Genomic DNA, 52,352 nt, shown 5'->3' on the forward strand with positions numbered 1-52,352 from the left:
GTGATGCACCTTGGTGACCAGCGGGCAGGTGGCGTCGATCGTCTTGAGCTGCCGCGCGGCGGCCTCCTCGTGGACCACCGGGGCGACGCCGTGGGCGGAGAAGATCACCGTCTGCCCCTCGGGCACCTCGTCGGTCTCGTCCACGAAGATCGCACCGCGTGCCTGCAGGGTCTGGACGACGTGCTTGTTGTGCACGATCTCCTTGCGCACGTACACCGGCGGTCCGTACAGATCGAGCGCCTTCTCGACCGCCACCACGGCCCGGTCGACGCCCGCGCAGTACCCCCGCGGCGCTGCGAGCAGCACCCGCTTGGTCTTCAACGCGGTCGAGGTACCAGTGGTCTCAGGTTGGGCAGTCACGACCCCCATCGTACGGGCCTCGAGCGAACCACCCGACGGGCGTGGCCCATCTCACGGCTACTCCGCGTCAGCGCCGCCAGGCGTCAGGAGCCGCCGCTTGAACGCCTCGGCGACGGCTGCGGCCCGGTCGCTCACGCCCAGTTTCGCGTAGATGTTGAGCAGGTGGCTCTTGACCGTCGCCTCGCTGATGAACAGCTTGGCGGCGAGCTCGCGGTTGGTGTTTCCGGCGGCGACGAGCTCGAGTACTTCGAGTTCGCGCTGGCTGAGCGGACCGGCCTCCGGCGTCCGGACGCGGGTCATCAACCGCGTCGCCACCGACGGCGACAGCACCGACTGCCCCTGGGCAGCAGCCCGTACGGCGCGCAGCAGCTCGGCGCGCGGCGCGTCCTTGAGCAGGTATCCGGTCGCACCCGCCTCGATCGCCGGTACTACGTAACTGTCCGTGTCGTACGTCGTCAGCACCAGGATCTTGGCCGGCACACCTCGCGCAGCCAGTTCCTTGATCGCCGCCAGGCCATCCATCCCCGGCATCCGCAGGTCCATCAGAATCACATCGGGCCGCAGCGCCACCGCCAACTCGACCGCCTCGGCCCCGTCCGCCGCCTCCCCCAGCACCTCGAACCCAGGATCGCGCGCAAACATCCCACTCAGCCCGTCACGCACGACCGGGTGATCATCGACCACCAGCAGCTTGATCGGCTCGCTCATCTGTCGGCTCCGGTGATCGGGATGCGGGCGGAGATCGCCGTACCGGCTCCTGGTTCGGACTCGATCTGGAGATCTCCTGACAGCGCCTCGATCCGTTCCCGCATCGCCACCAGGCCGAAACCGCCTTCGCTGGTTGATGGTTGCCCGATTCCCTGACCGTCGTCGCGAACATCGAGCGCGACCGCGTCCTCCAGATACGACAGGGTCACGCCGACCCGGCTCGCCTTCGCGTGCTTGGCGACATTGGCCAGTGCTTCCTGCGCAGTACGAAGCAGGGCGACCTCGGCGTCGGCCGGCAACGGCCGCGTAGTACCGGTTGTTGTCACCTCTGCCTCGATTCCGTGCAACTTCGACCACCGCCCAGCAACACCGGCGACGGCCTCGCTCAACCGCTCCGCCTCGAGCCCCGTTTGGTTCAACGGCTCCGGCCGCAAGGCATGCACCGACCGGCGCGCCTCCCGCAAGCTGTCCCGCGCCAACTGGGTCGCCGCGTCGACATGTTTGTGCCAACTTGCCCGATCCGCATCCTCCGTCGCCTGCAACTGCGTGATGATCCCGGTCAACCCCTGCGCCAGCGTGTCATGAATCTCCCGCGCCATCCGCTGCCGCTCATCCAGTACGCCGGCCTCGCGAGCCTGGTCGAGCAGGCGCTGATGCAGTACCGCGTTCTCCGCCAGCGTCGCCTCCAGCCGCCTGTTCGCCTCACTCACCTCAGCCAGCGCCTGGTCCCGTACGTCGTTCTGCCGGGCACCGCGCCAGGCGTACCAGGCATATCCGCACATCGGCAGGATGTTGGCCGCGAGGACGGCGAAGTACCCCAGGAGTCCGAAGGTGGTGCTCTTGTCGACCGAGGCCGCCTGAGCTGTCCCCGCAACGGCCGCCGCCCCTGCCACTCCGGGAATCAACCATGGCCACCGGAGCACCCTGAAAACGAGGAAGAATGCCGCCGGTGCGAAGCATCCGAACCACGGTGCCCGCACCACGAGAACCGCCCAGATCGCGAGCAGTCCGGCGAAGAACACCACCATCGACGTCGTTCGCTCCCGGGCGGCCGGGCGCAGGGTGAACATCCCCAGCAGCCACAGAGCCGCCAGCGCGCTGAGGCCGAGATCGACCCGCAGGTCGTGCCCGGACCGGACGAACGCGGTGAAACCGGCGAGCAGCCCCAGCAACACATACGGCACCACGGTCACCATCGGCGACCACACCCGCGGCCTGACAGTCGTCACGCGAGCGGACTCTGGTGACGTCATGCCATCCTCCCTCGGTCAGCGCCGGGCAGTTCGACATTACCTGGCGGCGAAGACCGACCGCAGATGCTTGCCATTGACAACGACCACCACGCCGATCAACAGCAGGCCACAGACGCCCTGCTCGATCTTCAACCAGGCCGGAAAGCTGCCGGGGATCGCGATGATCACCACGATCGCCACCACCATGATCGCCGACACCAACCGCAGCCGCAGGAAAGCCCGCCCCGACCCTCGCGCCGCCCGGGCCGCGAACGCAGCCATCAGCAGCGAACTCGCCACCACGATGCTGGTCCGCACCCAGACCGGTGTCGTCACCATCGAATGGTGGTTCCGCAGCAGCGCAACCGCCACCAAGGTCAGCACGCTGAGCGCCAGATAGCCGCCGATCAGCCCTTTGAACGTCCGAAACGCAGCCCGCGTCGACGGCCCGTCGATCTCCGTTGTGGTATTCACCTGAGTCCTTCCTCGCTGAATACCCCAACTGTCGCCGACCGCCTACCCCGCGCGCATCAACCGACCAGCCGGTTCTGTCAACCAACCGATCGGCTGATCCCACCCGCCGCGCGGAACCTTGCCAAAAGCAAGAAAGGAGCCGCCCGCCCTGTCCGGGCGGCTCCCCTAGGAGGTGTTCCACTACGTCAAGAATGCGTCCCGAATGCCTTCCACGCAAAAGGTTTTCAAGCATCGCTCCCCCAAACCATCGACAACGAACTCCCGATTTGCCTCGAAGCCGGCAGACACATCTGCACATCGGAGAAAGTACTGGTGTTTGGTGGTCGGCGGCGCGTTGTCCACAGGCCTGACCTGGACTGTCGGTGCGGCACCGTAGAGTCGCGGGGTGGCTTTGGAGACTTCACCGGATGCGCCGGCAGCCGTTCGCACGATTGCGAACGGCATCGCCAGTTGGATCAACCAGCTCGGCGCCGTCTGGGTCGAGGGGCAGCTGACGGACGTCTCGATCGGGCGCGGTACAACCACCGTGTTCGGCACGCTGCGCGACACCGACGCCGACATCTCGCTGCGCTTCACCTGCAACCGGCGCGTGTTCGAAGCGGTCGATCCGCCCGTCACGGACGGCTCGCGAGTGCTCGTCAACGCGAAGCCCAACTTCTTCGCCCGCCGCGGAACCCTCGCGCTGGCGGTGAGCGAGATCCGCCACGTCGGTATCGGCGAACTGCTGGCCCGCATCGAGCGCCTGAAGCAACTCCTCGCCGCCGAAGGCCTCTTCGCGGCGTACCGCAAGAAGCCGTTGCCGTTCCTGCCCCACACGATCGGCCTGGTCTGCGGCCGCGACTCGGCGGCCGAGCGCGACGTACTGGAGAACGCCAAGCGCCGCTGGCCTGCCGTCGCCTTCCGCGTCGAGTACGCGTCGGTCCAGGGTCCGGCCGCGGCGGGCGAGGTGATGACCGCGCTGCGCCGGCTCGACGCGGACGAGGCGGTCGAGGTGATCGTGATCGCCCGCGGCGGCGGCTCCCTCGAAGACCTGCTGCCGTTCTCAGACGAAGGCCTCATCCGCGCGGTGTCCAAGGCCCGTACGCCGGTGGTCAGCGCGATCGGGCACGAGCCGGATTCGCCCTTGCTCGACCTGGTCGCCGACCTTCGCGCCTCGACTCCGACTGATGCGGCGAAGCGGATCGTGCCCGACGTCCGCGAGGAGCTCGACGGCGTCCGGCTGCTCCGCGAGCGTGGACTCCGGGCGATCACCGGCTGGCTCGATCGGGAGACGCACGCGCTCGCCGCGATCCGGAGCCGCCCGTCGCTGGCCGCTCCCACGACCGACCTGCAACGCCGTTCGGACGAGATCGCTGCCTTGCTGGACCGCAGCCGGCGGACCTTGACGCACCGGCTCGACCGGGCCGGAGACGATCTGGCTCATCGGCTCGCGAGCGTGCGAGCCCTGTCGCCCAAGGCGACCCTCGAGCGCGGGTACTCCGTGCTCCAGCTGGCCGACGGCACCGCCGTACGGGAAGTCGGGCAGGTGTCGCCCGGTGATGTGCTGAACGCGCGGGTCAGCGACGGCCGGTTCGACGTGGAAGTGCAGCAAGATGGCAAGTGACCGCAAGCCCCGAGGAGAGCAAGTGACCGCCGATCGACCCGAGATGTCCTACGAGCAGGCCCGCGAGGAACTCGTCGAGGTGGTCCGCAAACTCGAAGCCGGCGGCACCACCCTGGAAGAATCCCTGGCCCTGTGGGAACGCGGCGAGGAACTCGCCGCCACCTGCCAGCAATGGCTGGACGGCGCCCGCAAACGCCTAGCCGAAGCCCAAGCCGCCCACACCGAAAAGAAACCCGACTGACGGCGCCCCCATGCTGACCGTCCGCGCAGCCCAACCCACCGACCTGTATGCGGCGGCCGTGGCTCGGGTCGCCAGTTGGCGCGGAGCGTTCACCGGCCTTGTGCCACAGGACTTTCTCGATGCGATGGACCCGGCGAAGATCGCGGCCGGGTGGACGGAAAGCATCACCGCGGGCCGTTCCCGCCTGTACGTCGCGGCAGCGGCCGACGGAATCGTCGGCTACTCAGGCGTGGGCCCCGCCAGGGAGGGACCAGCCGGCGTCGGCGAGCTCTACGCACTGTTCGTCCACCCGGATTGGTGGGGCACCGGCGCCGGTCGCTTGCTGACCGACGCGGCGATCACCGATCTCGGCGGCAAAGGTTGCACCGAGGTCTGGCTCTGGGTCCTTGAGGCCAACACCAGGGCCCGCGCGTTCTATCAGCGCTACGGCTTCACCGAGACACCAGCACGCACCACCTCCAGCCTCGCGAACCTCCCCGAGCTACGCCTGACCCTCGATTTGCCGGCCTAGTACCAACCGCAGGGACGAGCCGCTGAAAAAACGGTTCGCCAGCTGAGTCGACGCGTTGCTAGCGTCGCGGACGTGCATCGGATCATCACTCCCCCGGCCGCCGCTTAGCGGACGGCCGACCTCAGCGCGCCCAGGTTTCTGACCTGGGCTTCTTCGGGCTGTTCGCAGACGCCCCGACCTCTTCCTGCGAACACCCTGGAGTGTCTGATGCATCACCGCGTCGCGCCGTCGTCGGCGCGCGGTCTCCTGTACGTGGCACTGGCCGGAATCGCCTGGGGCACTGGCGGGCCCACCGGCGCCTTGCTCTTCCAAGGCAGCGGCCTGAACTCGACAGCGATCTCCTTCTGGCGCCTACTCGGCGGTGCCGTCTGGCTGGCTGCCGCCAACCGCCTGCTCCGCCGCGGCCGGATCGCACACCAGTTCGCGGCCGACCCGCTGCGCTACCTCCTGAGCGGTCTAGGACTGGCTGTCTGCCAACTCGGGTACTTCGCCGCCATCCCACGAGTCGGCGTCGCCGTCGCCACCGTCATCTCACTCGGCGTCGGCCCCCTCTTCATTGCTCTGGGCGCTCGCGAGCGCATCACCGCCTCGTTGTTGATCGCGGTCCTCGGGCTGGCTCTTCTTGTCTCCGATGGCGCAGGCCCCGGCGGTACGTCGATCGCCGGCGTCGCCTTCGCACTCCTCTCGGGAGCCGGCTACGCGCTCACCACCCTGCTCAATCGCGACCAGCAAGACCCCATCACCAGCGCTTTGCTCGGCTTCACCTCGGGCGCGCTCATCTTGTTGCCGTTGGCAATGACAAAGGGAATCACCGCGGCACCGGCCAGCTGGCCTTTGCTCGCGTACTTCGGTCTCGTACCGACCGCACTTGCTTACGCCCTCTTCTACACCGGACTCAGAGCGATCCGCGCGTCCACCGCCGCCGTCATCGCCCTGATCGAACCACTCCTCGCCGCACTCATCGGCGTACTCGCGCTCCACGAGCACCTGGCCCCCGTCAGCCTCATCGGCGCGGCCGTACTCCTCACCGCGGTCCTCCGCCAAGCCCGCCGCGAGTAGCTGCCGTCGGAGCTCATCGCGTACGGCGTACTCCGGGGCTCTTCAGGTTCAGATGCCGGTGGTGGCGCGGATTCCGGCCAGGATGACGCGCAAGGCGTGGTTGAACTCCTCGTCCGGATCCGTGCTGAAGAGGTCGCCCACCATCTGCACCGTCAGCGGATAGCGCTCGCTGTCGATCTCCGCGGCCAGCAGGTCGGGCCGGTACGGGTTGCCATCGGGGTACTCGATGCCGGCCCTGGCCTGCTCCTCGATGACGAAACCGATCGTGTAGTGCAGCAGGATCGGGAACACCCGAGCGGCCTCGCGGATCGAGAAGCCGGCGTCCTCGAGCGTGCGCAGGGTCAGTTCCGTCACGCGCCACAGGGACTCGTCGCTGATGCTGGTACCGGCCATCACGCGGGCGCCGTCGCGGTAACGCAGCAGGGCGGAACGCAGGCGGCCGGCCAACTCCACCAGCCAGTCCTGCCAGTCCGTCTCGCGCCGTGGCGCCTCGAGTCCGTGCACGGCAGAGACGAACAACGCCCGAGCCATGGCATCGAGCAGCTCCCGCTTGTTCTTGACGTGCCAATAGAGCGCCGGCGCCTGGACGTCGAGCGCCGCGGCCACCTTGCGCATCGTCAGCCCGTCGACGCCGGACTCGTCGAGCAGCTCCAGCGCGGCGGTGGCAATCATTCCGGCGTCGAGTTTCGCACCTGTTCCTGGTCTCACCTTGACACCTTAACAACGTTCTGCTCTCCTTAACATCGTTAAAGAAAATCTAACACCGTTAAGGAGTCGTCATGGAGACAACTCAGGTGGTCATCGCCGGCGCCGGACCGACCAGGCTGATGCTGGCCGGCGAGCTGCGGCTGGCCGGGATCGAGGTGGTCGTGCTCGATGCCCTGCCGGGCCGGAGCGGCGAATCCCGCGCGGGCGGCATCCACGCCCGGACCATGGAGCTGTTCGACCAGCGCGGCCTGCTCGAGCGCCTGCTGCCACAGGGCCGAGCGATCCAGGCAGGCCATTTCGCGGGCCTGCGCCTGGACTTCAGCGACTTCCCCACCCGCTATCCGTTCACGCTCGGCATCGTTCAGGCCGCGATCGAACGTGAGCTCGACGACTACGTCACCGACCTCGGAGCCAAGGTGCGCTGGGGATCACCGATGGTCGGATTCCGCCAGGACACCACGGGGGTCGAGGTCGAGACCGGCGGCGGCGATCGGATCCGGTGCGAGTTTCTGGTCGGCTGCGACGGCGGTCGCAGCGCAGTACGGAAGCTCGCCGGGATCGACTTCAGCGGCACCGACGCGACCATGACCGGCCTGCTGGCCGACGTCGAGCTCGCCGATCCGCCGGCGGACACGGTCTTCTCCCGACGCCGGGGGCCTGGTGACTTCTCGGTGATGGCCTTCCAGCCCGGCTGGTACCGGTTGATGGTGCAGCGACACGACCGCGTCCTCGACCGTGCCGCTGAGCCGGATTTCGAGGCTTTCCGCGAGTCCTTCGTCGAGGTTGCCGGCACCGACTACGGCATGCACAGCCCGCGGTGGGTATCGCAGTACGGCGACACCGCACGTCAGGCCGACCGTTATCGCGAGGGCAGGGTGTTCCTGGCCGGCGATGCCGCCCACATCCACTACCCCGCCGGCGGCCAGGGACTGAACACGGGAGTCCAGGACGCCGTCAACCTCGGCTGGAAGCTCGCGACCGTACTGCGCGGCGAGGCCTCCGACGATCTCCTCGACACCTATGCGGCCGAACGCCATCCGGTGGCTGCCCGCGTGCTGCAGAACACTCGAGCACAGACCGCGCTGTCGCGGCCCGGCCCGCACACCGAGGCGCTGCGCGAGACCTTTGCCGGGCTGTTCGACATCGCCGACGTACGCCGACAGCTCGGGCTGATGATCACGTCCCTCGACATCCGGTACGACGTCAAGAGCGATCACCCGCTGGCCGGCCGGCGCATCCCCGACGCCGACCTCCTCGTTGCCGGTGAGGCCACCCGGGTGTGCGAACTCCTGCGGACCGGACGCCCTTTGCTGCTGACATTCGGTGGACCGCCGGCGTCGTCCGTCACCGGATGGACGGATCGGCTCGACTGCGTCACCGCAGACACCCAGCAGTGGAAGGTCCCAGGTGTCGGCGACATCGCCACGCCTGCCGCCGTTCTCGTCCGCCCGGACGGCTACGTCGCCTGGGCCAGCGACGACGCCGATGCCACCGGCTCCAGCCTGAGCGACGCCCTCACCACCTGGTTCGGCCCAGCCTCGCTCACCTAGGCCATTGCGCCGGCCGAGCTACCTAGGCCAGCTGGTCAGCAAGCAACCTGGTCACCGAAGCGCGGAGGCCGGTCTGCATCCGCGCCAGGTCGAAGCCTTCACTGCGGAGGGCGTCGTGGAGATCGGCGGCCAGCGGGGCGAGGATGAAGTGAGCCGTGTAGTCCGCATCCAACTCCGGCCGCGCCTCCGCCACCAGGATCGCCAGGTGGCGGTGCCAGAGGCGGTATGAGCCGATTCGGTAGCGGGCGCCGTCGGAGGCGTTCTCGCTGTCCATGAACAGTTCGACGTGGCGGTCCAGGAGCTCCAGGTAGGCGTCGAGGAACGCGGTCACACGCTCGACAGCGGGCGCGCCCGGGCCCAGCGGCGGTGGACCGGACAGGATCTTCGCCTGGAGCTCCACCTCGCGCTCGTCCAGCAGCGCCACCGCCAGCCCCGCGCGATCGCCGAAGCGCCGGAACACCGTCCCCTTGCCGACCCCGGCGGCTGCGGCGATCGCATCGAGGGACACGTTCTTCACGCCCTGTTCGGCGAAAAGCCGTTCCGCGGCCTCCAGGACCTTCAGCCGGTTGCGGCGCGCGTCGGCCCGCTCCGGGCGTGGCTCGTCCAGCAGCGGCAGACCCGATTGAGAAACGGACCGTGGTCCGGTACTGTCCTTCATGAGACGGACTGTAGTCCGCTATAGACCTTGGAGGAAACACCATGAGTACCGAAATCGCCCGCGTCGCGATCGCCTACCACTCCGGCCGAGGGCACACCGCGAGGCAGGCCGAGGCCGTCGCGGCCGGCGCAGCCGCAGTACCGGGCGTTGTCGCCGACCTCGTCGCGCTGGACGAGCTGACCGACGAGCTGTGGGCGCGGCTGGATGCAGCGGACGCGATCATCTTCGGCGCGCCCACCTACATGGGCAGCCCGAGCGCCGTCTTCAAGGCGTTCGCGGAGGCCAGCGTCACGGTCTGGGCCGCCGACCTCGGCTGGCGCGACAAGCTCGCGGCCGGGTTCACCAACTCGAAGGCGATGGCCGGCGACAAGCTGAACACGCTCGTCGATTTCTCGGTGTTCGCGGCCCAGCACGGCATGATCTGGGTCGGCCTCGACCTGTACCCAGGTTGGGCCGAGTCGACCGCCAGCATCGAAGACCTGAACCGGCTCGGCAGCTGGCTCGGCGCGACCGCCCAGTCCGATGCCGACCTGTCCGCCGAGAAGGCTCCGCCGGAGACGGATCTGCGGACCGCCGCCTACCTCGGCGAGCGGGTCGCCAAGGTCACCTTGCGGCACCTGCGCGGTTCGCTGGCGGCCTGATGGCCTGGCTGGTCCTGATCGCGGCGGCGGTCTTCGAGATCGCCTTCGCGCTCAGCCTCAAACCGAGCGAGGGGTTCAGCCGCTTCTGGCCGACGGCCGGCGTCCTCGTCTTCGGCGTCATCTCGGTCGTGCTGCTGTCCCGGACACTCGACCGCCTGCCAGTCGGTACGGCGTACGCGGTCTGGACCGGGCTCGGCTCGATCGGCGTCGTCACACTCGGCGTACTGCTGTTCGACGAACAACTCACGCCGGCAAGAATCGCCTGCATCGCTTTGATCGTCGCAGGCGTGGTGGGCTTGCGAATCACCGGCAGCGCCTAGTGGCCGGTGCCTTCGCGGCGTCGGCGGCGGCGGTGGAGGCGGCTGCGGGTGGCGTGGATCGGGGGCATGGCGGGCGGTACGCCGCCGGGCTCGTACTGCGAGACGAGGCTGCGGTAATCGTCCCAGTTCTGGACCCGGAGCGGAACGTTGCCGATGGCATCGACTTCGGTCACCGGCCGTGGACCCTCGTCGATCAGTTTCCAGATGTCCTGATCGCGCCGCAGGGTGCGGAGTTCGCCGAACATCTCCCGGGTGAAGAAGCACGGGTGGCCACGGCCGTTGTCGTAACGGCTCACCCCGACGGGCGTGGCCACTTCGGCGACCAGCGACCAGACCGCGGCAGACGTCACGCCCGGCTGGTCCCCGAGCATCACCACCAGACCGTCCGTCCGCCGATCGACCACGTCGAGCGCGGGCACGATCGACGAGCTACCGGTGTCGGCGTGCGGGGACTCCACCACCCGCGCGCCGTCCAGGTCGACGCGTTCGCGGACCTGTTCGGACGCGGCTCCCAGCGTCACGATCAACTGGTCGAACCCGCAGTTGCGGGCGGTGTCCAGCGAGGCGCCGAGCAGTGTCTCGCCCTGATAGGACAGCAATTGTTTGGGAACGCCCAGCGTCGGCGATCCCTCGGCAGCAAGCAGCAATCCGGTGACGAACACGGCCGCCTCAGTCCCGGAGCCGGGAAGAGGGGGTGAGCATGACGGGCTCCTTCGTCGATTCGATCCATCGATCGAACAACGCCGGGCCCCGTTATGTCAACGGTGCACAACCGGGCAGAATCAGCGCAAAGTGGCCGCAAACGTTTCGAGGGCGGGATAGCCGGCATTTCCGGTCACGATCGTGGTCACCCCGGAGCCGATCAGAACAAGCGCATGTTCATCGTGCCTGTCCAGCAAGGTCTTCCGCTGCCAGACCACGCCGGCCACGGTCGACGTACCGTCGTCGGAGGTCTTGCCGAGTTCGTCGGTCTGGAAATTCTTGCCGATGACATCGGCCTGTTCCAGCCCGACATATTTCTTCTCCTTCGTGACAATGCCCAGATGCCACGTCATCGGGCTTTGCTCCGGTGCCCGGAATTCGACGCTGGTGGCGGTCCAGCCCGCCGGCATCGGATCCGGCCCGCGCACCCAGGGCGCCACCTTCTTGGCATCCTGCAGTTGCGCTGTGTATTCGACCGCACGGACCTGCTCCGGCTTCGGCCGCCAGGTGACGATCGCGAGGAACGCGACCACGATCAGGCAGGCCAGCATCGCCCAGAACATGTTGGTCAGCGTCCGCGCCTTCGCCCGGTCCGCGTTGGCCTTCTCCCGGTACGCCGCGGCTTCGGCGCGAACCCGGGCCTGCTCGGCCAGCTCCGGGGAAACGTTCTCCTCGATGCCGGACTGCGCGTGGGTCGGCTCGGATTCGGTCGGGCTCATGTCACCAGTGTCTCTTGTCGCCGAACTCGGCCGATCAGCCAGGTCGGCCGTTGGCTACGATCCGTGCCATGAGCGACCCCAGCACTCCCCCCGCCCATCTCGAGGTCGACAAGGACGCCCCCGACCGCAACCTCGCCCTCGAACTCGTCCGGGTGACCGAGGCGGCCGCGATGGCGGCGGGCCGCTGGGTCGGCCGTGGCGACAAGAACGGTGCGGACGGCGCCGCGGTGAACGCGATGCGCTCGCTGATCGGCACGGTCGGCATGAACGGTGTGGTGGTGATCGGCGAGGGCGAGAAAGACAACGCCCCGATGCTCTACAACGGCGAGCAGGTCGGCGCCGGTGACGGACCCGAGTGCGACGTCGCCGTCGACCCGGTCGACGGCACGACCCTGGTGGCGAAGGGAATGGCGAACGGCATCGCGGTGATGGCGGTCGCGCCGCGTCACTCCATGTACGACCCGTCCGCGGTCTTCTACATGGAGAAGCTGGTGGTCGGGCCGGAGGCCGCCGACCTGGTCGACATCCGGCTCCCGGTCGCGGAGAACATCCGCCGGGTCGCGAAGGCCAAGGGCTCACCGGTGGACGACGTCACCGTCGTACTGCTGGACCGGCCGCGGCACGAGGACCTGGCCGCACAGATCCGGGCGACCGGGGCGCGGATCAAGTTCATCAGCGACGGTGACGTGGCGGGTGCGGTCGAGGCGGCCCGGCCCGACACCGGGCTGGACATGCTGATCGGCATCGGCGGTACGCCGGAAGGCATCATCGCCGCCTGCGCGATGAAGTGCCTGGGCGGCCTGATCCAGGGCCGGTTGTGGCCGCGCGACGACGAGGAGCGGCAGAAGGCTCTGGACGCCGGGCACGACCTCGACCGGGTGCTCAGCACGGACGATCTGGTCAGCGGGGACGACTGCTTCTTCGTCGCCACCGGCATCACCGACGGCGAACTGCTCCGCGGCGTCCGCTACCGCCGCTCGATCGCGCGCACCCACTCGCTGGTGATGCGCTCGCGTAGCGGCACGATCCGCAGTATCGAGAGCGAACACCAGCTCTCCAAGCTGCGCGCGTACTCGGCGATCGACTTCGAGCGCGCCCGATGACGGCACCTGTCCTCGTCGTGGGCGAGGCTCTCGTGGACATCGTCAGCGGTGGTCCCGGCAATGGATCCAACGGACGCAACGGGAAGAACGGCAGCAAGGCGACGCCGGGCGGCTCGCCGGCCAACGTCGCCGTCGGCCTGGCCCGGCTGGGCCTGCCGACCGAGCTGGTGACGCGCTTCGGCACCGACAAGTACGGCGATCAGCTCGGCGCGCACCTGTTCGGCAACGGCGTTCAGTTGGCGCCCGGCTCGGTGGACCCGAACTTCCGGACCAGCACCGCGACCGCGAAGCTGGATGCGGCCGGCGTCGCGGCGTACGAATTCGACATCACCTGGGATCCGCCGGCGCTCTCGCTGTCGCGTGGTTGCCCGGCCGTGCACACCGGGTCGATCGCGACGGTCCTCGAACCGGGCGCCGCGGAGATCCGCCGATTCCTTGCCTCACTGGAGTCCGAGCCGGTGACAGTGACGCTCGACCCGAACGCGCGCCCGACGATCACGCCCGATCCCGTGAGCACCTGGGCCGCAGTACGGGAGTTGGCTGCGAATGCCGACCTGGTGAAGCTCAGTGATGAGGACTGCGAGTTCTTGCAGCCAGGGTTGTCACCCGACGAGATCGCGGCCGAACTGTTGACCGCTGACCGCACCAACTGCGTGGTGATCACCCGCGGCGGCGAAGGGGCGATTGGGGTCAGCCGTACGGCGCGCGTCGAGGTCGCCGCACCGGCGATCGACGTCGTCGACACGGTCGGGGCCGGCGACTCGTTCATGTCCGCGCTGATCGCCGGCCTGCAGTCGCGCGGGTTGCTGGGCGACGTACGGCTGAAAGGCCTTACTGAGCAGAGTTTGCACGACGTCGTCGACTATGCGGTGAAAGCGGCCGCGATCACGTGCACCCGGCACGGCGCGGATCCGCCGACCGCGGCCGAGCACCAGGCGACGTGGGGATGAGTACGGCGGACGCCTGGTCGGCCGAGTTCGAGAAGGCCGGCCGGGTCGTGTTCCCGCAACGCCGCGACCGGCTGGCGATCCGCCTCGCGGTCTTCGTTCTGCTGCTGTCGCTGTCTGTGTGGAGCAACGTCGACCACGTCGTACACGGCGACGTGTCCGGCGCGGTCGGCGTACTGCGCATCACCGCCCTCGTCGGCTTCCTCGCGGTCGTCGGCCTCACCACGTTCCAGCTCATCACTCGCCGCCCGGTGATCACCGTCGACCACAGTGGTATCCGAGTCGACCGCAAGTCCGCGGGTTTCCTGCCCTGGCAGGAGATCGCCCATATCGACGACCCCACCGGCTTCCCCGGCCTCCGCACCATCCAGCTCCGGCCGGTCGACCGCCAAACCTCCAGCGCCCTCGGCATCCCCCAGGACAACGCCCGCGACCTCCCCGAACTGGTCAGCTGGCTTCGCACGGTGCACGCTCAGCGCACGAGTTAGCTCACGCTGCTGCGGACCGCGCCGAGGTGATCGCGCGTCCTCGCCGCGGCGAGCTCGGGATCGCGGTCGCGGATGGCGTCTGCGATCGCCTGGTGGGCGGCCTGGTCATGGCGATGCCGGTGCTTGTCGTCCAGCCGCAGCATGTCGATCATGGCGCGCCGGATCCGCGGCTGGAAGCTGTCGAACAGCTCACTCAGTACGGCGTTGTGCGCCGCCGTCACGACTGATCGGTGGAAGGCCAGGTCCGCCTCGACATATCGGTCGTCCGGCGCCGTCGCTGACGCCTTCTCCCGATCCGCCAGGGTACGGCGGAAGTTCTTGAGGTCCGCCGGTGTACGCCGGGACGCCGCCAGCCGGGCCGCCTCGGACTCGATCGCCAGCCTGCCCTCGAGCACGTCGGTGATGCCCGCGCGTCGCAGTACCTGGTCCCAGTCCTCCGCGGCCTGCTGGGCGATCACGAACACACCTGCGCCCTGGCGGCTCTCCAGTACGCGCCGGCCAGCCAACTCGCGGACGGCCTCGCGGATGGTGGACCGGCCGACCCCCAACTGCGCGGCGAGCGTCGTCTCGCCGGGCAACTTCTGGCCCAGCGCCCATTCGCCGCCGCCGATCCTGCGCAGCAACTCCTCGGCGGCCTGCTCGGCCAGTGGATGGCGACGGATCATGACTGTCAGTTTACGGGGAGGGGGCTGGAAAAGTTATCAGCTTGTCTGAGGAGTTGATGCAGGGTTACGGTGGTCACATGTCCTCCCAGTCGCAGCTTTCAGCCGGTCGCGTCTCGCGCGCCGGCCTGCTTCTGGGCGGCCTGCTTCTGGGCGGCCTGCTTCTGGGGAACATCCTTCTGGGCAACATCCTTCTGGGCGGCGCGCTTCTTGGCGGCCTCCTTCTTGGCCGCCACGGCGGGAGCTGATTCGACCGGCGCCCCTCCGTGGAGTGCTGTCGTCTGCCGGTCCCGCGCTTCGAGCCGAAGGACCCACCCATGCACTGGAACCGCCAGCAACACTCCCCCATGCCCAGCCACCGCTACCGCGACATCTTCGCCAAGGTGCCGATCCCTCCGATCGACCGCGACTGGCCGGACCGCCGGATCAGCGCCGCACCGCTGTGGGTCCCCGTCGACCTGCGCGACGGCAACCAGGCCCTGGCCGATCCGATGGACCCCGACCGCAAACGCCGCTTCTTCGAGCTGATGATTGCCATCGGCTACAAAGAGATCGAGGTCGGCTACCCGTCCGCGTCGCAGACCGATTTCGACTTCGTCCGGCTGCTGGTGACCTCCGGCCTGGTCCCGCCGGACGTCACGATCGTGGTCTTCACGCCCGCCCGGCCCGAGCTGATCGAACGGACCCTCGAATCGATCGCCGGCTTCCGCGGCCAGGTGGTCGTCCACATGTACGCCGCCACCGCCCCGGTCTGGCGAGACGTCGTGCTGCGGCGTACCCGGGACGAGTTGGCCGCGTTGATCAGTGCGGGCGCGGAGCAGATCCACCGGCTGGCCGGCGACACCGTCCGGTTCCAGTTCTCGCCCGAGGTGTTCAACCTGACCGAGCCGGACTACATCCTCGAACTCGCCGACCAGGTCACCAAGATCTGGGACGCGACGGCCGAGCGACCGGTGATCCTCAATCTGCCGGCCACGATCGAAGCCGCCACGCCGAATGTGTACGCCGACCAGATCGAGTACATGGACAAGAACATCCCGCGTCGTGACGGGGTCATCTTGTCGGTGCACCCGCACAACGACCGCGGTACCGGGATCGCGTGCGCGGAACTCGCCGTCCTGGCCGGAGCGCAACGGGTCGAGGGGTGCATCTTCGGCAACGGCGAGCGCACCGGGAACGTCGACATCGCCACCCTCGCCCTCAACCTGCACGCCCAGGGTGTCGACCCGATGATGGACTTCTCCGACATCGACCGGATCCGCGAGACGGTCGAGTACTGCACGCGGATGCCGATCCATCCCCGGCACCCGTACGTCGGCGAACTGGTCTACACGGCGTTCTCGGGCACCCATCAGGACGCGATCCGGAAGGGGTTCGCGGTACGCCGGGAGGCCGGCCCGGATGCCGCGTGGGAGGTGCCTTACCTGCCGATCGATCCAGCTGATGTGGGGCGCGGCTATGAGGCCGTGGTGCGGGTGAACAGTCAGTCCGGCAAGGGCGGGATCGCGCACGTGCTGGATACGGCGTACGGCGTACGGCTGTCGGCGGACGAGGAGGCCGAGTTCGCACGACACGTGCAGCAGCACACGGACACCACCGGCCGGGAAGCGACGCCGGACGAACTCAAGAACCTGTACGAGGAGTTCGGCGGAGCCGCGAACTGACAGTCGACACCGACCGGCCGGGGTCGCGTGAAGCGACACCGGTCGGTCGGCGTCGGGTGGTGCGGCGGCAGTCGGTCGGCGTCGGGTGGTGCGGCGGCAGTCGACCGGCGTCGGGTGGTGCGGCGGCAGTCGACCGGCGTCGGGTGGTGCGGCGGCTGTCGGCCGGCCCGGTGGTGCGGCGGTGGATTGCCGGTGGTCAGTTGAGGCCGAGGCGTCTGGTGAGGCGGGGGCCTCGTTTGATCTTGATCTCGCCGAGGATGGCGGTGCCGTGGATGTGGAAGACCTTCGGCGGCCCGGGAGTGGCGTCGGGCCCGCCGGCGAACGTCGCTGATTGTTCGGCGACCGAGCCGAGGATGGGGTTGCTGTCGAGGTGGACGATCGCGTTCTGCGGAACGCGGATCTTCACATCGGCAAGGATCGACTTCACCTCGATGAAGATCTCGTCATACGGCAACTGGGCCTCGGTGTAGTCCAGCGTCACGTCACCCAGTACGGCGTTGACCTCCTGGCGCTGGGCCGGAAGCCAGGCGCCCTGTCGCTTCTGCTCGGACAGGAAGACGGTCATCACCGGCGCCGTCGCGGGAACGTTCGGCGCGTAGTGCGTCGTCGGCGCGGTGGCGGCAGCCGGTACGGCGAGGCCGTTCGGCAGGTCGGCGGTGAGCTGCACCAGTTCGCCGTACGTCTTCGAGGCGTACACCGTCTCCAGGCGCTCTTCCAGCTCCCCGTAGCTCAACCGGCCCTCGCCGGCGGCCTCGCGGAGCTTCTCGGCGACGTCCTCCCGCTCGAGATCCGAGACTCGTCTGCGCAGCGCGAGCTCGTCACCGGTCGGCGTACGCGGCGCGTACTCGCCGCCGCTCGGCGGGCGCGGCGCATCCTGCGGGCGCGGTGAATCGTTCTGCTGGGGAACCTCGTCCTGAGCCACGGCAAGACAGTACGCGCGCGGACGGTCAGCCGGGATGAGGTTTTCCCCCCGAGTGATCCCCTAGGCAACCCTGAGCTGTGGGCTCGAGACCGCTCGCTTAGGCTGGTGCAGCTCAGACCACTTGCCTGGAGGTACGCCCGGTGTCTGCCGATTTCACCTACTCCGACCTGCTCCCGCTCGGGGCCGACGACACGGAGTACCGGCTCCTCACCACCGAGGGAGTGAGCACCTTCACCGCCGGCGGCCGCACCTTCCTGCAGGTCGACCCCGCCGTACTGCGGATGCTCACCGCCGAGGCGATGCACGACATCTCGCACTACCTCCGCTCCGCCCATCTCGCCCAGCTGCGCCGGATCATCGACGACCCGGAGGCGTCCGGGAACGACCGGTTCGTCGCACTCGACCTGCTGAAGAACGCGAACATCTCGGCCGGCGGCGTGCTGCCGATGTGCCAGGACACCGGTACGGCGATCGTGATGGGCAAGAAGTCCGAGGGCGTGCTGACCAATGCCGTTGACGAGGAGTGGATCAGCCGGGGCGTGTACGACGCGTACACCAAGCTGAACCTGCGCTACTCGCAGATGGCGCCGTTGACGATGTGGGACGAGAAGAACACCGGCTCGAACCTGCCCGCCCAGATCGAGCTTTATTCGACCCCGGGCAGTGACAACCCGGCGTACAAGCTGCTCTTCATGGCAAAGGGTGGCGGGTCGGCGAACAAGTCGTTCCTGTTCCAGGAGACGAAGGCGGTGCTCAATCCGGACGGGATGATGAAGTTCCTGGACGAGAAGATCCGCTCACTCGGTACTGCCGCCTGCCCGCCATACCACTTGGCGATCGTCGTGGGTGGGACGTCGGCCGAGTTCGCGCTGAAGACCGCGAAGTACGCGTCGGCGCACTATCTCGACGCGCTGCCGACGACGGGATCGCCGGTGGGGCACGGGTTCCGGGATGTGGAGCTCGAGGAGGAGGTCTTCAAGCTCACTCAGCAATTCGGGATCGGGGCGCAGTTCGGCGGGAAGTATTTCTGCCATGACGTGCGGGTGATCCGGCTGCCGCGGCACGGCGCTTCCTGCCCGGTCGCGATCGCGGTCTCCTGCTCGGCCGACCGGCAGGCGCTCGCCAAGATCACCGCCGAGGGCGTGTTCCTGGAGCAGCTCGAACGTGACCCGGCTCGGTTCCTGCCGGACACCACCGACGAGCACCTGGCCGACGACGCCGACGTCGTACGGATCGATCTGAACCGGCCGATGAGCGAGATCCGCGCCGAACTGTCGAAGCTGCCGGTGAAGACGCGGCTGTCGCTGAACGGACCGCTGGTCGTCGCCCGCGACATCGCGCACGCCAAGATCAAGGAGCGCCTCGACGCCGGCGAGCCGATGCCGCAGTACCTGAAGGACCACGCCGTGTACTACGCCGGGCCGGCCAAGACGCCCGAGGGATATGCGTCCGGTTCGTTCGGTCCGACGACGGCGGGGCGGATGGACGCGTACGTCGACCAGTTCCAGGCGGCCGGTGGGTCCTTCGTGATGCTTGCCAAGGGCAACCGCTCGGCGAAGGTGACGCAGGCGTGCAAGGAGCACGGCGGGTTCTACCTCGGCTCGATCGGCGGCCCGGCGGCGCGACTCGCGCAGGACTGCATCAAGTCGGTCGACGTGATCGAGTACGCCGAACTCGGCATGGAAGCCGTCTGGAAGATCGAGGTCGAAGACTTCCCCGCCTTCGTCGTAGTAGATGACAAAGGCAACGACTTCTTCACCGACACCGCAAAACCAGTCCCCCTCACCATCCGCCCCCGCAGCTAGAAACACCCCACAACGGAGTTGCTGGCACGCGAAAGCGCGGCGCGGGCAGGCGCCGGGAGCAGTGTGCGACGCGCGGACGCGCGCGACACGGGATGCGCTACGCGCGGCAAGCGCGGCGTGCACCGCGCGGACGCGCGGCGCGGAAGGTGGTGGGGGCAAGTGCCGGGCGCGGGGTGCACCCGCGGACGCGCGGCGCGGTGCCGGGTGCGAGCGCATGGCGGATGCCCGCAGCACAGGTGGAATGAGAACACGAGACAGGTGCGGCGTGCGCCGCGCGGATGCGCGTGGCGTGGGGCCGGGTGCCAGCGCGTGGTGGCTGCGGTTGAGGGAACCGCGGGTGGGGTCAGCCGGTTGCGGTGGCGGTGGCTGGGTCGGGGAGTTTGCGCATCAGGTCTTTCGCGGCTCGGAGTTGGTCGGCCTCGTTGTGGCCGAAGGCTTGGAGGTACGAGCGGAGGGCTGCGCGCAGGATGCGCAGCTCCTCGTCGTTCAGTTCGATCGTGTTCATAAATCCACGGTAAGTCCGTTACCGGCGGAAAGATCCCCCCGTGACCGACTCGTTTCCGGCTTGCCCACAGCCCAGTCACCTCCGCGGCTACCTGGAGATTCCGGGGAGTTCTGCTGCTCGTTCCGGGTGCGCGGTGCTCCCCAATCCCCCATCCACCCAGCCCGCGACCTCCCTCCGGTGAAGATGACAGCGACTGGGGAGCACTGCCCACCCCGGATGAGCAGCAGAACTCCCCAACACCCAAGCAACCACCGCGGAGCGAAGGGGTATTGGGGGCGAACGAATCGACGGTGCGGAGGGGGATGACCCCGGTCCAGTACGGAAGGGGCGCGCCGCGTGATCGGAGGGGCAACCTGGCTGGCTAAGCGGGGCTCAGCCGAGCAGCTCCTCCGCGATGTGGGTGACGGCGAAGCCGGTGGGCGCCTCCGGGAGCCTGAGCAGCGGATCGGGCCGCCAGTCCTTCCACCCGTCCGCGAACGGTGACGTCCAAGCCTCGATCTCCCGTACTGCGGCATGCGCGTCGGCGACGATCCGGGCAGCCTCCTCCTCGGTGAACCGCCCGCCGACGACCGCGCCCTCCAGCTCGTCCTCGTCCTTCCACTCGATCACCCGGTCCGGAGTGATCCACAGGTCGAGCACGTAGTCGACCGAGGTGGTCCGGCGGCCGTCGAGGTCGCGCTGGTGCTCGGCCTCGAGGTTCACGTACCAGCCGAGGAAGGTCTCGTCGGCGGCCCAGAAATGCCACACCGACCACGGCTTGCCGGTCGGCGACACCTTCAGGATGCCGGTCCCGCGCCAGACGTCGAGCTTCAGCACCCGCTCCTCGACGAACATCCCGACCGGACCCGCGTGCCGCAACTCCCGCCCGTCGGTCAGCACCGGCTTGATCAGCGGCGTCCCCGGCGCGAGCCAGGCGACCAGACCGTCCTCGTCGTCCTGCACCACCGTCATCGGCCGGACGTTCGGAAGATCGGCGTGCCGGCCGACACCTCCATAGACCCATTGGATCGTCGTCCCCGGCTCCCAGTAGTACTCGACGCCCGGCAGCGCCTCCGCCGCCGTCACGCGCCGGGCCTCGTCATCGAGAGCACGTCGAGGGCGGCATCGAGCTGCTCTTCGGTCAGATCGCCCTTCTCCACATGGCCGTTCTCGATCACGACCTCGCGGATCGTCTTGCCCTGCTTGAGCGCGCTCTTCGCCACCGCGGCAGCATTCTCGTACCCGATGAAGCGATTCAGCGGGGTCACGATCGACGGCGACGACTCCGCCAGCGACCGCGCGTGCTCGACGTTCGCGGTGATTCCGTCGACGCAGCGATCGGCCAGCAGGCGCGACGAGTTGGCGAGCAGCTCGATCGATTCGAGCAGATTCCGCGCGATCACCGGCAGCATCACGTTCAGCTCGAAGTTGCCGCCGGCACCGGCCACCGTGATCGCCGTGTCGTTGCCGATCACCTGCGCCGCGACCATCAGCGTCGCCTCGCAGATCACCGGATTCACCTTGCCGGGCATGATGCTCGACCCCGGTTGCAGGTCGGGCAGCGAGATCTCGCCGAGCCCGGCCCGCGGCCCCGAACCCATCCAGCGCAGGTCGTTGCAGATCTTGGTCAGGCTGACCGCGATCGTCTTCAGCTGCCCCGACAACTCGACCAGACCGTCGCGGGCACCCTGCGCCTCGAAGTGGTCCTCGGCCTCGGTCAGCTCCAGCCCGGTCCGCCGATTCAGCTCGGTGATCACCTTGGCGGCGAAGCCCGGTGGCGTGTTGATCCCGGTGCCGACGGCGGTCCCACCAAGTGGCAGCTCGGCCACCCGGGGCAGCGTCGCCCGCACCCGCTCGGCGCCGCGGCGTACCTGGGTGGCGTAACCGTTGAACTCCTGGCCGAGCGTGACCGGCGTCGCATCCATCAGGTGCGTGCGGCCGGACTTCACCACCTCGGCGAACTCGGATCCCTTCCTGGACAGGGATTCCGCCAAGTGCTCCAGCGCCGGCAACAGGTTTGAGACGACGCCGGCCGTGGCCGCGACGTGGATCGCGGACGGGAAGGTGTCGTTGCTCGACTGGCTCGCGTTCACCTGGTCGTTCGGGTGAATCTCCGCACCGGACGACCGAGACGCCAGGGTCGCCAGCACCTCGTTCGCGTTCATGTTCGTCGACGTACCGGAGCCGGTCTGGAACACGTCGATCGGGAACTCCGCATCGAACTCCCCCGCCGCCACCCGATCCGCGGCCGCGACGATCGCCTCGGCCTGCTCGGCCGACACCACACCGAGCTCCGCGTTCACCACCGCCGCCGATGCCTTGATCTGCGCGAGCGCGTGCACGAGCGCCGGCGCCAGCGGCCGGCCGGAGATCGGGAAGTTCTCCACCGCACGCTGGGTCTGCGCCCGCCACAACGCGTCGCGAGGCACCTTGACCTCGCCCATCGTGTCGTGCTCGATCCTGAATTCCACGTTGTCACCCATACCTGCAGAGTACGTCGATCGGCCCTGTCGCCGGCGACTGATAGAACCTCTGTGGACAACGCCACAAGGAAACCCAACGCCGCAAGAAGGAGCACCGATGAGGTTCACGCAGCCGTTCGAGATCACCAAGTGGGACCAGTCCTCGTACGACGAGGACGGCGACCTCACCCTCGGTCGCGCGTCGGTCGGCAAGAACTTCACCGACGGCGACCTGGTCGGCACCAGCGCGGCCGAGCTGCTGATGGTCGGCACCGAGGCCGGCCCAGCGGCGTACACGGCGGTCGAGCGGTTCACCGGCACCCTGGCGGGCCAGGAGGGCGACTTCGTGATGGTGCACGGCGCCAGCTCCGACGAGGACGCGTCCCACGGCAAGATCGTGGCGGCGACCGGCGGGTTGGCAGGCCTGACCGGCACGGTCGTCTACGAGCACGACGACAAGGGCCCGCGGCTCACCCTCGACTACGAGCTGGCCTGATACACGTAGTACGTCTCGTCGCGCCCCTGTAGCTCCACCGGGACGGGCCTGACCTCGCATCGCCCGAAGACAGCCCGTACTGCGGTCTCCAGTGCGGATGACGCCGACGAGGACCAAACGGTCAGTACGCCGTCTGCCCGGAGCTTCTCCTTGCACAGGGCAAGGAACGACGACTCGTAGATCCTCGCGTTCTCGTCGTACACCAAGAAGTCGGGCCCGTTGTCCACATCGAGCAGAATCCCGTCGAGCGAGTCGGCCTCTTCACGACCCACAACGTCACGGACATCACCGACGACGACAGACACGCGCGGATCGTCCAGCACCGACGGCACCACCCCGTCGCGCATCCATTGCACGAGCTCCGGCTCGATCTCGGCGACCACGACCTCCCGTACGCCGTCGTCGGCCAGCAGCGTCCGCACGGTGTACCCGAGCCCCAGCCCGCCGACCAGCAATCTCGAAGGCGAGCCGCTCAGCGCAACCGAGGCCAGGAGCTCCTCGCTGGACGTCTCCCGATCGTCCATCACGAACACCCCGTTGACCCGCAACTCGAGCGCACCGTCGTCACCGCGCCGCCGCAGTACCAACTCGCCCCGCTCACCAACCCCCCGCGCCACTTCACTCACCCCCGCATCTTCCCCCACTCGCTACGTCCGAAGAGGCGAGGGTCCTGCCCCACAACCATTCGGACGCAAGCGCGGAGAGATTTCCACAGGCGGGAGATGAGTGAGGCGAGTTCGTCGCGGGTCGGCAGGTTGTGGGGTGTGGACGAGAGTCGGAGGGAAGAAAGTAGATGTCGGCGAGGGAAATGGTGTGGGCGATGTGAGACCTGCCGTCGGTCGCGCGCGCAGGAAAGGCGGCGCCGCCAGGCAGCAGCTCTGGCTGATCAGCAAGGTGGTGTCGTCTCACGCGTGCAGTTGTATGCCGTCGGGTGGACCCGGTGGCAGGTGCAAGCTCAGGTCGTGGCCGGTCGATGGGTGATCAAGGGCAGGCAGACCATCGCGGTGACAACCGGCGCCGTACCGGAGTACGGCAAGTGGTGGGTCGCCGTACTCGAGGTTGGCTCCGGGGCCGCTCTGGATGGGGCGTCCGCGCTCCGCGCAGCCGGTCTGAAGGGTTTCGACGGGCCCATCCATGTTTCGACGCCCAAGTCCGCAAGGCCGCGCCATCCGCGCGGAGTAGTGGTCCACGAGACCCGGAGGCGCCAGCCCGCCGACCTAACCCTGTCCAAGCTTCCGCGCGTGCGTCCTTCGGTCGCGGCCGTCCGGGCAGCCCTGTGGGCTGTGAGCGACAGACAGGCGTCGCTGTTGCTCGTGATGTCGGTCCAGCAACGCGTGGTGACTCCGGCCCAGCTCGACGAGGCGCTGTCCTCGGTCCGGCGACATCGGCGGCGGCGATTCCTGAAGAAGGTGATCGACGAGATCGCGGGCGGAGCCCAGTCGACAGGGGAGCTCGACTTCCTCCGCCTGGGGCGTGATTACGGGCTGCCTGAACCGGACCGGCAGACTCGCCGGGTGACGGCCGCCGGAATCGCCTTCCTGGATGTCGAGTGGACGGAGTACGACGTCGTGGTGGAGATCGAAGGCGTCCATCACCAAGAGGCCGATCGCGCGCTTGCGGACGCCTTGAGACAGAACGAACTCACCATCGGCAGATCGCACGTTCTACGGATCCCCGTCATCGGCCTGCTCACCACCCCCGACCGATTCCTGGCTCAAGTCGCCCGTCTCCTCCGCGCCCAAGGCTGGCGGGGCTGACTCCTACGCTTACGTCCGAAGAACTGTGGGTCAGGACCCTCACTTCTTCGGACGTAAGCGGGAAGTGGCTCAGTACCAGCCCCTGGCCTTCGAGTGGGACCAGGCGTTGCAGGGGGAGCCGTATGCGTCTTCGATGTAGTCGAGGCCCCACTTGATCTGTACTACGGGGTTGGTGCGCCAGTCGGCGCCGTACGCCGCCATCCGGTTGCCGGGGAGCGCCTGCGGGATGCCGAAGGCCGACGAGGTCGGGTTGTCGGCGTTCACCTTCCAGCGGGACTCCTTGGTCCACAGGCTGTCCAGGCAGCTGAACTGGCTCGACTTCCAGCCGTGGTCGGCGAGCAGGTTCATCGCGATCTCCTTCGGCGTACCGGAGATCTTCTTGCGCTCCGCGTCGCGGCTGGCGCGCTCGTCGCGGGACTTGCTGTCGGTCTTCTGCAGGGCCTTGTAGCGGGCGATCGCGGCGTTCTTCGCCTTGCGCCGGAGCGCGGCCTGGTCCTGCATCGCCTTCCGGGCGGCCTCGACGGCCTCGATCTGGTTGCGTAGCTGGGCGACTTCCTGCGCCTGCTCCTCGATGCTGAGCGGCTTGGCCGACGGCGACTTCGCGGCCTTGGCCTTCTCACTGTTCAGCACGGCGAGTTCGGCGCGGCCGGACACCGGGTCCGAGGCGGCGCTGCTCCCCGGGGAGCTGAAGAGGTCGAGTCCTGCGACAACCGAGACGACGACGATCCCACTGACTGCGAGGATCGCGACGGAGCGCTTCGCTTTCATCTGTCCTTCCGAATTACCCGACCCCCGTCGGCTGCAACTGGAACATACTCTGGCCTAAACACACCGTGATCACAACCACGTCACAATGAACGGTGCGGCCACATGGCGTGTGGCCGCACCGGGTACCGCGAAAGTCTTACTTCTCCTTTACGGAAACAAACTTTCTACAGCTGGACGTCCTCCAGCATCTCCGTCACCAGCGCCGCGATCGGCGACCGCTCCGACCGGGTCAGCGTGACGTGGGCGAACAGCGGGTGCCCCTTCAGCTTCTCCACCACCGCGACCACGCCGTCGTGCCGGCCGACGCGCAGGTTGTCCCGCTGGGCGACGTCGTGGGTCAGCACGACCCGCGAGTTCGCCCCGATCCGGGACAGCACGGTCAGCAGGACGTTGCGCTCCAGCGACTGCGCCTCGTCCACGATCACGAACGCGTCGTGCAGCGACCGGCCGCGGATGTGGGTCAGCGGCAGTACCTCGAGCATGCCGCGGTCCATCACCTCGTCGATCACGTCACCGCTTGTCAGCGCGCCCAGCGTGTCGTGCACGGCCTGTGCCCAGGGCGCCATCTTCTCCGACTCCGAGCCCGGCAGGTAGCCGAGTTCCTGGCCGCCGACCGCGAACAACGGCCGGAAGACGACGACCTTCTTGTGCTGCCGGCGCTCCATCACCGCTTCCAGCCCGGCGCACAACGCCAGCGCCGACTTCCCGGTACCGGCCCGGCCGCCGAGCGAGATGATCCCGACATCGGGGTCGAGCAGCAGGTCCAGCGCGACCCGCTGCTCCGCGGACCGGCCGCGGATGCCGAAGGCCTCCCGGTCGCCCCGGACCAGCCGGATCCGCTTGTCCGGCATCACCCGGCCGAGCGCGCTCCCGCGCTCCGACAGCAGCACCAGCCCGGTGTGGGTCGGGAAGTCCCGGCCCTCGGGGATGTCCAGTACGCCGTCCTCGTACAACGAGTCGACGTCGCTGGTCGGCACCTCGAGCTCGGCCATCCCGGTCCAGCCGGACGACTCCAGCGCGAGCTCCGCGCGGTACTCCTCGGCGACCAGCCCGCAGGCCGACGCCTTGACCCGCATCGGCAAGTCCTTGGAGACCAGCGTGACGTCGCGGCCCTCGGCCTTGAAGTTGCAGGCGACCGCGAGGATCCGGCTGTCGTTGTCCCCGAGCCGGAAACCGGCCGGAAGCCCGTTCGGGTCGGTGTGATTGAGCTCGACCCGGAGTGTTCCACCCTTCTCCCCCACTGGCAGGGGCGCGTCCAACCGTCCGTGCTGGATCCGGAGCTCGTCCATCAGCCGCAATGCGGTACGAGCGAAGTAGCCGAGCTCAGGATGATGCCGTTTTGCCTCCAGTTCGGTGACGACGACCACCGGAATGACCACCTCGTGCTCGTCGAACCGCGTCATCGCATGCGGGTCCGACAGCAGCACGGAGGTGTCCAGCACGAAAGTGCGCTGGTCCGGCGTGGATGAGGGGTTTGACGCCTTGGCGTGGGTGGCAGCCATGTCGCACGTCCTCTCGGACCGCAGCGTGCACCACGCCCGGTCCACCAGTGGTTAGGTGTTGGACCGGGTCCGGGCCCGGGGACCTGGTGCAGGCCCCCTCCGTCGCGCAGCGCTCACGCGACCAGAAATCAGCGAGGATGAGACCGAGGGTCTCGGGCACTCCGTTCGGCCCCTCATGGGGCTACCGGTGAGCAGTTATGTCTCATCTGATCGGGCCTCCCGGACGACCGGCTTCCCCTCCGACCGTCACTGTTGAGAGTAGGTCGGTCCGGCAACAGCCGCAGCCCGACACGCCAGCCCGCGGGGTTAACACGGTGTTACACCTTCGTGCGAGGCAAGGAAAGGCGAGCGGAGGGCCAAGCAAAGGAAAGGAAAGCGAGCGGAGAGCTCGTGCAAAGGCAAGGAAGCGCGAACAGCTGCGGTGAAGGGAAGGACAGCGAGCCGAGAGGGCCTTCCCCCGCCCGGGGGAAGCCGTTCGCTCAGCGGGGTGAGCCGGTACTGCGGGCTGCCGCGCCACGCTGAACGCATGCTCAAAGCAACGCTCCGCAACTGGCCGCTCTGGACGGGTTACCTGGCAGCCGTCTGGTCCTTCCTCTACGGCGTTCTCGGCGTGTACTGGACGGCGGGCGGAGCGAACTATCCGTTCGCCAAGGTGGACGACGACCACTCGACCGCCTCACTGCTGGAACGCACACCGGCGCACGTCGTGGCGCCAGTGCTGGCGGCAGTGGGCTTCGCGGGAGCAGCAGTCGCAATAGCCATGACCTTCAAGCGCTCGAAGGCATTCGAGGTGTTCGCCGTAGTACTGGCGGTAGTGCTCGCACTGCTGATCCCCGACTACACGCTGTTGGCAATGGTTGCCATGGCCCCGGCACTGATCGTCTTCGCGTTCACCGGCGTCCCCGGTCCGCAGGACGGCCTCGGCGACATCCTGTACTGGCACCGGGTGAACCTCATCCTGATGTTCATCGGCGGCCTCCTGTGGGCTGCCACCGCGCTCGCCTACCACCGCCGAACACGCGACCTCTGCCCGAGCTGTGGACGCAGCGACCGCCCTGTGAAGGCGTGGCAGACACCTGAGGGTTCACTGCGCTGGGGACGCCGTGCCGTCCAGCTAGCGGTCGTCGTGAACCTCCCGTACGAGTTCACCCGGATCGCCTGGTACTTCGGCTGGCCGCTCGGCATCAGCGACGAGTTCCACCAGATGATGGCGGACACGCCGTACATGCTCGAGATGGGACTCGTGCTGGCTGTGCTGGCCCTCGGCGGCAGCCTCCTCACCCATGGCCTGGTCCATCGCTGGGGCGAGGTCTATCCGCGCTGGATCTGGTTCAAGGCAGGCCGACGCATCCCACCGGCGCTCGCGATCGTGCCGGCCTCGGTAGTGGCCGCAGTGCTGATCCCGGCCGGGCTGATGAACATCCGGCTGGAAGACGACAACGACGAATGGGGCCTGGTGCTACCCGGCACACTCTGGGTCGCCTGGGGCGTTGCCCTCGGAGCAGCCACCTACGCCTACTACCTGCGCCGCCGTACTACGTGTCGCCGGTGCGGCCGCGGGTCGCCTGCGCCCGCAGTACTCAGGTCCCGAAGCGACGCTCGCGCTGAGCGTAGTTCCGGATCGCGCGGAGGAAGTCCACGTGCCGGAAGTCCGGCCAGAGCGCCTCGCAGAAGTAGAACTCGCTCAGCGCGCTCTGCCACAGCAGGAACCCGCCCAGTCGCTGCTCCCCCGACGTCCGGATGACCAGGTCCGGATCGGGCTGGCCCTTGGTGTAGAGGTGCTCGGCGATGTGCTCGACGTCGACCCGCTCGGCCAGCTCCTCGATCGAGATGCCCTTGGCGGCCTCCTCGAGCAGCAGCGAGCGGACCGCATCGGCCAGTTCGCGACGGCCGCCGTACCCGACGGCGACGTTGACCAGCATGCCCTCGACGTTCTGGGTGGCCGCCTCGGCGCCCTTCAGTACTTCGGCGGTCGCGCCGGGCAGCAGGTCGAGCGCGCCGACCGGGTGGATCCGCCAGCGGCCGATCGAGGTGAGCTCCTCGACCGTCTGCTCGATGATCCGCAGCAGCGGCTCCAGCTCCTCGGCGGGCCGGCTCAGGTTGTCGGTGGACAGCATCCACACGGTGACCACCTTGACCCCGACCTCGTCGCACCAGCCGAGGAACTCGGTGATCTTGTTCGCCCCCGCCTCGTGACCGCGCGAGACCGGGTCGCCGGTCGCCCGGGCCCAGCGCCGGTTGCCGTCGATGATGACGCCGATGTGGCGCGGCATCCGGTCCGGTGACAGCGATCGCGCCAGCCGGCGCTCGTACAGTCCGTACACCGCGCTGCGCAGCTTTTGCTTGCCAGGTGTCCGCATGGGCAGATGATCTCCTCGGGATGCTCGCCTACGAGGCTAACCGACAAACGGCCGCTTGAGAGTGGCCGGAAGTGTCATCGAACTTTCGCCGTGCTTCGTTCGTCGGACACTCCGTGCGGGCGTGCCGTATCGCTGAGATCGCCTAGATTTCATCCTTACGAACCATTGAACTTACGGGACCGTAGGTTACGGTTGCGTAGGTAAGCTTCTGCCCCGCGCACGAGAGGATGGCGATGACGGCCAGGACGACCACCAGCACCACCTCCCCTGAAGTCGGTCACCGGTTGTCCGGCGCTCTCGCGCCGCTGAAGCCGAAGCTCCGCGGCTGGCTGCACGCCGGCACCTTCCCGCTGGCCACCGCGGCCGGGATCGTGCTGATCTGCCTCGCTCCGACCACCAGTGCGCGCTGGGCCGCCGCGGTCTACACGCTGGGCGCGATGCTGCTGTTCGGCATCTCGGCGCTCTACCACCGGTTCTACTGGGGCCCGACCGGCGAGGCGATCCTGCGCCGGCTCGACCACAGCAACATCTTCCTGCTGATCGCCGGCACCTACACCCCGCTCGGGATGGTGCTGCTGCGCGGCAACGACCGGGTGCTGCTGCTCAGCATGGTCTGGGGTGGCGCCCTGCTGGGCATCCTGTTCCGGATCTTCTGGGTCGGCGCGCCCCGCTGGCTCTACACCCCGATCTACCTGGCACTCGGCTGGGTGGCGATCTTCTGGATGAACGACTTCTACCACCTCGGTGGCGCGGCCGTGGTCAGCCTGCTCGCGATCGGCGGCGGGCTCTACTCGATCGGCGCGGTCATCTACGGCACCAAGCGGCCGAACCCGTCGCCGACCTGGTTCGGCTTCCACGAGATCTTCCACGCCTGCACGGTGGCCGCCTTCATCTGCCACTACATCGCGGTCAGCATCGCGACGTACAGGGCCGGCTGAGCTAGGCCTTCTCGAGCCATTCGAGTTCGTCGGCGAACGGCTGACAGAGCTCGAGCAGAATGGTCCGCAGTACTTCGTAGCGCTCGGGTCCCAACTGCTTCTTCCACGCCGTCTCGACGCGCCCGATCGCCGCTAGGCTGAAGGCGACCGCCTCGTCACCCTTGCCCGTACGCCGGACCAGCCGGACCCGGCGATCGTCGGGGAGCCGCTCCGACTCCGTGTAGCCCAGCTTCTGCAGGTAGTCGACGTGCTGCCCGAGCCCCTGTTTCGTCATCCCCGCGACGCCGGCCAGGTCGGTGATCCGGGCGCCCGAGTCCGGGATCAACTCCAGCAACCGGTAGTGCGACACCCGCAGGCCGGGGAACTCCCGCTCGGAGTCGGCCAGGATCTCCGCCCGGAGGTGTTTCAGGGCGAGACCGAACAGGCCGGCGATGTGCGCGCCCCGCTCGGCGGGCGGCTGCGGGCGGCCCGAAAGGGCGTTGACGGAAGTCATAAGGCAACTTTACTATCTCGATGGTAAGGCTGCTTTACTTCTTCACTGGGGGCCGGCATCTGAAGGCTGGCTGAAGGGTCCGGCGCCAGGATCGGGACATGACGTCACCACCGGGGGGAACCATGAACGGCACCGCAAACGTGACCGAGGCGCTCGCACCGCTCGGCCGCGACGCACTGGACGAGCAGGAGTTCACCGAACTGGTCGAGGCGATCACCGCCGAGCCCGGCGCGCGGCCCATGTCCGCCCGAGTCGTACCGGTCGACTACCTGATCGGCACCCCGAGCACCGAACAGCTGCTCCGGCTGTTCGGTACGGCGGAGTTGCCCAGCGGCGAGCAGGTCGCCTGGTCGTGCTTCGTCAAGAAGCTGCAGTCGGCCCGGCACTGGCCGATGATCCACGTCGTTCCCGAGCCGGTTCGCCAGGACTTCATCGACAAACTGCCCTGGCGGCTCGAGATCGCCGTCCACCGCAGCGGCATCGCCGACATCCTGCCCGACGGCCTGCGGCTGCCGACGGCGTACCGGATCGACGAGCACGAGGACGACCGGGCCGTGCTGTGGATGGAGAACGTCGACCAGGCGCCGGGGTGCTGGCCGCTGGAACGGTTCGAGCGCGCGGCGTACCTGCTCGGCAGGTTGTCTGCGCGGCGGCAGACCCACCTGGTGCAGCCGTTCCTGGCGCGCGAGGACGTCCAGGTGCCCGGCCTCGGGCTGCGCTACTACACGAGCGGACGCGTGCAGATGGCCGCCTTGCCAGGGTTGGCCGACGAGCAGACCTGGCGGCACCCGCTACTCGCTTCGGCGGTCTGCAACGCGGGTGACCACGGACTGCGGGACGAGCTCCTCGAACTGGGCGCCCGGCTGCCCGCAGTACTGGACGCATTGGATGCCTTGCCGCAGACCTATCAGCACGGGGACGCGAGTCCGCAGAACCTGCTGGTGTCCAAGGACAACGAGGACGAGTTCGTGGTGATCGACTGGGGCTTCGACTGCCCGCAGGCGGTCGGCTTCGACCTCGGTCAGCTGCTGATCGGCCTGGCGCACGCGGGCGAGTTGTCCCCGGACGCCTTGCCTGCCGTGCATCGCGTCATTCTGCCGGCCTTCAGGGAGGGGTTGGCTGCCGATGGAATGGCTGTGCCCGAGGAGCAGGTTCGCTACGGCTATCTCGGCTCGTTGATGTGCCGAGCGGCCTTCACCGCCTTGCCGCTGGAGCTGTTCGGCAAGAACGATTCCGTCACCGAGGCATTGTTCTACGAGCGCGTCCGATTGACCCGCGCCATCGTCGACCTGGTGAAGGAGATCAACTAGGGGTCAGCAGGAAGACGCGGATCTCGCGTCCGCTGCGTACGACGTACGTGTCGTAGGCGGGCCAGACGCGCGTCACGAGCGGCCAGACCCGGTCCCGCTCGGCGCCCTCGGCCAAGGCTGCGCGGACCGGGAACTCACGGCCATCGGACAACAACACGGTGGCTCGTGGCTCGGCGAGCAGATTGGCAGACCACGCGGGATGCGTTTGCTGACCCCAGTTGGATGCCGTGACGACGAAGCGAGCGCCGTCCGGGGCATAGATCAGCGGCACTGTCCGCGGCTGACCGGACTTACGGCCGGTGGTGGTCAGAAGCAGAGTAGGCAAGGCGGATCGGCCGATGACGGTGACACGTCCACCAGTCTTTCGTTGCAGCCAGCGATCGATCGGCACGGCTGCGCGACCGACAGTAGCGAACCAGCGGTGGTGCCCTAACGACCGGATGACATTCGTGTACCAGCCCACGCACGAAGGATCCCATCAGCCTTTGCGGGGGTATCCATGAGGGTGTGAAGAACCTTCAGTACGCAGCACTGGCAGCCGCTGCCGGCCTCATCCTGGCCGGCTGTGGTGACGAGACGAAGGCCGGCAGCGGTACCACCGCTCCGCCCGCCAGCACGCCTGCGACGAGCACCCCCGCCCCCAGTACGCCCACGAGCGCCCCGACCAGTACGCGCACGTCCGACGCGCTCCCACTCACGGTCACCAGAAGCGGCGGTTTCGCCGGCTTCGACGACCGGGTCGTCCTCGGTTCGGACGGCATCGCCAGTGTCAGCCGCCGCGGCCAGAACCCGGTCCGCTGCAAGGTCGAGCCCGGCCTGTTCGACACCGTCGTCACCGCCGTCGGACAGGTCGACTGGGCCGCGGTCGGATCGACGAAACCGACGGTCCGGCACCCCGACGACATGGTGATCGCCGTGTCGGCCGGTGGCGGACTCGCGCGGCTCGAGGACCCCAAGGTCAAGCCGATGGTGGCCCCGGTCAACAAACTGCTGACCGAGACCACCTCCGCGAAGCTCTGCAAGCCGGCCTAGCCGGCAGTCAGGGCCACGTCGTCGATCACGAAACTGGTCTGCAGTGAGGAGTCCTCGGCACCGAGGAACCTCACTGTGACCGTTTTGCCCTTGTAGGCAAGGACATTGAGTGTCTTCTGCACGTACGACGTGCTCTTGTCCAGGTTCGAGTACGTCGCCAGCGTGGTCGTCGTACCGCCGTCGACCACCTGCACCTTGACCGTGTCGTAGACCGTCGAGGTGGTCGTCTCGGCGGTATCGATCCGGATCCACAACGACAGGCTGGCAGCGGTCGCGGAAGCCGGGATCGCGACGGACTGGCCGATGTTCTCGGTGCTGCTGCGACCGTTGCCCTGTAGCCACGCCTTGTAGCTACCGGAGTGGGCCGGCTTGGAGGTGCTGTTGGTGATCACACCCGTCGTACCGGTCCAGTTCGTGGCACCCGATTCGAAGCCGGGGTTGAGCAGCAGGTTGTCCCCCGTCGGCGGCACCGTGGTCCCGTAGTCCTTCTGGGCGTAGTTCCAGATCATGTAGCCGATCGCGTCGATCTGGCGGTCCAGCGAGGTCAGGTTCAGGTTGTTGATCGTGTCGCAGGACCGGTGGTAGCAGGCGTCGAACGCCTGGTTCGCCGTACCGCCCCACTTCGTCGCCTGGGCGGAGGTCTTGATCTCCTCGGCGCCGGAGAAGGTCCCGGCGGTCGGGATCCCGAGCGAGCGGAACGCCGCGTGGTCCGAGCGACCCTGGACGTCGACGTACTCGGTCTGGATGCTCTTGCTGGTGAAGTACGCCTTCAGGTCGTCGCGCGCACCGTTGCCGGCCGCGTTGTCGTCGTAGATGAAGTACCCCGGGTTGGGCGAGGCGATCATGTCGAAGTTCAGGTACAACTCGATCTTGTCGCGCTCGGCCGAGGGCAGGTTGTTCACGTAGTACTTCGAACCGAGCAGACCCAGCTCTTCGGCCCCCCAGAAGCCGAAACGCAAACGATTCTTGGGCACCTGGCCACTCGCGGCGTACTCCAGCGCGGTCTCCAGGACGCCCGCGCTACCGCTGCCGTTGTCGTTGATGCCCGGACCGGCGCTGACGCTGTCCAGGTGCGAGCCTGCCATCACCACATGGTTCGGATCGCCTTGCGGCCACTCCGCGATCACGTTGTACGACGTACCGGCCGAGGTGCTGAACGACTGCAGAGTGGTGGTGAAGCCGGCCGCGTCGAGTTTGGCCTTCACCCAGTCGGCGGAGGCGCGGTAACCGGTCCGGCCGGTGTAGCGGTTGCCGCCGTTGTTGGTGGCGATCGTCTGGAGCTGGTCCAGGTGCGCCTTGGTGTTGGTGACGGAGATGTCGGGTGAGTCGACGGCGTTGGCGGCCGAGCCCGGGACGAGGACGGCCGTGGCGATCAGGGCGACGCCTAGTACGCCGTACAGAGGGGACTTGAGCATGGGCGGATACTCCTTTGCCTCACAAAGGACGGGTCCGGTGTGCGGCCTGGGCAAGCCGCACACCGGACCCCAGTGTTAACAGGCCGCTGAGCCTGCCGGAACCGAGATGCCACTGAACGCAGCCTGGATGCCCTTGCACTGGGCAGAGCCCGCTCCGTACAGCTCCTTCGCGGATGTGATGGCGCCGTTGCGGGCGTCCCTATACGTCGAACCCGAGCTGAGCTTGGTGCTCAGCGTGCGGTACCAGACCTTGGCGGCCACGTCACGGCCGACACCGGCGAAAGTCGTGCCGTTGCAGGCGGTGCTGTTGTACGTGACACCGTTGATGGTCTTACTTCCAGTGCCCTCCGAGGCCAGGTAGAACCAGTGGTTCAGCGGGCCGGAGGAGTAGTGCGGGTCGAGACCGCCGGTGCTGGTCGACCAGCAGTCCTTGCTGCGACCGTCCTTGGACGGCTTGTCCATGTAGCGCAACGGGGTGCCGTTGCCGTTGATGTTGATCTTCTCGCCGATCAGGTAGTCACCCGGGTCCGACGAGTTGTTCGCGTAGAACTCGACCATGGTGCCGAAGATGTCGCTGGTGGCCTCGTTCAGGCCGCCCGCGTCGCCGGAGTAGTTCAGGCCGGCCGTTGCCTCGGTGACACCGTGGCTCATCTCGTGCCCGGCGACATCGATCGACGTCAACGGGTGGGTGTTGCCCGACCCGTCGCCGTACGTCATCTGCGTGCCGTCCCAGAACGCGTTCACGTAGGCATTGCCGTAGTGAGTCCTGCTGCGAGCGCCCTGGCCGTTGTTGAAGATGCCGTTGCGGCCGTGGACGTTCTTGTAGTAGTCCCAGGTCAGCTGAGCACCGTAGTGCGCGTCGACACCAGCGGTCTGCCGACTCGAGGCGGAACCGTTGCCCCAGACGTCGTCGGCGTCGGTGAAGGTGGTGCCGGAGCCGGAGGTGGCGCCGTTGAGATCGGTGGTGTAGTTGTTGCCGCGGCTCGGGTCCTTCAGCGTGTAGCTGCCGGACGTACCGATCGAGACCGTGCCGGAGTACATCGACTTCCCGGTACCGGTCTTGATCTCGTCGTCGGTCGCCAGGACCGCACCGGAGTTGGCGTCGATGAACGAGTGCAGCACCGAGGGCGTCTGGTCGGCCTTGACGCCGGTCGTGACGACCTCGTACGCGAGCACCGGCTTGCTGGGCGTCACGTAGACGACGAGCGAGCCCTTGTTGCCGGTGGCCTTGAAGCCGGCCGACTTCGCACCCTTGGCAAGAGCCGCCGACTGGGACAGCGTCGGCTTGGTCGACGCGACGCCGACCTTGTGGGCCCCACGGTTGTAGGTGACCCCGCTGATCGCGCCGTCACCAGTGCGCTTCACGATCAGGTCGCCGCCGGCGACCTTCAGGCCGTTGAACGTCCGGTCGTACCGGACGTACTCCGTCCCGTCGGCGTCCTTCACCACATCCTTGACCTTCAGAACTTCACCACTGGCCAGCCCGAGCGCCGCCGCGGTCTTCGCGGACAGCACCTGCTCGGACTGGACAGCGGCCGGCTGGTCGAAGCCGGAACTGGGCAACGGAGCGGAGTTGACAGCCGCTCCGGCCGGCACGATGGCCAGGCCTGCCGCCGCTACGACGGCGATTGCCCCTACTGATGTCAGTTTCTTCAAGACAGCACTCCTCACGGTTTCGTCGCTGAATGGGCGCAGCGACCGGATTCGCCTGGATACGTGCTCGATGGCAGGGGAACTCCCGCACAACGGGAGGAACCAGGGCAGGCCGGGGGCGAATCAGGGCGGCGACTCGCCCCCGGATCCTGCGGAACTACGGTGCGCCGATCAGCTGACGGTCAGCGCGGTGTCGTCGATGACGAAGCTGGTCTGCAACGAGGAGTCCTCGGCACCCAGGAACTTCACCGTGACGGTCTTGCCCTTGTACGCCGTGACGTCGAACGTCTTCTGCGCGTACGCCGTGTTCTTGTCGAGGTTGGACAGCGTGCCGAGAGTGGTGGTCGTCGAACCGTCCACGATCTGCACCTTCACCGTGTCGTACGCCGTGGAGGTGGTCGTCTCGGCGGTGTCGATCTTGATCCACAGCGAGAGGTTCGCTGCGGTCGCCGTGGCGGGAATCGCCACGGACTGGCCGATGTTCTCGGTGCTGGTGCGGCCGTTGCCCTGCAGCCACGCCTTGTAGCTACCCGTACGGGCCGCCTTCGACGTGCTGTTGGTGATCACACCCGTCGTACCGGTCCAGTTCGTGGCACCCGATTCGAAGCCGGGGTTGAGCAACTTGTTGTCGCCGGTGGGCGGCGGCTCCGTGGTGCCCCCGCAGACGGCGGCGCCGGCCGGGACCGAGATGCCGTTGAACGCGGCCTGGATGACCTTGCACTCGTTGGAATCGGCGCCGTACAGCTCCTTCGCGGAGGTGATGGCTCCTTCCCGGGCGTCCTTGTAGGTGCTGCCCGAGCTGAGCTTGGTGGTCAGCGTGCGGTACCAGACCTTGGCAGCCACGTCGTGGCCGACACCGGTGATCGTGCCGCCGTCGCACGCGGTGCTCGAGTGCGTGACGCCGCCGATGACCTTGCTGCCGGTGCCTTCGGAGGCCAGGTAGAACCAGTGGTTCAGCGGGCCGGAGGAGTAGTGCGGGTCCAGGCCACCGGTGCTGGTGCTCCAGCAGTCCTTGCTGGCTCCGTCTTTCGACGGTTTGTCCATGTAGCGCAACGGGGTGCCGTTGCCGTTGATGTTGATCTTCTCGCCGATCAGGTAGTCACCTGGGTCGCTCGAGTTGTTCGCGTAGAACTCGACCATGGTGCCGAAGATGTCGGAGGTGGCCTCGTTCAGACCGCCCGCGTCCCCGGAGTAGTCGAGGTTCGCGGTGGCCTCGGTGACGCCGTGGCTCATCTCGTGACCCGCCACGTCGATGGCGGTCAGCGGGTGGGTGTTGCCCGAGCCGTCGCCGTACGTCATCTGGGTGCCGTCCCAGAACGCGTTCACGTAGGCATTGCCGTAGTGGGTCCTGCTGCGAGCGCCCTGGCCGTTGTTGAAGATGCCGTTGCGGCCGTGGACGTTCTTGTAGTAGTCCCAGGTCAGCTGAGCACCGTAGTGCGCGTCGACACCAGCGGTCTGCCGGTTCGATGCGGTTCCGTCGCCCCAGGTGTCGTCCGAGTCGGTGAACACCGTGCCGTTGCCGGAGGTTGCGCCGTTGAGGTCCGTGGTGTTGTTGCCACCACGGTTGGGGTCGGTCATCGAGTAGCTGCCCGACGTACCGATCGAGACTGTGCCGGAGTACATCGAGTTGCCAGTGCCGGTTTTGATCTCGTCGTCGGTCGCCAGCACCGCACCGGACTTGGCGTCGATGAACGAGTGCAGCACCGAGGGCGTCTGGTCGGCCTTGACGCCCGTAGTGACGACCTCGTACGCCAAGACCGGCTTGCTGGGCGTCACGTAGACGACGAGCGAGCCCTTGTTGCCTGTGGCCTTGAAGTCCGCGGACTTGGCGCCCTTGGCAAGAGCTGCCGCCTGGGACAGCGTCGGCTTGGTGGAGGCGATCGCGACCTTGTGGGCGCCGCGGTTGTAAGTGACGTGGCTGATCGCTTCGCCCTTGCGCTTGACGATCAGGTCGCCGCCGACCACCTTGAGACCGTTGAAGGTCCGGTCGTAGCGAACGTATTCGGTGCCGTCGGCATCTTTCACGACGTCGCTGACCTTGAGCACCTCGCCTTTAGCGAGGCGGAGCGCTACCGCGGCCTTCGCAGACAGCGCCTGCTCGGCCTGGACGGCGGCCGGCTGGTTGAAGCCCGCGGCCGGCAGCGGCGCCGTACGGGTGGCGGCTCCGGCGGGCGAGCCGGTGAAGGTCGCAGCCAGTCCAGCTGCTGCGACGACGGCCACCGCCCCTGCTGATGTCAGTCGTTTCAAGACAGCATCTCCTCACGATGTGGCCGCTGTTTGGGCGCAGCGACCGCGTTGTGGTTGCTGTTTGGGCGCAGCAACCGCTTGCAGATGTGGACGCCGGACGATCCTGGCCCAGCAGTGCCATTGCCTACTTGTGACACTGCGTGGCAGGTCGTGCGATTTCTGTTACATCCGACTGAAGGAGGACTCTGGCCCTTCACAGCAGGTGGCGTCAAGCGATTCTGCCGAAATGACAGGGAAAACCCGCACTGTGCGAGGGGTCAGCGGGCTGGGTTCAACTCACGGCGAAGGTCTTCCGGCAACACGACGGGCAGCCGGCAGGTGAACTTCTGACACACGTACGCCGCGGGGCGGCCGTCGCGCAGTTCCCGGCCGGCCATCAGCGGCACGTCGAGTCCGGGCTCGCCCTGAACCACCGCGGTACCCCACGGCGAATTCGTGATCGCGACGCGCAGCAGTTCGTCGGAGACACCGGCGATGGCGATCTCCAACGGGCCGGCCGCAAGCGTCTCGGCAACGGCGAGAGCCCTCCCGGCGAACCGGGGTGCCCGGGCAGCCAGCGCCGCCGAAGCCGCCAGCGCCTGCTCGGCGGCGGCCTCGTACCGGGTCGATCCGGTCAGCGAGGCCAACGTCGTCAAGGCCTCCGCCGCGAGCGATACGCCGGACGGGCTCGCATTGTCGGTCGGGTCCTTCGGCCGCCAGGCCAGGGCCTCGGCGTCGGCCGCCGTGTCGTAGAAGGTGCCATCGGCAACGAACTGCTCAATCACCCGTGACAGCAGAGATTCGGCGGTCGTCAGCCAGCTGGCATCGCCGGTCACGCCGAGCAGTGTGAGACATGCCTGCGCGAAGGCAGCGTAGTCCTCGAGTACTCCGTGCGCAGTACCGACCTTCCCGTCGCGCGACGTCCGGTGCAGCCGGCCGGACTCGTCGAGATGCACCTCCCGGACCAATCCGGCCGCGCCGACCGCCGCCTCGACGTACTCCGGCCTGGCCAGTACTACGCCCGCCCGGGCCAGCGCTGTGATGGCGAGACCGTTCCACGCCGCGACGATCTTGTCGTCACGGGCGGGATAGGTGCGCCGGTTCCGCGCGTCCCGTAGTACGGACCTCAGTTTGTTCCATCGGGCGGAATCGTCGGGGTCGTTGCGCAACTGCAGGACGGACAGGCCGTGCTCGAAGGTGCCGGTGACCTCGCAGAGGTCGATCACCCAGGCGGCGTCGTCGCGGCCGAGCACGTCGCGCAGTTCGTCGGGCGACCAGACGTAGTACTTGCCCTCGACACCTTCTGTGTCCGCGTCGAGGGCGGAGGCGAAACCGCCTTCTGGCGTGCGGAGTTCGGCGAGGAGGAAATCGGCTGTCTCGGTCGCGATCCGCTCGGCCAGCGGCTCACGTGTCAGCGCGAACCACTGGGTGTAGACGTCGAGCAGGAGCGCGTTGTCGTACAGCATCTTCTCGAAGTGCGGCACCACCCACTGCCCGTCCACGCTGTACCGCGCGAAGCCGCCGGCGAGCTGGTCGTACATGCCACCGCGGGCCATCCGCTCGCAGGTCTCGGTGACCATCCGCAGCGCCTCGGCCGAGCCGGTGCGGCGGTGGTGGCGCAGCAGGAAGTCCAGCACCATCGACGGCGGGAACTTCGGCGCTCTGCCGAACCCCGCGTCGACGGGATCGAACTCGGCTCTCAGCAGGTCGACCGCTCGATCAAGCGTCTCGGCGTCGATCGCCCCACCGGCCGGGTGACTGCGAGCACCGAGTTGGGCCACCACGTCACGGCCGATCTGGTCGATCTGGTCGCGCTTGGTCCGCCAGGCATCGGTCAGCGACTCCAGCACCTGGCGGAACGTCGCCATCCCGTGCCGCGGCTCGGAGGGGAAATAGGTCCCGCAGAAGAACGGCTCGCCGGCCGGGGTGAGGAAGACCGACATCGGCCATCCACCCTGCCCGGTCATCGCGACGGTGGCCTCCATGTAGATCGCGTCCACATCGGGACGCTCCTCACGGTCCACCTTGATACTGACGAAGTGCTCGTTCAGGTACGCCGCGGTCGCCTCGTCCTCGAACGACTCGTGCGCCATCACATGACACCAGTGACAAGCCGAGTACCCGATGCTCAAGAACACCGGCACATCCCGCTCCCGAGCCTCCGCGAACGCCCCCTCGGACCACTGCCGCCACCCCACCGGATTCCCAGCATGCTGCCGCAAGTACGGCGAAGTGGACGCCCCAAGCTCGTTCATACACCCACCTTAAGCAGACCGGCTTTACACAACGCCAAGCCGACCGCGCTGTCGACCAGGATCCACACCGCCGACCCGTTATCCTGAGTTCTGCACCACCGGCCTGTCGCAGACCCAGGGGAGGTACGCCGTGACCGCGGACATGATTGCTCCGGCGTGGATGCATTCCCAGATCACGGCTGAGCAGTACGACTCCTGGTCTGCGGAGCAGTGCGCCGGCATCGAGATCGTGGACGGGATGGTCGTAGTGACCCCGAGCGCTTCTATTCGGCACAACCGACTGGCGCGGTTCCTGGCAAACGGGCTGGAGCTCGCCGCGGGTGCGGACTGGAATGCGGACACCGACTTCGACGTCCGCCTGCAGGATGTCCCGCTGACCAATCGCCGACCGGACGTCGTGGTCTACCGAGCAGACAAAATCGACACTTTGCCGATGCGACCCGAGTACGTGCTGCTGGTTGTCGAGGTTGTGTCGCCCGGCTCGGAGACCACGGACCGGGTCGTCAAGGCGGACCAGTACGCGCAGGCCGGAATCGCCTTCTACTGGCGGGTGGAGCAAGCAGCTACCGGCGTCCCACTGGTGTACACCTACGTGCTGGACCCAGCAAGCCGGTCGTACCGCGACGGCGAAGTTTTCACGGGCATCGTGAAGTCGACTGTTCCCTTCGTCGTAGATATCGACCTCGCCGCTGTCTGATCCAGCTTCGCGTCAGGCGGTTTGGGCTAGGGCTACTGAGAGGCCTATGGCGATGGCCATGACGACCAGTTCGCCGCCTACGAGTTGCCAGAAGGGGCGGGTGAACTCGTTGACCTTGGAGATCACGCGGCGGCGGTGGAAGGCGCCGGCGGTGATCAGTACGACGAAGGCGACCGTTTTGGCCAGCAGCAGGCCGCCGTACGCGTCGGAGGTGAGGACGTCGAGCGCCGAGCCGAAGCCGCCGCCCTTGGCCGCGAGCCGGCCGGCTGCGCTGATCACGCCGCTCACCAGCACCGCGATCGAGGAGGCCAGCGCGACCTGGCTGAACCGCTCTAGTACCAGCGGCAGCCCTTGCCGGCTGGCACGTCCGTAGCGAACCAGGCCTGCCAGTCCCCCGACCCACGTGGTCGCGGCGATCACGTGGATGACCAGGGCGGCGCCCGCGAGTACGACATACGACTCGTTGCGCGGGTACGTCGTGAGCGCGGGTGGGACCAGCGCGGCGATCGCCACCAGTACGCCGAGTGCCGCGGCCGACGAGGTCTGGACCCGGCGGATCCCGATCGCGAGCGCGACGACGAGGATGCCGGTGATCAGCAGCGCCTTCACCTCGGGCACACCGAGCGCGTCGTCCAGCTTCAGCCGGAGCAGATCGACTCGGGTGTCGGTGAGTACTGCGGCCGTGATGATCGCGCCGCCGAACGCCGCGACCGCCCAGATGATCGCCGAGTTGCTGGCGTCGCGGATCGCTCGCCGACCCTGCAGGCCCAGCGGGCCACCGTCCGTACGCAACAGCACCACAGCGGCGAGCAGTGCACCCGCACAGCCGACGGTGGCCATCGTGGACATCAGCCGGAAAAAGGGCAGCAACCAGTCGACGACGATGCCGGGGCCACCGATCCCCACGTCCTGCGGCTCACTGCCGGCGGCGTACAGCCCGGCGACCAGCGCCACGGAGGCGACCAGCACCGCACTCGCACCACCCGCTACCAGACGTCCGGGCACGCGATGCCGGGCGGCGCGGGTCGCGGTCACAGAGCGTTCCCGCCCTCGGCACCTTGGTTCGACACGCGCTCACTATAGGGTCGCGGTCGAAAAGAGATACGTCACGACACCATCTCGTGACAATCCCCTTACCTAGTTGGTTTCGAGCCCGGTTCGGAGCCTTCCGCGTCAGTCGTCCGCGGCGCGGCAGCGCCAGCCCGGTCCGCTGAGCTGTCCGTGGTCGGCTGGTCTACGGACAGTGCTCGGCCGGGCGCAGTCGCGTCCTCGGCCGTCGCCTGCCCATCGGTGGGATCGAAGTCGATCCGCTTCAACTGTTTGCCCATGTTGCGCCACAGCAGCACCGTGGCGGCACCGAGCGCGAGCACGATCAGCAGCGCGACCCAGCCGGGCCGGACCGAGTTCGGGTCGATCTCGGTCATCGGGCGCCCGGTCGTCAGAAGTGGGGTCATCGCGGTCACCTGGCCAGTGTCTCACCGTCGCGCCCGGCCCTCAGCGCAGCCCCGCGAACAGGTCGTCCTCGGGCAGTTCGGACTCCACCACGCTGCGGGCCAGTTCGTAGTCCTCGGTGGGCCACGCCTGCTGGTGAACCTCCAGCGGTACGGCGAACCACGCGCCGTCCGGGTCGATCTGGGTCGCATGCGCGAGCAGCGCCCGGTCCCGTACGCCGAAGTACTCCGCGCACTCCACCCGGGTGGTGATCCGGCGCTCGTTCTCCGGGTCGGGCTTCCAGTCCTTCAGGCGCTCGGCGTACGGCGATTCGAGGCCGCGGGCAATCATCGCGTCGTGCAGCGCCTTCATCCGCTCGCGGTGGAAGGTGTGGTGGTAGTACAGCTTCAGCGGCTGCCACGGCTCGCCGAGGTCCGGGTACGCCTCCTTGTCACCGGCTGCCTCGAAGGCGGCCACGGTGATCTGGTGGCACATCACGTGATCCGGGTGCGGGTAGCCGCCGTTCTCGTCGTACGTCGTGACGACCTGCGGGCGGAACTCGCGGATCAGCCTCACCAGCGGTGCGGCCGCGTCCTCCACCTTGAGCGAGGCGAAGCAGCCCTCCGGCAGCGGCGGCAGCGGGTCGCCCTCGGGGAAGCCGGAGTCGACCCAGCCGAGCCATTCCTGCCGGATGCCCAGGATCTCGCGGGCCGCGTCCATCTCCTGGCGGCGGATCTCGCTGATGTTCGCCAGTACCTCGGGGCGGTCCATCTTGGGGTTCAGGATCGATCCACGCTCACCGCCGGTACAGGTGGCCACCATCACGTCGACGCCTTCGGCGACATACCGGGCGGTCGAGGCGGCACCCTTGCTGGACTCGTCATCGGGGTGGGCATGGACATGCAGCAGACGAAGATCTTCGGTCACAAGACACAATGGTCCTCCAAGCCCGAGGAGAACCGTTGACCGACCCATCCGCAACCGACCTGGACGCCCGTTACGGCCGGACCCGTCGTGGCCGCCGGCCGCTCGTCTTCGGGGTCGTCGGGGTCGTGGCGCTGACCGGGCTGGTCTGGCTGCTATGGGCCGCTTTCGTGCAGGCCACGCCGCCGGTGTCGTCGCGGTTGCTCGGCTACACCATCACGTCGCCGACCTCGGCGACCGCGACCATCCAGGTGGACCGCTCGAAGAACGTCGAGGCGAACTGCCGGCTCCAGGCGAAAGCGGCCGATTTCTCGATCGTCGGCGAGGTGACGCTGAAGGTGCCGGCCGATTCACCCCGCCGCCAAAGCCTCGAGGCCACCCTGACGACCCAGCGCAACGCGACCGCCGTAGTACTGGTCGGCTGCACCACCGCCAACGCCCACCGCCCCCGCTGACACCCACCGCCCCCGCTGACACCCACCGCCCCCGCTGACACCCGCCGGCCCGCTGACACCCACTGCCCCGCTGACACCCCGCGGGTCCGCTCACGCCCACCGTCCCCGCTGACGCCCCCGTCCCCTCCGATACCCACCGGCCCGCTGACACCCACCGCCCGCTGACACCCCACCGGCCCGCTGTTACGGCTCAGAATCTCTGCCCGATCGGGTTTGTTAGTTCATTTCGGCCTCACCGGCCTTTTGTGTCAGCGCCTACCGGCGCAGTGGCAGGTTCAGGAGGGGTAAACGATTGCCTTCCGGGCGCGCAAACGTTTGCGTACAGTTTGTGAATGGGCGGAACTGTGGGGTTCCGGGCCTGATCTTGCTACGCTCAGTGGATTGGTCGCCGTCGACGACGGCGGCCAACGGCTTTTCTGCCCATCCCATCGACACAAGGAGCAGCCCGTGACGCAGAAGGTTGACGAGGACAGCGTTGTCTGGCTGACACAGGATGGTTACGACCAGCTGAAGTCCGAGCTCGAGCACCTCAAGGGCCCTGCCCGTGCCGAGATCACCCAGCGGATCAGCGACGCCCGCGACGAGGGCGACCTCAAGGAGAACGGCGGGTACCACGCCGCCAAGGACGAGCAGGGCAAGATGGAGGCCCGGATCCGGCAGCTCGAGGACATGCTGCGCCGGGCCCGCGTCGGCGAGACCCCGAAGGCGGGCGGCAAGGTCGAGCCCGGCATGAAGGTGTCCATCAAGTTCGCCGGCGACGACGACGTGGAGACGTTCCTGCTCGGTTCCCGCGAGTTGCTCGCGCTGGACGCGTCGGTCGACATCGACGTGTACTCGCCGCAGTCCCCGCTCGGCTCAGCGATCCTCGGCAAGAAGAAGGGCGACAAGGCAACCTACGCCGCCCCGAACGGCAAGGACGTCACCGTAGAAATCGTCGCCGCCGTCCCCTTCACCGGCTGACCCACCAAACCCCAGCGCGCCCCGGTGAACCCCACCGGGGCGCTCTCCTGTCCCACCCCCAGATACGCCTCCGGCACCTCCCGGCGTACGCCACCTCCTCCGGCACCTCCGGCGTACGCGACCCCCTCCGGCACCCCCGGCGTACACCGCCTCCCTCGCGGCACCCCCAGCGTACACCGCCTCCCTCCGGCACCCCCGGCGTACACCGCCTCCCTCCGGCACCCCCGGCGTACGCCATCCCCCTCCGGCACCTCCCCGCCTACGCCATCCCCCTCCGGCACCTTCCCGCCTACGCCATCCCCTCCGGCGCCTCCCCGCGTACGCCGCACCCTCCGGCACACTCCCCGCGTACGCCGCACCCTCCGGCACCTCCCCGCGTACGCCGCACCCTCCGGCACCTCCCCGCGTACGCCGCACCCTCCGGCACCTCCCCGCGTACGCCACCCCCCACCGGCACCTCCCGGCGTACGCCACCTCCCACCGGCACCTCCCGGCATACGCCACCTCCCACCGGCACCTCCCGGCGTACGCCATCCCCATCCGGCACCTCCCGGCGTACGTCGGCTCCCTTCGGCGGTCTGGTGTGCCCATTCGTCCAGCGCCTGTTCTCGCCGCCTGCCTTCCTCGGTGGGTGGTTTCTGGGGGTGGGTGTCGGGACACTGGGGGGTTGTGGAGATTCGGATCGGGACGTCGGGGTGGCTTTATCCGCCGTGGCGTGGGGTGTTTTATCCGAAGGGGCTCGCGCACCGGCGGGAGTTGGAGTATTTGTCGCGGCAGGTGAATTCGGTCGAGATCAACGGCTCGTTCTATTCACTGCAGCGGCCGGAGAGTTACCAGCGCTGGCGGGCGAGCGTTCCCGAGGATTTCGTCTTCGCCGTCAAGGGCGGCCGGTTCATCACGCACATGAAGCGCCTGCGCGACGCCGACACCGTACTCGCCAACTTCTTCGCCTCCGGCCTGCTCGCGCTCGGACCCACCCTCGGCCCGATCCTCTGGCAGACCCCGGCCAACCTCCCGTTCGACCCGGAAATACTCGACACTTTCCTAGCCGCACTCCCCCGTACGACGGGCGAAGCGGCCATCCTCGCCGCCAAGCACGACCACCGGCTCGACGGGCGCGCGTTGACCGAAACTGACGCCGATCGCCCGCTCCGGCACGCCATGGAGGTCCGGCACCCTGGTTTCGCGGACCCCGCCTTCACCGAACTGCTCTGCAAGCACGGCGTCGGATGTGTCATCGCGGACACGGCCGGTACCTGGCCGATGTTCGACCAGGTGACCGCCGACTTCGTGTATGTCCGCCTGCACGGCGACGAGGAGCTCTACGCGAGCGGCTACACCGACAAGGCTTTGAAGCGGTGGGCCGAGCGGATCCGCGGCTGGGCCACCGACCACGACGTCTATGTGTACTTCGACAACGACATGAAGGTGATGGCCCCCAAGGACGCCATCAGCTTGCTCCGCCTCCTGGACATCACCCCCAGCACCTGACAAACGAGCCGCATCGACGTACGAGGGTGGTCTGGAGAGGCGCGCCGTCGACGAGCCGAGCAATCGGCGTACCAGCGCTGGCGGTTGACGCTGAACCGAACAATCGGCGTACCAGCGCTGGCGATTGACGGTGAACCGAGCAATCGGCGTACGAGTGCGGGGCGGCTGGCGCGCGACCGGGCGGGTTGGCGCGCGCGTGAGACGAGCAGTCGGCGTGCGTGGGCCGCGGTTGGCGCGCTGTGCGCGGCGCCAACCGCGGCAGGGGTTAGCGGGAGGTGGCTCGGCGGTACTTGTTCACCGCCAGGGGCGCGAAGATGGCGATGATGACGGCGCACCAGATGAGGCTCAGCCAGACAGGGTGCTGGGCTGGGAATCCGTCTGGGCTTGCGAATGGCGACGGGTTGCCGAAGAGGTGGCGGCAAGCCGCGACGATCGAGGAGATCGGGTTCCACTCGGCGACCGGTTGGAGGGCACCCGGCAGGTTCGGGGTGGGGACGAAGGCATTCGAGAGGAACGTCAACGGGAACAGCCAGATCAGCCCGGCGGACGCTGCGACCTCCGGACCGCCCACCGACAACCCGATCAGCGCACCCACCCACAACATCGCGAACGCGAACAGCAACAGGATCGCGAACGCCGCCAGCGCCTGCCCGATCCCGTTGTGCCAGCGCCACCCGACGATGAACCCGCAGATCACCATCACCAGCATCACGAACGCGTTGAACACCACGTCGCCGACCACCCGCCCGGCGATCACCCCGGACCTTGCCATCGGCAACGACCGGAACCGGTCGATCAGCCCCTTCGACATGTCGTCGGCCAGCCCGACACTGGCGGACGCGACCGCGAACGCCATCGTCTGCGCGAAGATGCCCGACATCAGGAACTCCCGATACGCACGAGCACCGGGAAAGCCCGGGATCGGGATCGCATTGCCGAAGACGTACGCGAACAGCAACACGAACATGATCGGCTGGATCGTCGCGTAGATCAGCATGTCTGGCGTCCGTGGGATCCGCTTGAGGCTGCGCCAGGCGAGCACCCCCGCATCGGACACCGCCCGGCTGAACGGGCTCACCTTCGCCGGCGTACCGGTTGTGCTCATGACTCCACCTCTTCCGCGGCATGGCCGGTCAAACTCAGGAACACGTCGTCCAGCGTGGGCCGCCGCAGGCCGACGTCGGCGATCCGGATTCCGGCGCCGTCGAGGGTGCGGATCGCTGCCACCAGCGCGGTCGAGCCGCCCGGCGCCGGGAGCGTGATCCGCTTGTTGTGCTGGTCGAGCGTGGTCGCATCCGGATCGGTGACCTCGAGCGCGGCCGTCAGCAACTCCAGCGCGCGAGCGGTCTCGCTCGGGTCGTGCACCACGATCTCGATCCGCTCGCCGCCGACCTTCGCCTTCAACTCGTCCGCCGTACCACGGGCGATCACCGATCCGTGGTCGACCACGACGATGCTGTCGGCCAGTTCGTCGGCCTCTTCCAGGTACTGCGTGGTCAGCAGGATCGTGACTCCCTCGCTCACCCGGTCGCGGATGATCTGCCACAGGTCCAGTCGGCTGCGCGGATCCAGCCCGGTCGTCGGCTCGTCCAGGAACAGCACTTTCGGATGCGCGATCAGCGAACCGGCCAGGTCGAGCCGGCGGCGCATACCGCCGGAGTACGTCTTCAGGATCCTGTCGGCCGCGTCGGTCAGGTCGAAGGTCTCCAGCAGTTCGTCCGCCCGCTGCTTGGCCTGGCTACTGTTCAGCCGGTAGAGCCGGCCGAACATCCAGAGGTTCTCGCGGCCGGTGAGCAGTTCGTCGACCGCGGCGTACTGCCCCGAGAGGCCGACCAGCCCACGGACCGTGTCCGCCTCCTTCACGACGTCGTGGCCGAGCACCCGGGCGCTGCCGGCGTCCGGAGCCATCAGGGTGGTCAGCACACGGACCGCCGTGGTCTTGCCCGCGCCGTTGGGCCCGAGCAGGCCGAGCACGCTGCCTTCCGGCACCTCCAGATCGATCCCGTCCAGCGCCTTGACCGAGTTCTTCCTGGACTTGAACGTCTTCACGAGGCCTGTCGCCTCGATTGCGGCCATCCGAGCCACCCCTTCCGCTGTGATGCAGGTCATCTTGGCGGATGGCGCCGACAGTCTCGAAGTCTTTTCGCTAGCGGGAGACTTGAGCCTCATAAACTCAACTTTGTTGCCATTGAGTCGACAGCGCTCAAGTTTGCGGTTTACCGTCGCTGGATGAAGCCCGGAATCCTCCGCCATCCCGAGTTCCGCCGCTTGTGGACCGCCGACCTGCTCAGTCAGCTCGGCAGTCGCCTGGCGATGACCGCGGCCCCGCTGCTCGCTGTGATCACCCTGAACGCCAGCACACTGCAGGTCTCCGTACTGCGAACCTGTGAGACCGCAGCCTGGCTAGTGCTCGGACTGTTCGCGGGAGCCTGGGTCGACCGGATCCGATGCCTCCCCGTGCTCATCTGGTCGGATCTGGGCCGCGCGCTGCTCTATGGATCAATCCCGGTCGCCGCCTGGTTCGGCGTACTGACGCTGACGCAGCTGTACGTAGTACTGGCGCTGTCGGGTCTGCTCACCGTGCTGTTCGACGTGGCGCACAGCTCGTATCCGCCGAGACTGCTCGCCTCAGACGAGCTGCTGCCTGCCAATGCCAGGCTGGCTGCCAATCACTCGGTCGCTGCGGTGGTCGGTGCGGGAGCGGGTGGGTTCCTCGTCCAGTGGCTGACTGCGGCCGTCACGCTCGGCCTGAACGCGCTCAGCTTCGTCTGGTCCGCACTGTGGCTCCGTTCGATCCGTACGCCGGAACCTCGGCCGGCGCCGGCCGAACGCCCCAACCTGCGGCGGGAGATCGGGGACGGCTTGCGGTACGTGTTCCGGCATCCACTGCTCCGGCCGATCGCGCTGACCACGAGCAGCACGTTCTTGTTCCAGTCCGCGAACAATGCGGTGATGATCGTCTTCCTGGTCCGGGAGGTTCACCTGCCCCCCAGTGCGATCGGCTTGCTCAGCATGATCGGACTGCTCGGCGCACTGGCCGCATCCTGGTTCACCGAGCGCCTCAGCAACCGGCTCGGCGAGCCGCGCGCGATGGTGCTGGCCTGCGTCGGGATCGGTGTCGCCTTCGTGCTCCAGGCGCTGACCGGCCCGGGTTGGCGACTGACCTGGTACGTCGTGTCGGTGCTGCTCGCCGCGATCAGCATCATCGTCTGCTACATCCTGCAGTCGAGCATCCGCCAGCGCCTCTGCCCGCCCGAGCTCCAGGGTCGCGTCAGCGCCACGATGAGCTTCGTTGCCTGGGGCGTCGCGCCGATCGGCAGTCTGCTCGGCGGCTTGATCGCCACCGCCTTCAGCCTCCGCACCACCCTCTGGCTCAGCGGCACCGGCGCCCTCCTAGGCGCCGGCTTCGTGCTCCTCTCCCCACTCCGAACCCTCCGCCACCTCCCAACCCCAGCAACCCCAGCCCCACCTCGCACCTGAGCTCTCAGTCGGAGGTGATTTGGGCGGAGCCGACGAGGACCTCGACGTCGAGGGCGGCTCGGCCGCGGCCGATCTCGACGTCCTTGGACTGGCCGTTGACCGCGCCGGTCCAGGTGACGCGGCCGAGCTGCGCCTCGGTGTGGACGCGAACGTCCGAGCCGCGGCGGAGATTGACGGTCGCGGCGCCCGACTCGACCCGGACCCGCGAACGGCCCTTGGTGATCTGCGCATCGAGCGTCGCCGTACCGGCTTGGACCAGGACGTCGATCGGTCCGTCGACGTCGGTCACCTTCGCCGTACCGGCAGTCACGCGGACCCGGCTGAGGCCGGGCAGCCGCTCACCGACGACGCTGCCACCGGTGACCTCGATCTCCACCTCCAGCATCGGGTTGACGCGGATCCACAGCTCCTTGGCGAGACCGTTGACGTGCGACTTGAGGTCGGTCGGGTTGCGCAACATGCTGAACCCGTCGATCGACACCCCCATGTCCCCTTCGCTGCTGATCGCGAGCGTGTCCCCGTCGCGCTTGATCACGTGCGGCCCGTCGACGGCGACACCGTTGATCGCCGGCTCCCCGATCAATCGGACCCGACGGCCAACCGCGCGCACCGTCACCCGCCGTACGCCGGAAGGCACCGGCACGTTGCTGTGGTCAGCCTCTTCTTCGTCCCCGTCCGCTGGGGCCTCTTCCACGACGGTGTCCTGTACGGCGGCGTCGCCCTCCACCGTGTCCTGCACAGCAGACTCATCCACGACGCTGGGCTGCGGAGCGCTCGGAGCCGGCGTACCGGGCTGCGGGGCGCTCGGGGCCGACGTACTCGGGGGCGGCGTACTGGGCTGCACGCCGGCGACGTCCGGCGAGTCGACGACCTCGGCCCACACCGAAGGCGAGGGTGCATCACTGCCGGCCGATGGAGCGGGCGACTCCGTACCAGCCTTCGGCGCCTCGGCGGCGGTCGGCTTCTCGGCAGCCGTCGGCGCCTCAGCCGCGGTTGACTGCCCAGCGGTCGACTGCCCAGCGGCGGCGGTTGGGCCGTCGGTGGCGGTGGGCTTCGCGGCGGCGGCGATCAGGGTGGCCGCCTCGTCGCTGGACAGGTGGCCCTTGGCGACCCGGTCGAGGATGTCCTTCACGCGGCGGTCGTAGTCGCTGTGGTTGCTCATGTCCTCCAGTCCAGCACCCGGACGGGTCCAAACCAATAAGGGATGCCCCCGGACCTTCCCCGCCACCGCCCGGAGACCTGCTCCAAGCAGTTGCCTACTGGGCCGCAGTACGCGCACTCATGAGGCTGGACGGAACGTGCGGGTCACTTCCTCGAACACCGAGTGGCTCTGCTCCCACTGGCTGTCAGGCGTCGACCAGTACAGCCCGTACGCCTGGTGTGGGCTAGTCACCACGCCACGGATCACGACGTGCTGCCGGCCGGAGCGAGCGGAGTAGGTGAACTCCCAGTCCGCGGCCTTCTCGAAGTAGTCGACCGCCTCGATCCGGATCCGGCGGTAATCGGCGTACCCGTCGCGTCGCGCCTGCTCCTGCTGCCGCCAGTCCGCGACCGGGTCGGCCTTCGGCTGGTCGGTCTGGTCGATCAACAGCAGACGCGCACCACCTGGTTCGTGGAACGACACCCGCTGACCGTCGCGCGTCCGGGTCCACCCGGCCGGTACGGCGAGGGAGAAGCCGGTCGCGTCGGAGTACCGAACGAATCCCGCCGGCAGCGACGCCGTCGGCGATGCCTGCTTAGTCGGCCGCACCGACGGCGTACTGCTCGTGGTGGCAGCCGAACTGGGCTTGGTCGACGAGACACTGCTCCGAGTACCCCCACTCGCCGGAGCCGTCGCAGACCCCGTACTACGAGGCGCTCGCGTGCTCGTAGTACTCGGTACTCCGCTCGGCTTCTCGTCCCCACTCAGCCGCACAATCGCCCAACCCAGCAACGCACACGCAACCAACACCACCCCAACCACCACCCCACGCGCCCTCCCCGAACGCACCGCAGGCTGCCTCGCCGCGGAAGCCGACCGCCCTGCACCCCCACCAAGCCCCGACTCAGACTCGGTTCGCGATGCGGGGTCCGACCCCCTCCCGGAATCCGGTTGCGCGGCAGGAGCGGGCCCCAAGCCGGAAACACGCCGCCCGGAAGAATCGGGCGACTCGGCGACGGTGCGCCCGGGCGACTCGGCGGGGGTGCGATCGGGTGACCGGGGCGCCGCGACGGGCGCGGGCGCCTGGGTCGCGGTGGGATCGCGGTGCTCGGCGGGGTAGTGGCTCTCGGTGCGATCGGGGCCCTCGGTGCGGTCGGGTGACTTGGCGGAGGTGCGCTCCGGCGCCCCAGGCGGCGCGACAGACGCGGGTGCCTGGGCCGCGATGGGATCGCGGCGCTCGGTGCGATCGGGTGGGTCGGCGGGGTTGCGCTCCGGCGACTCAGCTGCCGCGGCGGGCGCGGATGCCTCGGTGGCGGTGTGAGTGGGGCTCTCGGTGCGATCGGGTGACTGGGCGGGGGTGCGCTCCGGCGACTCGGGCGCCGCGGCGGGCGCGGATGCCTCGGTGGCGGTGCGAGTGGGGCTCTCGGTGCGATCGGGCGATTCGGCGGCGGTGGGATCGGGTGACTCGGCGGAGGTGCGCTTCGGCGACTCCGGCGCCGCGGCGGGCGCGGATGCCTCGGTGGCGGTGCGAGTGGGGCTCTCGGT

General features: G+C 68.1%; 53 protein-coding genes (1 of these 53 cut by a window edge). 22 read left to right on the forward strand and 31 right to left on the reverse strand.

Going from position 1 to position 52,352, the window contains the following annotated elements:
* The 4 genes in view from DIZ26_RS21830 to DIZ26_RS21845 are tightly spaced (at most 48 nt apart) and all read right to left on the reverse strand, a layout consistent with a single transcriptional unit that may run on beyond the window.
* Positions 1-369: the 5' end (the start) of a 4-hydroxy-3-methylbut-2-enyl diphosphate reductase gene (locus DIZ26_RS21830; RefSeq protein ID WP_112244317.1), read on the reverse strand. It extends 663 nt beyond the left edge of the window; 369 of the gene's 1,032 nt are visible here — the first part of the coding sequence; the start codon lies at positions 367-369; its stop codon lies off the left edge, out of view.
* Positions 370-417: 48 nt separating this feature from the next.
* Complete coding sequence (locus DIZ26_RS21835) at positions 418-1,068, reverse strand: response regulator (protein WP_112244319.1); 651 nt, start codon at positions 1,066-1,068, stop codon at positions 418-420.
* Positions 1,065-2,321 (reverse strand): sensor histidine kinase, encoded by a 1,257-nt coding sequence (locus tag DIZ26_RS21840; protein WP_198676206.1) that lies wholly within the window; start codon positions 2,319-2,321, stop codon positions 1,065-1,067. Before DIZ26_RS21840 ends, DIZ26_RS21835 begins: the two co-directional genes overlap by 4 nt.
* A gap of 36 nt (positions 2,322-2,357) precedes the next feature.
* Positions 2,358-2,774, reverse strand: a complete 417-nt coding sequence (locus DIZ26_RS21845; protein ID WP_198676207.1) for a hypothetical protein — start codon at positions 2,772-2,774, stop codon at positions 2,358-2,360.
* 385 nt (positions 2,775-3,159) lie between these two features.
* On the opposite strand from DIZ26_RS21845, the gene xseA reads away from it, so the two are divergent.
* The 4 genes from xseA (at position 3,160) to DIZ26_RS21865 (ending at position 6,188) form a co-directional block, all read left to right on the forward strand.
* The gene (gene xseA / locus DIZ26_RS21850) at positions 3,160-4,377 is read left to right on the forward strand and encodes an exodeoxyribonuclease VII large subunit (RefSeq protein ID WP_112244321.1); all 1,218 of its coding nucleotides are present in this window, start codon (positions 3,160-3,162) and stop codon (positions 4,375-4,377) included.
* Complete coding sequence (locus tag DIZ26_RS21855) at positions 4,367-4,618, forward strand: exodeoxyribonuclease VII small subunit (RefSeq protein WP_112244323.1); 252 nt, start codon at positions 4,367-4,369, stop codon at positions 4,616-4,618. Before xseA ends, DIZ26_RS21855 begins: the two co-directional genes overlap by 11 nt.
* 10 nt (positions 4,619-4,628) lie before the next feature.
* Positions 4,629-5,129 (forward strand): GNAT family N-acetyltransferase, encoded by a 501-nt coding sequence (locus DIZ26_RS21860; protein ID WP_112244325.1) that lies wholly within the window; start codon positions 4,629-4,631, stop codon positions 5,127-5,129.
* A gap of 207 nt (positions 5,130-5,336) precedes the next feature.
* Positions 5,337-6,188: an EamA family transporter gene (locus DIZ26_RS21865; protein WP_112244327.1), complete on the forward strand. Its 852-nt coding sequence runs from the start codon at positions 5,337-5,339 to the stop codon at positions 6,186-6,188.
* A 48-nt stretch (positions 6,189-6,236) separates the two neighbouring features.
* Here DIZ26_RS21865 and DIZ26_RS21870 read toward each other — a convergent pair whose 3' ends face one another.
* A complete protein-coding gene (locus tag DIZ26_RS21870; RefSeq protein WP_198676208.1) occupies positions 6,237-6,896 on the reverse strand; it encodes a TetR/AcrR family transcriptional regulator C-terminal domain-containing protein in 660 nt (219 codons plus the stop codon).
* A 71-nt stretch (positions 6,897-6,967) separates the two neighbouring features.
* Here DIZ26_RS21870 and DIZ26_RS21875 point away from each other — a divergent pair, with 71 nt between their 5' ends.
* Positions 6,968-8,446 (forward strand): FAD-dependent monooxygenase, encoded by a 1,479-nt coding sequence (locus tag DIZ26_RS21875; protein WP_112244331.1) that lies wholly within the window; start codon positions 6,968-6,970, stop codon positions 8,444-8,446.
* A 22-nt stretch (positions 8,447-8,468) separates the two neighbouring features.
* Here the strand turns inward: DIZ26_RS21875 and DIZ26_RS21880 are convergent, their stop codons facing one another.
* Positions 8,469-9,104 (reverse strand): TetR/AcrR family transcriptional regulator, encoded by a 636-nt coding sequence (locus DIZ26_RS21880; protein ID WP_112244333.1) that lies wholly within the window; start codon positions 9,102-9,104, stop codon positions 8,469-8,471.
* A 41-nt stretch (positions 9,105-9,145) separates the two neighbouring features.
* On the opposite strand from DIZ26_RS21880, the gene DIZ26_RS21885 reads away from it, so the two are divergent.
* Entirely contained in the window at positions 9,146-9,745 is a 600-nt protein-coding gene (locus tag DIZ26_RS21885; protein ID WP_112244335.1) for a flavodoxin family protein, read from the forward strand.
* A complete protein-coding gene (locus tag DIZ26_RS21890; protein ID WP_112244337.1) occupies positions 9,745-10,065 on the forward strand; it encodes a DMT family transporter in 321 nt (106 codons plus the stop codon). Before DIZ26_RS21885 ends, DIZ26_RS21890 begins: the two co-directional genes overlap by 1 nt.
* On the opposite strand, the gene DIZ26_RS21895 is transcribed toward DIZ26_RS21890, so the two are convergent.
* The gene (locus DIZ26_RS21895) at positions 10,062-10,727 is read right to left on the reverse strand and encodes a nucleotidyltransferase family protein (RefSeq protein WP_112244339.1); all 666 of its coding nucleotides are present in this window, start codon (positions 10,725-10,727) and stop codon (positions 10,062-10,064) included. The two genes, DIZ26_RS21890 and DIZ26_RS21895, sit on opposite strands and share 4 nt — an antisense overlap.
* Positions 10,728-10,847: 120 nt before the next feature.
* Positions 10,848-11,486 carry a DUF4245 domain-containing protein gene (locus tag DIZ26_RS21900; RefSeq protein ID WP_112244341.1) on the reverse strand — a complete coding sequence of 213 codons (639 nt, stop codon included), beginning with the start codon at positions 11,484-11,486 and terminating at the stop codon, positions 10,848-10,850.
* 68 nt (positions 11,487-11,554) lie between these two features.
* On the opposite strand from DIZ26_RS21900, the gene glpX reads away from it, so the two are divergent.
* Genes glpX through DIZ26_RS21915 form a run of 3 tightly spaced genes read left to right on the forward strand, consistent with a single transcriptional unit; the run spans position 11,555 to position 14,024 of the window.
* On the forward strand, positions 11,555-12,589 hold the full coding sequence (gene glpX, locus DIZ26_RS21905; protein WP_112244343.1) for a class II fructose-bisphosphatase: 1,035 nt from the start codon (positions 11,555-11,557) through the stop codon (positions 12,587-12,589).
* Positions 12,586-13,539: a carbohydrate kinase family protein gene (locus DIZ26_RS21910; RefSeq protein ID WP_112244345.1), complete on the forward strand. Its 954-nt coding sequence runs from the start codon at positions 12,586-12,588 to the stop codon at positions 13,537-13,539. Before glpX ends, DIZ26_RS21910 begins: the two co-directional genes overlap by 4 nt.
* Positions 13,536-14,024 carry a hypothetical protein gene (locus DIZ26_RS21915; RefSeq protein ID WP_112244349.1) on the forward strand — a complete coding sequence of 163 codons (489 nt, stop codon included), beginning with the start codon at positions 13,536-13,538 and terminating at the stop codon, positions 14,022-14,024. The genes DIZ26_RS21910 and DIZ26_RS21915 overlap by 4 nt, the downstream gene beginning before the upstream one ends.
* Here DIZ26_RS21915 and DIZ26_RS21920 read toward each other — a convergent pair.
* Together DIZ26_RS21920 and DIZ26_RS38620 are read right to left on the reverse strand one after the other, a co-directional pair.
* Positions 14,021-14,689, reverse strand: coding sequence for a FadR/GntR family transcriptional regulator (locus tag DIZ26_RS21920; protein WP_232828505.1), 669 nt, complete (start codon positions 14,687-14,689; stop codon positions 14,021-14,023). The two genes, DIZ26_RS21915 and DIZ26_RS21920, sit on opposite strands and share 4 nt — an antisense overlap.
* Before the next feature lie 98 nt (positions 14,690-14,787).
* On the reverse strand, positions 14,788-14,922 hold the full coding sequence (locus DIZ26_RS38620) for a hypothetical protein (RefSeq protein WP_269815399.1): 135 nt from the start codon (positions 14,920-14,922) through the stop codon (positions 14,788-14,790).
* Between the two features lie 81 nt (positions 14,923-15,003).
* On the opposite strand from DIZ26_RS38620, the gene DIZ26_RS21925 reads away from it, so the two are divergent.
* A complete protein-coding gene (locus DIZ26_RS21925) occupies positions 15,004-16,350 on the forward strand; it encodes a 2-isopropylmalate synthase (RefSeq protein ID WP_232828506.1) in 1,347 nt (448 codons plus the stop codon).
* 196 nt (positions 16,351-16,546) lie between these two features.
* Here the strand turns inward: DIZ26_RS21925 and DIZ26_RS21930 are convergent, their stop codons facing one another.
* Positions 16,547-17,272, reverse strand: coding sequence for a DUF1707 SHOCT-like domain-containing protein (locus tag DIZ26_RS21930; RefSeq protein WP_112244353.1), 726 nt, complete (start codon positions 17,270-17,272; stop codon positions 16,547-16,549).
* Positions 17,273-17,412: 140 nt separating this feature from the next.
* Here DIZ26_RS21930 and DIZ26_RS21935 point away from each other — a divergent pair, with 140 nt between their 5' ends.
* The gene (locus DIZ26_RS21935) at positions 17,413-19,077 is read left to right on the forward strand and encodes a fumarate hydratase (RefSeq protein WP_112244355.1); all 1,665 of its coding nucleotides are present in this window, start codon (positions 17,413-17,415) and stop codon (positions 19,075-19,077) included.
* A 343-nt stretch (positions 19,078-19,420) separates the two neighbouring features.
* Here the strand turns inward: DIZ26_RS21935 and DIZ26_RS37510 are convergent, their stop codons facing one another.
* The 3 genes from DIZ26_RS37510 to DIZ26_RS21945 all read right to left on the reverse strand — a co-directional run bounded on the left by DIZ26_RS37510 (position 19,421) and on the right by DIZ26_RS21945 (position 22,044).
* Positions 19,421-19,582 carry a hypothetical protein gene (locus tag DIZ26_RS37510; protein WP_157979776.1) on the reverse strand — a complete coding sequence of 54 codons (162 nt, stop codon included), beginning with the start codon at positions 19,580-19,582 and terminating at the stop codon, positions 19,421-19,423.
* Positions 19,583-19,954: 372 nt separating this feature from the next.
* Positions 19,955-20,647 (reverse strand): DUF402 domain-containing protein, encoded by a 693-nt coding sequence (locus DIZ26_RS21940; protein WP_112244357.1) that lies wholly within the window; start codon positions 20,645-20,647, stop codon positions 19,955-19,957.
* Positions 20,644-22,044, reverse strand: coding sequence for a class II fumarate hydratase (locus tag DIZ26_RS21945; RefSeq protein ID WP_112244359.1), 1,401 nt, complete (start codon positions 22,042-22,044; stop codon positions 20,644-20,646). Before DIZ26_RS21945 ends, DIZ26_RS21940 begins: the two co-directional genes overlap by 4 nt.
* A gap of 97 nt (positions 22,045-22,141) precedes the next feature.
* On the opposite strand from DIZ26_RS21945, the gene DIZ26_RS21950 reads away from it, so the two are divergent.
* The gene (locus tag DIZ26_RS21950; RefSeq protein WP_112244361.1) at positions 22,142-22,519 is read left to right on the forward strand and encodes a DUF3224 domain-containing protein; all 378 of its coding nucleotides are present in this window, start codon (positions 22,142-22,144) and stop codon (positions 22,517-22,519) included.
* Here DIZ26_RS21950 and DIZ26_RS21955 read toward each other — a convergent pair.
* Positions 22,504-23,145, reverse strand: a complete 642-nt coding sequence (locus DIZ26_RS21955; protein WP_112244363.1) for a spermine/spermidine synthase domain-containing protein — start codon at positions 23,143-23,145, stop codon at positions 22,504-22,506. The genes DIZ26_RS21950 and DIZ26_RS21955 overlap by 16 nt on opposite strands.
* A 336-nt stretch (positions 23,146-23,481) precedes the next feature.
* Between DIZ26_RS21955 and DIZ26_RS21960 the strand changes: the two genes are divergently transcribed.
* Positions 23,482-24,276, forward strand: coding sequence for a hypothetical protein (locus DIZ26_RS21960; RefSeq protein WP_157979777.1), 795 nt, complete (start codon positions 23,482-23,484; stop codon positions 24,274-24,276).
* 69 nt (positions 24,277-24,345) lie between these two features.
* On the opposite strand, the gene DIZ26_RS21965 is transcribed toward DIZ26_RS21960, so the two are convergent.
* The 3 genes from DIZ26_RS21965 to DIZ26_RS21980 all read right to left on the reverse strand — a co-directional run bounded on the left by DIZ26_RS21965 (position 24,346) and on the right by DIZ26_RS21980 (position 28,906).
* Positions 24,346-25,044, reverse strand: a complete 699-nt coding sequence (locus DIZ26_RS21965) for an aggregation-promoting factor C-terminal-like domain-containing protein (protein ID WP_112244367.1) — start codon at positions 25,042-25,044, stop codon at positions 24,346-24,348.
* Between the two features lie 164 nt (positions 25,045-25,208).
* Complete coding sequence (locus tag DIZ26_RS21970; RefSeq protein WP_112244369.1) at positions 25,209-26,546, reverse strand: PhoH family protein; 1,338 nt, start codon at positions 26,544-26,546, stop codon at positions 25,209-25,211.
* 1,580 nt (positions 26,547-28,126) lie between these two features.
* A complete protein-coding gene (locus DIZ26_RS21980; RefSeq protein ID WP_112244371.1) occupies positions 28,127-28,906 on the reverse strand; it encodes an isoprenyl transferase in 780 nt (259 codons plus the stop codon).
* 233 nt (positions 28,907-29,139) lie between these two features.
* Between DIZ26_RS21980 and trhA the strand changes: the two genes are divergently transcribed.
* Positions 29,140-29,844 carry a PAQR family membrane homeostasis protein TrhA gene (gene trhA / locus DIZ26_RS21985; protein ID WP_112244373.1) on the forward strand — a complete coding sequence of 235 codons (705 nt, stop codon included), beginning with the start codon at positions 29,140-29,142 and terminating at the stop codon, positions 29,842-29,844.
* 1 nt (position 29,845) lies between these two features.
* Here the strand turns inward: trhA and DIZ26_RS21990 are convergent, their stop codons facing one another.
* Positions 29,846-30,337 carry a MarR family winged helix-turn-helix transcriptional regulator gene (locus DIZ26_RS21990; protein ID WP_112244375.1) on the reverse strand — a complete coding sequence of 164 codons (492 nt, stop codon included), beginning with the start codon at positions 30,335-30,337 and terminating at the stop codon, positions 29,846-29,848.
* Positions 30,338-30,435: 98 nt separating this feature from the next.
* On the opposite strand from DIZ26_RS21990, the gene DIZ26_RS21995 reads away from it, so the two are divergent.
* Entirely contained in the window at positions 30,436-31,647 is a 1,212-nt protein-coding gene (locus tag DIZ26_RS21995) for a phosphotransferase (protein WP_232828507.1), read from the forward strand.
* Here the strand turns inward: DIZ26_RS21995 and DIZ26_RS22000 are convergent.
* The gene (locus DIZ26_RS22000) at positions 31,640-32,038 is read right to left on the reverse strand and encodes a nitroreductase/quinone reductase family protein (protein WP_232828508.1); all 399 of its coding nucleotides are present in this window, start codon (positions 32,036-32,038) and stop codon (positions 31,640-31,642) included. The two genes, DIZ26_RS21995 and DIZ26_RS22000, sit on opposite strands and share 8 nt — an antisense overlap.
* Positions 32,039-32,154: 116 nt before the next feature.
* On the opposite strand from DIZ26_RS22000, the gene DIZ26_RS22005 reads away from it, so the two are divergent.
* Positions 32,155-32,679, forward strand: coding sequence for a hypothetical protein (locus DIZ26_RS22005; RefSeq protein ID WP_232828509.1), 525 nt, complete (start codon positions 32,155-32,157; stop codon positions 32,677-32,679).
* On the opposite strand, the gene DIZ26_RS22010 is transcribed toward DIZ26_RS22005, so the two are convergent.
* The 4 genes from DIZ26_RS22010 to DIZ26_RS22025 form a co-directional block, all read right to left on the reverse strand.
* Positions 32,676-34,094, reverse strand: coding sequence for a M28 family metallopeptidase (locus DIZ26_RS22010; protein WP_112244383.1), 1,419 nt, complete (start codon positions 34,092-34,094; stop codon positions 32,676-32,678). The genes DIZ26_RS22005 and DIZ26_RS22010 overlap by 4 nt on opposite strands.
* Positions 34,095-34,169: 75 nt before the next feature.
* Positions 34,170-35,750: a M4 family metallopeptidase gene (locus DIZ26_RS22015; protein WP_232828510.1), complete on the reverse strand. Its 1,581-nt coding sequence runs from the start codon at positions 35,748-35,750 to the stop codon at positions 34,170-34,172.
* A gap of 168 nt (positions 35,751-35,918) precedes the next feature.
* A complete protein-coding gene (locus tag DIZ26_RS22020) occupies positions 35,919-37,994 on the reverse strand; it encodes a M4 family metallopeptidase (RefSeq protein ID WP_232828511.1) in 2,076 nt (691 codons plus the stop codon).
* Positions 37,995-38,251: 257 nt separating this feature from the next.
* Positions 38,252-40,228: a thioredoxin domain-containing protein gene (locus DIZ26_RS22025; protein ID WP_112244387.1), complete on the reverse strand. Its 1,977-nt coding sequence runs from the start codon at positions 40,226-40,228 to the stop codon at positions 38,252-38,254.
* A gap of 130 nt (positions 40,229-40,358) precedes the next feature.
* Here DIZ26_RS22025 and DIZ26_RS22030 point away from each other — a divergent pair, with 130 nt between their 5' ends.
* Positions 40,359-40,925, forward strand: a complete 567-nt coding sequence (locus DIZ26_RS22030) for a Uma2 family endonuclease (protein ID WP_112244389.1) — start codon at positions 40,359-40,361, stop codon at positions 40,923-40,925.
* 12 nt (positions 40,926-40,937) lie between these two features.
* Here DIZ26_RS22030 and DIZ26_RS22035 read toward each other — a convergent pair whose 3' ends face one another.
* From DIZ26_RS22035 to mca, 3 genes are all read right to left on the reverse strand, one after another.
* Positions 40,938-41,960 carry a copper resistance D family protein gene (locus DIZ26_RS22035; protein WP_112244391.1) on the reverse strand — a complete coding sequence of 341 codons (1,023 nt, stop codon included), beginning with the start codon at positions 41,958-41,960 and terminating at the stop codon, positions 40,938-40,940.
* A 98-nt stretch (positions 41,961-42,058) separates the two neighbouring features.
* Complete coding sequence (locus DIZ26_RS22040; protein ID WP_157979778.1) at positions 42,059-42,379, reverse strand: hypothetical protein; 321 nt, start codon at positions 42,377-42,379, stop codon at positions 42,059-42,061.
* A gap of 40 nt (positions 42,380-42,419) precedes the next feature.
* A complete protein-coding gene (mca, locus tag DIZ26_RS22045; RefSeq protein WP_198676209.1) occupies positions 42,420-43,331 on the reverse strand; it encodes a mycothiol conjugate amidase Mca in 912 nt (303 codons plus the stop codon).
* On the opposite strand from mca, the gene DIZ26_RS22050 reads away from it, so the two are divergent.
* The 3 genes from DIZ26_RS22050 (at position 43,319) to DIZ26_RS22060 (ending at position 46,186) form a co-directional block, all read left to right on the forward strand.
* Positions 43,319-43,735 carry a DUF4307 domain-containing protein gene (locus DIZ26_RS22050; RefSeq protein ID WP_112244397.1) on the forward strand — a complete coding sequence of 139 codons (417 nt, stop codon included), beginning with the start codon at positions 43,319-43,321 and terminating at the stop codon, positions 43,733-43,735. The genes mca and DIZ26_RS22050 overlap by 13 nt on opposite strands.
* 447 nt (positions 43,736-44,182) lie before the next feature.
* Entirely contained in the window at positions 44,183-44,695 is a 513-nt protein-coding gene (gene greA / locus DIZ26_RS22055; protein ID WP_112244399.1) for a transcription elongation factor GreA, read from the forward strand.
* 669 nt (positions 44,696-45,364) lie between these two features.
* Positions 45,365-46,186 (forward strand): DUF72 domain-containing protein, encoded by an 822-nt coding sequence (locus tag DIZ26_RS22060; RefSeq protein ID WP_232828514.1) that lies wholly within the window; start codon positions 45,365-45,367, stop codon positions 46,184-46,186.
* A gap of 265 nt (positions 46,187-46,451) precedes the next feature.
* On the opposite strand, the gene DIZ26_RS22065 is transcribed toward DIZ26_RS22060, so the two are convergent.
* Together DIZ26_RS22065 and DIZ26_RS22070 are read right to left on the reverse strand one after the other, a co-directional pair.
* Entirely contained in the window at positions 46,452-47,291 is an 840-nt protein-coding gene (locus DIZ26_RS22065) for an ABC transporter permease (protein WP_112244402.1), read from the reverse strand.
* A complete protein-coding gene (locus tag DIZ26_RS22070; protein WP_112244404.1) occupies positions 47,288-48,262 on the reverse strand; it encodes an ATP-binding cassette domain-containing protein in 975 nt (324 codons plus the stop codon). Before DIZ26_RS22070 ends, DIZ26_RS22065 begins: the two co-directional genes overlap by 4 nt.
* Positions 48,263-48,415: 153 nt before the next feature.
* Between DIZ26_RS22070 and DIZ26_RS22075 the strand changes: the two genes are divergently transcribed.
* On the forward strand, positions 48,416-49,666 hold the full coding sequence (locus tag DIZ26_RS22075) for an MFS transporter (protein WP_112244406.1): 1,251 nt from the start codon (positions 48,416-48,418) through the stop codon (positions 49,664-49,666).
* A 4-nt stretch (positions 49,667-49,670) separates the two neighbouring features.
* On the opposite strand, the gene DIZ26_RS22080 is transcribed toward DIZ26_RS22075, so the two are convergent.
* Entirely contained in the window at positions 49,671-50,828 is a 1,158-nt protein-coding gene (locus DIZ26_RS22080; RefSeq protein ID WP_112244408.1) for a hypothetical protein, read from the reverse strand.
* A gap of 117 nt (positions 50,829-50,945) precedes the next feature.
* Positions 50,946-51,416, reverse strand: a complete 471-nt coding sequence (locus DIZ26_RS22085; RefSeq protein ID WP_112244410.1) for a hypothetical protein — start codon at positions 51,414-51,416, stop codon at positions 50,946-50,948.
* Positions 51,417-52,352: the final 936 nt, after the last annotated feature.

Origin of the sequence: Kribbella monticola, assembly GCF_003261635.1 — a bacterium.
In the GTDB taxonomy this organism is placed as follows: domain Bacteria; phylum Actinomycetota; class Actinomycetes; order Propionibacteriales; family Kribbellaceae; genus Kribbella; species Kribbella monticola.

Excerpts from the sequence above, each read along its gene's own strand:
- DIZ26_RS21835 (WP_112244319.1), bottom strand. The coding sequence starts at position 1,068 with ATGAGCGAGCCGATCAAGCTGCTGGTGGTCGATGATCACCCGGTCGTG.
- DIZ26_RS21840 (WP_198676206.1), bottom strand. The coding sequence starts at position 2,321 with ATGACGTCACCAGAGTCCGCTCGCGTGACGACTGTCAGGCCGCGGGTG.
- DIZ26_RS21855 (WP_112244323.1), top strand. The coding sequence starts at position 4,367 with ATGGCAAGTGACCGCAAGCCCCGAGGAGAGCAAGTGACCGCCGATCGA.
- DIZ26_RS21860 (WP_112244325.1), top strand. The coding sequence starts at position 4,629 with ATGCTGACCGTCCGCGCAGCCCAACCCACCGACCTGTATGCGGCGGCC.
- DIZ26_RS21865 (WP_112244327.1), top strand. The coding sequence starts at position 5,337 with ATGCATCACCGCGTCGCGCCGTCGTCGGCGCGCGGTCTCCTGTACGTG.
- DIZ26_RS21875 (WP_112244331.1), top strand. The coding sequence starts at position 6,968 with ATGGAGACAACTCAGGTGGTCATCGCCGGCGCCGGACCGACCAGGCTG.
- DIZ26_RS21880 (WP_112244333.1), bottom strand. The coding sequence starts at position 9,104 with ATGAAGGACAGTACCGGACCACGGTCCGTTTCTCAATCGGGTCTGCCG.
- DIZ26_RS21885 (WP_112244335.1), top strand. The coding sequence starts at position 9,146 with ATGAGTACCGAAATCGCCCGCGTCGCGATCGCCTACCACTCCGGCCGA.
- DIZ26_RS21890 (WP_112244337.1), top strand. The coding sequence starts at position 9,745 with ATGGCCTGGCTGGTCCTGATCGCGGCGGCGGTCTTCGAGATCGCCTTC.
- DIZ26_RS21900 (WP_112244341.1), bottom strand. The coding sequence starts at position 11,486 with ATGAGCCCGACCGAATCCGAGCCGACCCACGCGCAGTCCGGCATCGAG.
- glpX (WP_112244343.1), top strand. The coding sequence starts at position 11,555 with ATGAGCGACCCCAGCACTCCCCCCGCCCATCTCGAGGTCGACAAGGAC.
- DIZ26_RS21910 (WP_112244345.1), top strand. The coding sequence starts at position 12,586 with ATGACGGCACCTGTCCTCGTCGTGGGCGAGGCTCTCGTGGACATCGTC.
- DIZ26_RS21915 (WP_112244349.1), top strand. The coding sequence starts at position 13,536 with ATGAGTACGGCGGACGCCTGGTCGGCCGAGTTCGAGAAGGCCGGCCGG.
- DIZ26_RS21920 (WP_232828505.1), bottom strand. The coding sequence starts at position 14,689 with ATGATCCGTCGCCATCCACTGGCCGAGCAGGCCGCCGAGGAGTTGCTG.
- DIZ26_RS21925 (WP_232828506.1), top strand. The coding sequence starts at position 15,004 with ATGCACTGGAACCGCCAGCAACACTCCCCCATGCCCAGCCACCGCTAC.
- DIZ26_RS37510 (WP_157979776.1), bottom strand. The coding sequence starts at position 19,582 with ATGAACACGATCGAACTGAACGACGAGGAGCTGCGCATCCTGCGCGCA.
- DIZ26_RS21945 (WP_112244359.1), bottom strand. The coding sequence starts at position 22,044 with ATGGGTGACAACGTGGAATTCAGGATCGAGCACGACACGATGGGCGAG.
- DIZ26_RS21950 (WP_112244361.1), top strand. The coding sequence starts at position 22,142 with ATGAGGTTCACGCAGCCGTTCGAGATCACCAAGTGGGACCAGTCCTCG.
- DIZ26_RS21965 (WP_112244367.1), bottom strand. The coding sequence starts at position 25,044 with ATGAAAGCGAAGCGCTCCGTCGCGATCCTCGCAGTCAGTGGGATCGTC.
- DIZ26_RS21970 (WP_112244369.1), bottom strand. The coding sequence starts at position 26,546 with ATGGCTGCCACCCACGCCAAGGCGTCAAACCCCTCATCCACGCCGGAC.
- DIZ26_RS21980 (WP_112244371.1), bottom strand. The coding sequence starts at position 28,906 with ATGCGGACACCTGGCAAGCAAAAGCTGCGCAGCGCGGTGTACGGACTG.
- trhA (WP_112244373.1), top strand. The coding sequence starts at position 29,140 with ATGACGGCCAGGACGACCACCAGCACCACCTCCCCTGAAGTCGGTCAC.
- DIZ26_RS21990 (WP_112244375.1), bottom strand. The coding sequence starts at position 30,337 with ATGACTTCCGTCAACGCCCTTTCGGGCCGCCCGCAGCCGCCCGCCGAG.
- DIZ26_RS21995 (WP_232828507.1), top strand. The coding sequence starts at position 30,436 with ATGACGTCACCACCGGGGGGAACCATGAACGGCACCGCAAACGTGACC.
- DIZ26_RS22010 (WP_112244383.1), bottom strand. The coding sequence starts at position 34,094 with ATGCTCAAGTCCCCTCTGTACGGCGTACTAGGCGTCGCCCTGATCGCC.
- DIZ26_RS22025 (WP_112244387.1), bottom strand. The coding sequence starts at position 40,228 with ATGAACGAGCTTGGGGCGTCCACTTCGCCGTACTTGCGGCAGCATGCT.
- DIZ26_RS22040 (WP_157979778.1), bottom strand. The coding sequence starts at position 42,379 with ATGACCCCACTTCTGACGACCGGGCGCCCGATGACCGAGATCGACCCG.
- mca (WP_198676209.1), bottom strand. The coding sequence starts at position 43,331 with ATGGGTCGGTCAACGGTTCTCCTCGGGCTTGGAGGACCATTGTGTCTT.
- DIZ26_RS22065 (WP_112244402.1), bottom strand. The coding sequence starts at position 47,291 with ATGAGCACAACCGGTACGCCGGCGAAGGTGAGCCCGTTCAGCCGGGCG.
- DIZ26_RS22070 (WP_112244404.1), bottom strand. The coding sequence starts at position 48,262 with ATGGCCGCAATCGAGGCGACAGGCCTCGTGAAGACGTTCAAGTCCAGG.
- DIZ26_RS22075 (WP_112244406.1), top strand. The coding sequence starts at position 48,416 with ATGAAGCCCGGAATCCTCCGCCATCCCGAGTTCCGCCGCTTGTGGACC.
- DIZ26_RS22080 (WP_112244408.1), bottom strand. The coding sequence starts at position 50,828 with ATGAGCAACCACAGCGACTACGACCGCCGCGTGAAGGACATCCTCGAC.